Origin of the sequence: Acidovorax sp. LjRoot74, from assembly GCF_964254355.1 — a bacterium.
GTDB lineage: Bacteria > Pseudomonadota > Gammaproteobacteria > Burkholderiales > Burkholderiaceae_C > Acidovorax.
Map to the genome: position 1 here is coordinate 5221338 of NZ_CAXUTI020000001.1, position 57671 is coordinate 5279008.

Annotated in this window: 47 protein-coding genes, 2 tRNA genes and 3 rRNA genes (2 of these 52 cut by a window edge); 21 read left to right on the top strand and 31 right to left on the bottom strand. The window is 64.8% G+C overall.

The annotated features are described in order from the left end of the window. Window positions 1–888, bottom strand: partial view of an acyl CoA:acetate/3-ketoacid CoA transferase gene (locus ACSQ3O_RS24810; RefSeq protein WP_436140807.1) — the start only. 1038 nt of this gene lie to the left of the window's left edge; the window shows 888 of its 1926 coding nt (coding positions 1–888); its start codon is at window positions 886–888; its stop codon lies beyond the left edge, outside the window. Window positions 889–1208: 320 nt separating this feature from the next. On the opposite strand from ACSQ3O_RS24810, the gene ACSQ3O_RS24815 reads away from it, so the two are divergent. The 5 genes from ACSQ3O_RS24815 to ACSQ3O_RS24835 all read left to right on the top strand — a co-directional run bounded on the left by ACSQ3O_RS24815 (window position 1209) and on the right by ACSQ3O_RS24835 (window position 6555). Continuing rightward, a complete protein-coding gene (locus ACSQ3O_RS24815) occupies window positions 1209–3419 on the top strand; it encodes a malate synthase G (protein ID WP_436140808.1) in 2211 nt (736 codons plus the stop codon). 263 nt (window positions 3420–3682) lie between these two features. Then, the gene (locus ACSQ3O_RS24820; protein ID WP_436140809.1) at window positions 3683–3898 is read left to right on the top strand and encodes a cysteine-rich CWC family protein; all 216 of its coding nucleotides are present in this window, start codon (window positions 3683–3685) and stop codon (window positions 3896–3898) included. Between the two features lie 75 nt (window positions 3899–3973). Further along, window positions 3974–4162 carry a 4-oxalocrotonate tautomerase gene (locus ACSQ3O_RS24825; RefSeq protein ID WP_063462131.1) on the top strand — a complete coding sequence of 63 codons (189 nt, stop codon included), beginning with the start codon at window positions 3974–3976 and terminating at the stop codon, window positions 4160–4162. Window positions 4163–4232: 70 nt separating this feature from the next. Beyond that, window positions 4233–5693, top strand: a complete 1461-nt coding sequence (locus ACSQ3O_RS24830; protein WP_436140810.1) for a DHA2 family efflux MFS transporter permease subunit — start codon at window positions 4233–4235, stop codon at window positions 5691–5693. A 94-nt stretch (window positions 5694–5787) separates the two neighbouring features. Then, window positions 5788–6555, top strand: a complete 768-nt coding sequence (locus tag ACSQ3O_RS24835) for a class II glutamine amidotransferase (protein ID WP_436140811.1) — start codon at window positions 5788–5790, stop codon at window positions 6553–6555. Between the two features lie 258 nt (window positions 6556–6813). Here ACSQ3O_RS24835 and rrf read toward each other — a convergent pair. The 12 genes from rrf to ACSQ3O_RS24895 form a co-directional block, all read right to left on the bottom strand. Continuing rightward, window positions 6814–6926 (bottom strand): 5S ribosomal RNA (gene rrf, locus ACSQ3O_RS24840). A 145-nt stretch (window positions 6927–7071) separates the two neighbouring features. Continuing rightward, window positions 7072–9950 (bottom strand): 23S ribosomal RNA (locus ACSQ3O_RS24845). 378 nt (window positions 9951–10328) lie between these two features. Continuing rightward, window positions 10329–10404: transfer RNA gene (locus ACSQ3O_RS24850), tRNA-Ala, on the bottom strand. Between the two features lie 50 nt (window positions 10405–10454). Then, a tRNA-Ile gene (locus tag ACSQ3O_RS24855) sits at window positions 10455–10531 on the bottom strand. A gap of 52 nt (window positions 10532–10583) precedes the next feature. Next, window positions 10584–12112 (bottom strand): 16S ribosomal RNA (locus ACSQ3O_RS24860). Together the 16S, 23S and 5S rRNA genes with 2 tRNA genes alongside form the textbook arrangement of a ribosomal RNA operon. A 548-nt stretch (window positions 12113–12660) precedes the next feature. Then, window positions 12661–13617 (bottom strand): glutathione synthase, encoded by a 957-nt coding sequence (gene gshB / locus ACSQ3O_RS24865; RefSeq protein WP_137749182.1) that lies wholly within the window; start codon window positions 13615–13617, stop codon window positions 12661–12663. 51 nt (window positions 13618–13668) lie between these two features. Then, window positions 13669–14856, bottom strand: a complete 1188-nt coding sequence (locus ACSQ3O_RS24870) for a benzoate/H(+) symporter BenE family transporter (protein WP_436140812.1) — start codon at window positions 14854–14856, stop codon at window positions 13669–13671. 142 nt (window positions 14857–14998) lie between these two features. After that, complete coding sequence (locus ACSQ3O_RS24875) at window positions 14999–16867, bottom strand: potassium transporter Kup (RefSeq protein ID WP_137749184.1); 1869 nt, start codon at window positions 16865–16867, stop codon at window positions 14999–15001. A gap of 212 nt (window positions 16868–17079) precedes the next feature. After that, window positions 17080–18375: a glutamate--cysteine ligase gene (gshA, locus tag ACSQ3O_RS24880; protein ID WP_063461747.1), complete on the bottom strand. Its 1296-nt coding sequence runs from the start codon at window positions 18373–18375 to the stop codon at window positions 17080–17082. A gap of 88 nt (window positions 18376–18463) precedes the next feature. Beyond that, window positions 18464–19930: a TrkH family potassium uptake protein gene (locus ACSQ3O_RS24885; protein WP_436140813.1), complete on the bottom strand. Its 1467-nt coding sequence runs from the start codon at window positions 19928–19930 to the stop codon at window positions 18464–18466. A 199-nt stretch (window positions 19931–20129) separates the two neighbouring features. Then, complete coding sequence (gene trkA, locus ACSQ3O_RS24890; protein ID WP_436140814.1) at window positions 20130–21584, bottom strand: Trk system potassium transporter TrkA; 1455 nt, start codon at window positions 21582–21584, stop codon at window positions 20130–20132. Window positions 21585–21645: 61 nt separating this feature from the next. Then, complete coding sequence (locus tag ACSQ3O_RS24895; protein WP_436140815.1) at window positions 21646–22926, bottom strand: glutamate-5-semialdehyde dehydrogenase; 1281 nt, start codon at window positions 22924–22926, stop codon at window positions 21646–21648. Window positions 22927–22989: 63 nt separating this feature from the next. Here ACSQ3O_RS24895 and ACSQ3O_RS24900 point away from each other — a divergent pair, with 63 nt between their 5' ends. After that, the gene (locus tag ACSQ3O_RS24900; protein WP_137749188.1) at window positions 22990–23274 is read left to right on the top strand and encodes a hypothetical protein; all 285 of its coding nucleotides are present in this window, start codon (window positions 22990–22992) and stop codon (window positions 23272–23274) included. A 72-nt stretch (window positions 23275–23346) separates the two neighbouring features. Here the strand turns inward: ACSQ3O_RS24900 and ACSQ3O_RS24905 are convergent, their stop codons facing one another. Together ACSQ3O_RS24905 and holA are read right to left on the bottom strand one after the other, a co-directional pair. Next, on the bottom strand, window positions 23347–24864 hold the full coding sequence (locus tag ACSQ3O_RS24905; RefSeq protein WP_137749189.1) for a caspase family protein: 1518 nt from the start codon (window positions 24862–24864) through the stop codon (window positions 23347–23349). A 44-nt stretch (window positions 24865–24908) separates the two neighbouring features. After that, on the bottom strand, window positions 24909–25964 hold the full coding sequence (gene holA, locus ACSQ3O_RS24910) for a DNA polymerase III subunit delta (protein WP_137749190.1): 1056 nt from the start codon (window positions 25962–25964) through the stop codon (window positions 24909–24911). 209 nt (window positions 25965–26173) lie between these two features. Here holA and rocF point away from each other — a divergent pair, with 209 nt between their 5' ends. Beyond that, a complete protein-coding gene (gene rocF, locus ACSQ3O_RS24915) occupies window positions 26174–27127 on the top strand; it encodes an arginase (RefSeq protein WP_137749191.1) in 954 nt (317 codons plus the stop codon). 156 nt (window positions 27128–27283) lie between these two features. Here rocF and ACSQ3O_RS24920 read toward each other — a convergent pair whose 3' ends face one another. Further along, a complete protein-coding gene (locus tag ACSQ3O_RS24920) occupies window positions 27284–28243 on the bottom strand; it encodes a sugar kinase (protein WP_137749192.1) in 960 nt (319 codons plus the stop codon). 3 nt (window positions 28244–28246) lie between these two features. Continuing rightward, window positions 28247–28636, bottom strand: coding sequence for a RidA family protein (locus ACSQ3O_RS24925; RefSeq protein WP_010466576.1), 390 nt, complete (start codon window positions 28634–28636; stop codon window positions 28247–28249). A 117-nt stretch (window positions 28637–28753) separates the two neighbouring features. On the opposite strand from ACSQ3O_RS24925, the gene ACSQ3O_RS24930 reads away from it, so the two are divergent. The 8 genes from ACSQ3O_RS24930 to ACSQ3O_RS24965 are packed head-to-tail and all read left to right on the top strand — an operon-like array spanning window position 28754 to window position 38037. After that, window positions 28754–30364, top strand: a complete 1611-nt coding sequence (locus tag ACSQ3O_RS24930) for an ABC transporter substrate-binding protein (RefSeq protein ID WP_137749193.1) — start codon at window positions 28754–28756, stop codon at window positions 30362–30364. An 18-nt stretch (window positions 30365–30382) separates the two neighbouring features. Beyond that, entirely contained in the window at window positions 30383–31333 is a 951-nt protein-coding gene (locus ACSQ3O_RS24935) for an ABC transporter permease (protein ID WP_436140816.1), read from the top strand. Further along, window positions 31330–32193 carry an ABC transporter permease gene (locus tag ACSQ3O_RS24940; RefSeq protein WP_137749195.1) on the top strand — a complete coding sequence of 288 codons (864 nt, stop codon included), beginning with the start codon at window positions 31330–31332 and terminating at the stop codon, window positions 32191–32193. The genes ACSQ3O_RS24935 and ACSQ3O_RS24940 overlap by 4 nt, the downstream gene beginning before the upstream one ends. After that, window positions 32190–33254 carry an ABC transporter ATP-binding protein gene (locus tag ACSQ3O_RS24945; RefSeq protein ID WP_436140817.1) on the top strand — a complete coding sequence of 355 codons (1065 nt, stop codon included), beginning with the start codon at window positions 32190–32192 and terminating at the stop codon, window positions 33252–33254. Before ACSQ3O_RS24940 ends, ACSQ3O_RS24945 begins: the two co-directional genes overlap by 4 nt. After that, on the top strand, window positions 33251–34273 hold the full coding sequence (locus ACSQ3O_RS24950) for an ABC transporter ATP-binding protein (RefSeq protein WP_436140818.1): 1023 nt from the start codon (window positions 33251–33253) through the stop codon (window positions 34271–34273). The genes ACSQ3O_RS24945 and ACSQ3O_RS24950 overlap by 4 nt, the downstream gene beginning before the upstream one ends. Beyond that, the gene (locus tag ACSQ3O_RS24955; protein ID WP_436140819.1) at window positions 34270–35553 is read left to right on the top strand and encodes an amino acid deaminase; all 1284 of its coding nucleotides are present in this window, start codon (window positions 34270–34272) and stop codon (window positions 35551–35553) included. The genes ACSQ3O_RS24950 and ACSQ3O_RS24955 overlap by 4 nt, the downstream gene beginning before the upstream one ends. 2 nt (window positions 35554–35555) lie before the next feature. Further along, a complete protein-coding gene (locus tag ACSQ3O_RS24960; protein ID WP_436140820.1) occupies window positions 35556–36518 on the top strand; it encodes a MurR/RpiR family transcriptional regulator in 963 nt (320 codons plus the stop codon). A 1-nt stretch (window position 36519) separates the two neighbouring features. After that, entirely contained in the window at window positions 36520–38037 is a 1518-nt protein-coding gene (locus tag ACSQ3O_RS24965) for an N-acyl-D-amino-acid deacylase family protein (RefSeq protein ID WP_436140821.1), read from the top strand. A 50-nt stretch (window positions 38038–38087) separates the two neighbouring features. Here the strand turns inward: ACSQ3O_RS24965 and ACSQ3O_RS24970 are convergent, their stop codons facing one another. From ACSQ3O_RS24970 to ACSQ3O_RS24995, 6 genes are all read right to left on the bottom strand, one after another. Beyond that, complete coding sequence (locus ACSQ3O_RS24970) at window positions 38088–38591, bottom strand: LPS-assembly lipoprotein LptE (RefSeq protein WP_137749200.1); 504 nt, start codon at window positions 38589–38591, stop codon at window positions 38088–38090. 4 nt (window positions 38592–38595) lie between these two features. Next, entirely contained in the window at window positions 38596–41319 is a 2724-nt protein-coding gene (leuS, locus tag ACSQ3O_RS24975; protein ID WP_436140822.1) for a leucine--tRNA ligase, read from the bottom strand. Window positions 41320–41416: 97 nt separating this feature from the next. Further along, window positions 41417–41869, bottom strand: coding sequence for an ExbD/TolR family protein (locus ACSQ3O_RS24980; protein WP_436140823.1), 453 nt, complete (start codon window positions 41867–41869; stop codon window positions 41417–41419). Next, window positions 41866–42657: a MotA/TolQ/ExbB proton channel family protein gene (locus ACSQ3O_RS24985; protein WP_436140824.1), complete on the bottom strand. Its 792-nt coding sequence runs from the start codon at window positions 42655–42657 to the stop codon at window positions 41866–41868. The genes ACSQ3O_RS24980 and ACSQ3O_RS24985 overlap by 4 nt, the downstream gene beginning before the upstream one ends. Before the next feature lie 13 nt (window positions 42658–42670). Then, the gene (gene dapB / locus ACSQ3O_RS24990) at window positions 42671–43510 is read right to left on the bottom strand and encodes a 4-hydroxy-tetrahydrodipicolinate reductase (protein WP_171012380.1); all 840 of its coding nucleotides are present in this window, start codon (window positions 43508–43510) and stop codon (window positions 42671–42673) included. A gap of 63 nt (window positions 43511–43573) precedes the next feature. Continuing rightward, window positions 43574–44137: an outer membrane protein assembly factor BamE gene (locus ACSQ3O_RS24995; protein ID WP_137749205.1), complete on the bottom strand. Its 564-nt coding sequence runs from the start codon at window positions 44135–44137 to the stop codon at window positions 43574–43576. 88 nt (window positions 44138–44225) lie between these two features. Between ACSQ3O_RS24995 and fur the strand changes: the two genes are divergently transcribed. Beyond that, a complete protein-coding gene (gene fur, locus ACSQ3O_RS25000) occupies window positions 44226–44645 on the top strand; it encodes a ferric iron uptake transcriptional regulator (RefSeq protein ID WP_137749206.1) in 420 nt (139 codons plus the stop codon). A 175-nt stretch (window positions 44646–44820) separates the two neighbouring features. Here the strand turns inward: fur and hprK are convergent, their stop codons facing one another. From hprK to ACSQ3O_RS25020, 4 genes are all read right to left on the bottom strand, one after another. Further along, window positions 44821–45777, bottom strand: coding sequence for an HPr(Ser) kinase/phosphatase (gene hprK / locus ACSQ3O_RS25005; RefSeq protein ID WP_063461725.1), 957 nt, complete (start codon window positions 45775–45777; stop codon window positions 44821–44823). Window positions 45778–45811: 34 nt separating this feature from the next. Next, window positions 45812–46279, bottom strand: a complete 468-nt coding sequence (locus ACSQ3O_RS25010) for a PTS sugar transporter subunit IIA (RefSeq protein ID WP_137749207.1) — start codon at window positions 46277–46279, stop codon at window positions 45812–45814. A 298-nt stretch (window positions 46280–46577) separates the two neighbouring features. Further along, window positions 46578–46913 carry a ribosome hibernation-promoting factor, HPF/YfiA family gene (gene hpf / locus ACSQ3O_RS25015; RefSeq protein WP_137749208.1) on the bottom strand — a complete coding sequence of 112 codons (336 nt, stop codon included), beginning with the start codon at window positions 46911–46913 and terminating at the stop codon, window positions 46578–46580. Between the two features lie 244 nt (window positions 46914–47157). Further along, complete coding sequence (locus ACSQ3O_RS25020) at window positions 47158–48390, bottom strand: MFS transporter (protein ID WP_436140825.1); 1233 nt, start codon at window positions 48388–48390, stop codon at window positions 47158–47160. A 243-nt stretch (window positions 48391–48633) separates the two neighbouring features. Here ACSQ3O_RS25020 and ACSQ3O_RS25025 point away from each other — a divergent pair, with 243 nt between their 5' ends. Continuing rightward, on the top strand, window positions 48634–49554 hold the full coding sequence (locus ACSQ3O_RS25025) for a phosphoribosylaminoimidazolesuccinocarboxamide synthase (protein ID WP_436140826.1): 921 nt from the start codon (window positions 48634–48636) through the stop codon (window positions 49552–49554). 171 nt (window positions 49555–49725) lie between these two features. Here the strand turns inward: ACSQ3O_RS25025 and trxA are convergent, their stop codons facing one another. Next, on the bottom strand, window positions 49726–50634 hold the full coding sequence (gene trxA, locus ACSQ3O_RS25030) for a thioredoxin (protein WP_436140827.1): 909 nt from the start codon (window positions 50632–50634) through the stop codon (window positions 49726–49728). A 149-nt stretch (window positions 50635–50783) separates the two neighbouring features. Here trxA and purE point away from each other — a divergent pair, with 149 nt between their 5' ends. The 4 genes from purE to ACSQ3O_RS25050 all read left to right on the top strand — a co-directional run bounded on the left by purE (window position 50784) and on the right by ACSQ3O_RS25050 (window position 54524). Beyond that, entirely contained in the window at window positions 50784–51278 is a 495-nt protein-coding gene (gene purE, locus ACSQ3O_RS25035; RefSeq protein WP_137749213.1) for a 5-(carboxyamino)imidazole ribonucleotide mutase, read from the top strand. Then, entirely contained in the window at window positions 51275–52444 is a 1170-nt protein-coding gene (locus tag ACSQ3O_RS25040) for a 5-(carboxyamino)imidazole ribonucleotide synthase (protein ID WP_436140828.1), read from the top strand. Before purE ends, ACSQ3O_RS25040 begins: the two co-directional genes overlap by 4 nt. 2 nt (window positions 52445–52446) lie before the next feature. Next, window positions 52447–53463, top strand: coding sequence for an L-threonylcarbamoyladenylate synthase (locus tag ACSQ3O_RS25045; protein WP_298455001.1), 1017 nt, complete (start codon window positions 52447–52449; stop codon window positions 53461–53463). Between the two features lie 107 nt (window positions 53464–53570). Further along, a complete protein-coding gene (locus tag ACSQ3O_RS25050) occupies window positions 53571–54524 on the top strand; it encodes an SGNH/GDSL hydrolase family protein (RefSeq protein WP_298455004.1) in 954 nt (317 codons plus the stop codon). Between the two features lie 121 nt (window positions 54525–54645). Here ACSQ3O_RS25050 and ACSQ3O_RS25055 read toward each other — a convergent pair whose 3' ends face one another. The 3 genes from ACSQ3O_RS25055 to dacB form a co-directional block, all read right to left on the bottom strand. Then, window positions 54646–55944: a lipase family protein gene (locus ACSQ3O_RS25055; RefSeq protein ID WP_436140829.1), complete on the bottom strand. Its 1299-nt coding sequence runs from the start codon at window positions 55942–55944 to the stop codon at window positions 54646–54648. Between the two features lie 130 nt (window positions 55945–56074). After that, complete coding sequence (locus tag ACSQ3O_RS25060; RefSeq protein WP_137749218.1) at window positions 56075–56344, bottom strand: SemiSWEET transporter; 270 nt, start codon at window positions 56342–56344, stop codon at window positions 56075–56077. Window positions 56345–56397: 53 nt separating this feature from the next. Further along, window positions 56398–57671, bottom strand: partial view of a D-alanyl-D-alanine carboxypeptidase/D-alanyl-D-alanine endopeptidase gene (gene dacB, locus ACSQ3O_RS25065; RefSeq protein ID WP_436140830.1) — the 3' portion only. The gene runs 199 nt beyond the window's last position; 1274 of the gene's 1473 nt are visible here — the last part of the coding sequence; its start codon lies off the right edge, out of view — the gene reads right to left on this strand; its stop codon occupies window positions 56398–56400.

Sequence of the window (57671 nt, forward strand, 5' to 3'; positions counted from 1 at the left end):
GGCGATGATCTTGCGCTCGGTCAGGGGCATCGCCTCCAGCGTGTCCATGGGCACGCGCAGCTCACCCGCAAACGCGGCGCTGTAGGGCTCGGCAAAGGTCTGGTGGTGGTGCGCGGGCTCGGTGGCCAGCACCACGGCGTCCACCAGCACGCCGGGCACCTTCACCTGCCGGGGGTTGAGCGTGCCGCGCTCCGCAATGCGCTCGACCTGCGCGATGACCACACCGCCCGAGTTGCGCGCCGCCATGGCAATCGCCAGCGCTTCGAGCGTGAGCGCCTCGCGCTCCATGGTGAGGTTGCCGTCGGCATCGGCCGTGGTCGCGCGGATGATGCCCACGTGGATCGGGAAGGCCTTGTAGAACAGGTAGTCCTGCCCGTCGATGGGCAGGATGCGCACCAGGTCTTCGGTGGTACGCGCATTGAGCTTGCCGCCGCCGTGGCGCGGGTCTACAAAGGTGTCGAGGCCTACGCGTGTGAGCGTGCCGGGCTTGCCCGCAGCGATGTCGCGGAACAGGTGTGTGATCACGCCCTGGGGCAGGTTCCAGGCCTCGATCTGGTTGTCCACCGCCAGCTTCTGGATGCGCGGCACCAGGCTCCAGTGCCCGCCGATCACGCGCTTGAGCAGGCCCGCGTGGCCCAGGTGGTTGAGGCCGCGCTGCTTGCCGTCGCCCTGGCCTGCGGCGTAAACCAGCGTGAGGCCCTGCGGGGTTTGTGTGGATTCCCAGCGCTGGGCCAGCGCCACCGCAATGCTCTCGGCAAAGCCGATGCCCACAAAGCCGCCCGTGGCCACGGTGTCGCCGTCGTGGATGAGCTGCACGGCATCGGCGACGCTCACGATCTTGTTCTTGTAGGCAGCGTTCAGCGCGCCAGCGGACAGGGGTGTCTGCATGGGTTTGTCTCCCGTTGGGGTGGTTGTGCGCGCAGCGTAGTGGCTTCTGGGCGCCAGCACCACTACGGACGACTACGGATGGCGTTGAAGTCTGGACGGCAAAAGGAGCATCGGCTGCAACGCGCGATCAACGATCTCGCGCGTTTCGCTTCGATGCCTTCTGCCGCCCAGACTCCCTGGCCCTGACTCCCCGCCACTTTTGCTTAAAAGTCACTGGTTTAGAGATTTTCAGCGTATTTATGTGTGCAGATATTTGCAATACAGTCTGTCCATCATCGCTTCGTAGCGGCTTTTTTCCTCTTTTTTCAGCGAGCTTTTCCATGACCGACCGCACCCAAGTCAACGGCCTGCAAGTGGCCACCTCCCTGTACCGCTTTGTCGAAGACAAGGTGCTGCCCGGCACGGGCGTGGGCAGCGAAGCGTTCTGGAAGGGCTTCGACGCCATCGTGTCGGACCTGGCACCGCGCAACATCGCCCTGCTGGCCGAGCGCGACCGCCTGCAGACCGAGCTGGACACCTGGCACAAGGCCAACCCCGGCCCCATCCAGAACATGGTGGCCTACCGCAGCTTCCTCGAAAAGATCGGCTACTTGGTGCCCCAGCCCGCCGATGTGAAGGCCACCACCGCCAACGTGGACGACGAACTGGCCACGCAGGCCGGCCCGCAGCTGGTGGTGCCCATCCTGAACGCGCGCTATGCGCTGAACGCCGCCAACGCGCGCTGGGGCAGCCTGTATGACGCGCTGTATGGCACCGATGCCATCAGCGAGGAAGGCGGTGCCGAAAAGGGCAAGGGCTACAACCCCGTGCGCGGCGCCAAGGTGATCGCGTTTGCACGCCAGGTGCTGGATGACACGGCGCCTTTGGCCAACGGCTCGCACAAGGACTCGACCGGCTACAAGGTGGAAGGCGGCCAGTTGGTGGTGTCGCTCGCCAGTGGCGGCAGCACGGGCCTCAAGGACGCTGCACAGTTCAAGGGCTACCAGGGCAATGCCGCTGCGCCTTCGTCGGTGCTGCTGCAGCACAACGGCCTGCACCTCGATATCCAGATCAACCGCGCTACCCCCATCGGCCAATCTGATGCCGCTGGCGTGAGCGACCTGGTGCTGGAAGCAGCCCTGTCCACCATCCTGGACCTGGAAGACTCCGTGGCCGCCGTGGACGCCGAAGACAAGGTGCTGGGCTACAGCAACTGGCTGGGCATCATCCAGACCACGCTGACCGAGCAGGTCGCCAAGGGTGGCAAGACCATCACACGCGGGCTGAACGGTGACCGCATCTACACGGGCCCCCAAGGCGGCGAAGTGCGCCTGCATGGTCGCTCGCTGATGTTCCTGCGCAATGTGGGCCACCTGATGACCAACCCGGCCATCCTGTGGAAGGACGCACAGGGTCAACAACGCGAGATCCCTGAAGGCATCATGGATGCGGTGGTGACCACGGCTATCGCCCTGCACGACCTGCAAGGGCACGGCGCCAACGGTATTCGCAACAGCCGCAAGGGCAGCGTTTACATCGTCAAGCCCAAGATGCACGGCCCCGCCGAAGTCGGCTTTGCCGCCGAGCTGTTCGGCCGCGTCGAGAAGCTGCTGGGCCTGCCCGACAGCACCGTCAAGCTGGGCATCATGGACGAAGAGCGCCGCACGTCCGTCAACCTCAAGGCCTGCATTGCCGCCGCATCGAGCCGCGTGGCGTTCATCAACACCGGCTTCCTGGACCGCACGGGCGATGAGATGCACACCGCCATGCACGCCGGCCCCATGGTGCGCAAGGGCGACATGAAGACCAGCGCCTGGATCCAGTCGTACGAGAAGAACAACGTGCTGGTGGGCCTGAGCTGTGGCCTGCGCGGCAAGGCGCAGATCGGCAAGGGCATGTGGGCCATGCCCGACCTGATGGCCGAGATGCTCAAGCAAAAGATCGCCCACCCCAAGGCCGGTGCCAACACCGCCTGGGTGCCCAGCCCCACGGGCGCCACGCTGCATGCGCTGCACTACCACCAGGTGAAGGTGAGCGACATCCAGATCGAACTGGAAAAGACCGATGTGAACGCCGAGCGCGACAACCTGCTGACCGGCCTGCTGACCGTGCCCGTGGCCGCCGCCCCCAACTGGAGCGATGCCGAGAAGCAGCAGGAGTTGGACAACAACGCCCAGGGCATCCTGGGCTACGTGGTGCGCTGGGTGGACCAGGGCGTGGGCTGCTCCAAGGTGCCCGACATCCACAACGTGGGCCTGATGGAAGACCGCGCCACGCTGCGCATCAGCAGCCAGCACCTGGCCAACTGGCTGCACCACGGTGTGGTGACCGAAGCCCAGGTGCGCGCCACGTTCGAGCGCATGGCCGCCGTGGTGGACGGCCAGAACGCCGGCGACCCTCTGTACCAGCCCATGGCCGGACACTTCGACACCAGCATGGCGTACAAGGCGGCCTGCGACCTGGTCTTCAAGGGCATGGAGCAGCCCAGCGGCTACACCGAGCCACTGCTGCACGCCTGGCGCCTGAAGCTGAAGGCGGCCCAGGCGGCCTGACCCCAGGCCCGATGCACCACGCGGTGTGCGCCCGGTGGGCGCCATCGCGATGGTCACTATTCTTTTGATAGCTGTTAGCGCAATAGGAATGCGCGCAAGCAGCTATTTTTTCTTGAACTCTTGAGTCATCCTCGGGCTCTGGGGTGCTCATTGCTTCCCACAGGTACGCACCTGGGGGCCGAGGCCGATGGGTTCGTGCAACACGCTCCTTCCTGGTTCATCGCCTTACACTGGGTGACTCGCGCCGCCACCGGCCCGGCACCATGTCCGCCCCGAACCCGCTCCCCACGTCCCTATCCCGCTGCCCGCTGTGCGGCGCGGCCAACCAATGCGCCATCGCCGCAGGCCGCCCACCAGAAAGTTGCTGGTGCATGGTGCAGCCCATTGCGCCCGCGGCGCTGGCGGTGGTGCCCGAATCACAGCGGGGTCAGGTCTGCATCTGCCCGGCCTGCGGCGCGATGCCTGCAGACACCCAGTAACCCTTTGCAGGCCTGCCGGGGTCTGCGCCGCTATGATTTCTGCTTTTGCGGCGATGCGCCTTGAAGGAGTCTGATATGCCCACGTACCACGTTGAAATGATGGAAGGCCGCACGGTCGAGCAAAAGCGCAAGCTGGTCGAAGAGATCACCCGCGTGAGCGTCGAAGTGCTTGGCGGCTCGCCCGAATCGGTGGACATCCTGATCACCGATGTGAAGCGCGAAAACTGGGCCACCGGCGGCAAGCTCTGGCTGGAACGCAGCTGAACTGCGACGATGCGCCCCCCGTGGGTGGTTCCGCGCCACCCCTGGTCGCATCGAATCGGTTGAAGACCCCATGACAACCGCCATCCCCGGCTCCCTGTCGGTGCTGCGTGAGCGCTACGGCGAGCGCTATCGCTGGCTGCTCTTGCTGTCGGTCATGGTGGGGACCATGGCGTCGATCATGTCCTCCACCATCGTGAACGTGGCCATCCCGGACATGAGCCACTACTTCACCCTGGGGCAGGAGCGCGCCCAGTGGGTCACATCGGGCTTTATGGTGGCCACCACGGTGTCCATGCTCACCACGCCCTGGCTGCTGTCACGCTACGGCTACCGCGCCACCTATGTGGGCGCGATGCTGCTGCTGCTGCTGGGCGGCGTGGGGGGCGGGCTGGCGCGCGATTTTGGCCTGGTGCTGGCCGCGCGGGTCGCCGAGGGGTTGGCGGCTGGGGTCGTGCAGCCCATCCCTGCCGTCATCATCCTCTATGCCTTCCAGCCCCATGAACAAGGCCGCGCCAGCGGCATCTTTGGCATGGGCGTGGTGCTGGCGCCTGCCATCGGCCCCAGCATCGGAGGCCTGCTGGTGGACTGGTTTGGCTGGCGCTCGATTTTTTTCATGGTCGTGCCGCTGTGCCTGGCCTCGATCTGGCTGGCCTACAAATTTGTCCCCGTGACGGCGCCCGGAGGCGTGGAAGCCAACCGACAAGGCGAGGCGCTCGACTGGCGCGGTCTGCTGCTGGGCACCGTGGGCACGCTATGCCTGCTCAATGGCCTGGTATCGCTGCACGGGGGCTCTGTGGCTGAAGCCATCCTTCTGCTGGTGGGGGCTGCATTGGCGGTGGCTGGGTTCATTGCCTGGCAACGGCGGCAGATCCAGCAGGGCCGCAAACCCTTGATGGACTTGCGACTGTTCCAGTACCGGCAATTTGCCATGGGCAGTGTGGTGGCGTTTATCTATGGCACGGCCCTGTTTGGGTCCACCTACCTGCTGCCCGTGTTCATGCAGTTGGGGCTGGAACTGTCCGCCTCGCACGTGGGCACACTGATGCTGCCCGCCGGGTTTGTGCTGGCGGTCACCATAGCGCTGGTGGGGCGGCTTGCAGACCGGCAACCTACGCATTTCCTTGTCAGCACGGGCCTGGGCCTGCTGGCACTTTCGTTTGGGCTGATGGTGTTTGTTGGCCTGGGCTCTCCGCTGTGGATGCTGGTGGGCTTTGCCATCCTGGGGCGCATCGGCCTCGGATTCATCCTGCCCTCGCTGAACCTGGGAGCGATGCGGCCGCTCGACAAGTCTCTGATCTCACAGGGCTCCAGTGCCATCGGTTTCTTGCGCATGCTGGGGGGGGCTGCTGGGGTGAGCCTGTGCGGCATCGTGCTGGAATGGCGGCTGGGGGCCCATGGGGCGTCGCTGACCGCTGGCGGCAGCAACCCCGCCCGCATCGCGGCGTTCAGAGAGACATTCTTGATGCTGACCTTGTTGTGCGTACTGGCCCTGGTGGCCGCCTGGCAGTTGCGCGAGGCCAAGCCGCGCTGAGTGAGCAGTCGGGGTTGCGCGTCAGCAGCGGCGCTCCGCGGATAAGGCATCATTCGTTGGCCCATCAACAACACCCAGAAACGGAATCCGCGCCATGTGCCAACTGCTGGGCATGAACTGCAATGTCCCCACCGACGTGACCTTCAGCTTCACAGGTTTTGCGCAGCGTGGTGGCAAGACCGACCACCACAGCGATGGCTGGGGCATTGCGTTTTTCGAGGACAAGGGCCTTCGGCATTTCGTGGACCATCAGGCGGCGGTGGAATCCCCCGTGGCCGAGCTGATCCGCCGCTACCCTATCAAGAGCAAGAACGTTATCGCGCACATTCGCAAAGCCACCCAGGGGGTGGTCAGCCTGCAAAACTGCCATCCCTTTGTGCGGGAGCTTTGGGGCCGCTACTGGGTGTTTGCGCACAACGGAGATCTCAAGGACTTCCGTCCCCGCTTGCACTCACATTTCCGCCCTGTGGGCGACACCGACAGTGAGCATGCGTTTTGCTGGATCATGCAGGAGCTGGCAAAGTCCCACGCCAGCGTCCCCTCTGTTCCAGAGCTGACCTTGACGCTCAAGGAGCTTGCTGCGCGCATAGCGCCCCATGGCACGTTCAACTTTCTGCTTTCCAACGGCCAGGCCCTGTGGGCACACGCCTCGACCAACCTGCACTACATAGAGCGCCGCCATCCATTTGGTGCAGCGCAACTGAGTGACGAAGACCTGCAGCTGGATTTTTCCAAGGAAACTGGTGAACACGATCAGGTCGCTGTGATCGTGACGAGTCCGCTAACGACGAACGAAACGTGGACGGCGTTCGGCAAGGGCGAACTGCTGGTGTTTGAGCAAGGCCAGCGGCGGCCTGTTTGACGCGCATCCCCCGAGAACTGAGTGGGATTGGAACGCACTCGGCGATGGCGAGCAATTGGTGCGCAGTGAGCACAGTAGGCTGCAGATTTGGAAATGTGCTTGATTTAGGGCTGTAGAGATGTGGGGAGTGTGAGACGTGGCGATTGGATCGCATGCCCCTCTCGATTGCTGAGCAGAGTGCTGCTCATGGTGTATTCAGGGGAGCACAAAGCAAAAAACCCCAGTCCTTTAGAGACCGGGGTTTTCTGGGCTGTAAGAGCCTGACGATGACCTACTTTCACACGGGAACCCGCACTATCATCGGCGCAAAGTCGTTTCACTGTCCTGTTCGGGATGGGAAGGAGTGGTACCAACTTGCTATGGTCATCAGGCATAACTTGGTGCTGGGCTGTTCGTGTGAACAGCCTGGCGAATTCATAGAGTCTGGAATCAGATTTTGTGTCTTTTGACTGCGTCTAACTTGGCATAACAGACTTTGAGCTTCACGCTGGAGAGCGTGTTGGCTATCAAAGTTATAGGGTCAAGCCGCACGAGCAATTAGTATCAGTTAGCTTAACGCATTACTGCGCTTCCACACCTGACCTATCAACGTCCTGGTCTTGAACGACTCTTTAGGGGGCTCAAGGCCCCGGCAGATCTCATCTTGAAACGAGTTTCCCGCTTAGATGCTTTCAGCGGTTATCTCTTCCACACTTAGCTACTCGGCAATGCCACTGGCGTGACAACCGATACACCAGAGGTGTGTCCACTCCGGTCCTCTCGTACTAGGAGCAGGCTTCCTCAAATCTGCAGCGCCCACGGAAGATAGGGACCAAACTGTCTCACGACGTTTTAAACCCAGCTCACGTACCTCTTTAAATGGCGAACAGCCATACCCTTGGGACCGGCTACAGCCCCAGGATGAGATGAGCCGACATCGAGGTGCCAAACACCGCCGTCGATATGAACTCTTGGGCGGTATCAGCCTGTTATCCCCAGAGTACCTTTTATCCGTTGAGCGATGGCCCTTCCATACAGAACCACCGGATCACTATGTCCTGCTTTCGCATCTGCTCGACTTGTCAGTCTCGCAGTTAAGCACGCTTATGCCATTGCACTATCGTCACGATGTCCGACCGTAACTAGCGTACCTTCGAACTCCTCCGTTACGCTTTGGGAGGAGACCGCCCCAGTCAAACTGCCTACCATGCACTGTCCCCGATCCAGATAATGGACCTAGGTTAGAACCTCAAACACACCAGGGTGGTATTTCAACGTTGGCTCCATGAGATCTAGCGACCTCACTTCAAAGCCTCCCACCTATCCTACACAGATCTGTTCAAAGTCCAATACAAAGCTACAGTAAAGGTTCATGGGGTCTTTCCGTCTTTCCGCGGGGAGATTGCATCATCACAAACATTTCAACTTCGCTGAGTCTCAGGAGGAGACAGTGTGGCCATCGTTACGCCATTCGTGCAGGTCGGAACTTACCCGACAAGGAATTTCGCTACCTTAGGACCGTTATAGTTACGGCCGCCGTTTACTGGGACTTCAATCAAGAGCTTGCACCCCATCATTTAATCTTCCAGCACCGGGCAGGCGTCACACCCTATACGTCCACTTTCGTGTTTGCAGAGTGCTGTGTTTTTATTAAACAGTCGCAGCCACCGATTTTTTGCAACCCCGTTGGGCTCCCTCTGTACGAGTTCACCTACTTGGGGCATACCTTCTCCCGAAGTTACGGTATCAATTTGCCGAGTTCCTTCTCCTGAGTTCTCTCAAGCGCCTTAGAATACTCATCTCGCGCACCAGTGTCGGTTTGCGGTACGGTCGTCAATAGCTGAAGCTTAGTGGCTTTTCCTGGAAGCAGGGTATCACTCACTTCGTCTGCAAGCAGACTCGTTATCACCCCTCATCTAAGCCCGGCGGATTTGCCTACCAGGCACGACTACAGGCTTGAACCAACATATCCAACAGTTGGCTGAGCTAACCTTCTCCGTCCCCACATCGCACTATTGATCGGTACAGGAATATTGACCTGTTTCCCATCAGCTACGCATCTCTGCCTCGCCTTAGGGGCCGACTCACTCTACGCCGATGAACGTTGCGTAGAAAACCTTGCGCTTACGGCGAGGGGGCTTTTCACCCCCTTTAACGCTACTCATGTCAGCATTCGCACTTCTGATACCTCCAGCATCCGTTACCAGACACCTTCACAGGCCTACAGAACGCTCTCCTACCACTTGCAATAAATTGCAAATCCGCAGCTTCGGTAACTGGCTTAGCCCCGTTACATCTTCCGCGCAGGACGACTCGATCAGTGAGCTATTACGCTTTCTTTAAATGATGGCTGCTTCTAAGCCAACATCCTGACTGTTTTAGCCTTCCCACTTCGTTTCCCACTTAGCCAATTTTAGGGACCTTAGCTGGCGGTCTGGGTTGTTTCCCTCTTGAGTCCGGACGTTAGCACCCGGTGCTCTGTCTCCCAAGCTGTACTCTGCGGTATTCGGAGTTTGCATAGGTTTGGTAAGTCGCCATGACCCCCTAGCCTAAACAGTGCTCTACCCCCGCAGGTAATACTTGAGGCACTACCTAAATAGTTTTCGGAGAGAACCAGCTATTTCCAAGTTTGTTTAGCCTTTCACCCCTATCCACAGCTCATCCCCTAGTTTTGCAACACTAGTGGGTTCGGACCTCCAGTACCTGTTACGGCACCTTCATCCTGGCCATGGATAGATCACTTGGTTTCGGGTCTACACCCAGCGACTGATTCGCCCTATTCGGACTCGATTTCTCTACGGCTTCCCTATTCGGTTAACCTTGCCACTGAATGTAAGTCGCTGACCCATTATACAAAAGGTACGCAGTCACCCTTGCGGGCTCCTACTTTTTGTAAGCATGCGGTTTCAGGATCTATTTCACTCCCCTCCCGGGGTTCTTTTCGCCTTTCCCTCACGGTACTGGTTCACTATCGGTCGATTACGAGTATTTAGCCTTGGAGGATGGTCCCCCCATATTCAGACAGGATTTCTCGTGTCCCGCCCTACTTTTCTCTAACTTAGTACCACACGTCTGTTTTCGCATACAGGGCTATCACCTGCTATGGCCGGGCTTTCCATCCCGTTTTGCTAACAGTCGTGCTATCACTAGAAGGCTCTTCCGATTTCGCTCGCCACTACTTTCGGAATCTCGGTTGATGTCTTTTCCTCGAGCTACTGAGATGTTTCAGTTCACCCGGTTCGCCTCGCATACCTATGTATTCAGTATGCGATACCTCTTGCGAGGTGGGTTTCCCCATTCAGAAATCTCCGGATCAAAGCTTATTTGCCAGCTCCCCGAAGCTTATCGCAGGCTATCACGTCTTTCATCGCCTGTAATCGCCAAGGCATCCACCACATGCTCTTAGTCACTTGACCCTATAACTTTGACATCTCTTTCAAGATATCGCCATCATCTCAAGGACTTGCCAGGTCTTTCACCTGACGCGTTATGCCGTAATGTGAATAATTCCTCGATATCACTATCAAGAAACATTCGTCATTACTGAGTTCAAATTACTTCGCAATCGCTTTCGCAATCACGTTTGCTCATTGAACATTCGTTTTGACGCAATCAAAAATTTGTCACCAGGGGCACGGTCTGCACTAAACCTTTACGAATGTGCAGTTTCCCCTGGCAACTCTGATTTCGACTCTATGAATTTTTAAAGAACAGCCGATTGATCAATCGATATTGATCAACAACAAAACAGCCTTTTGCAAAGCAGCTTTGGTGTTGAATTCCCGAAGTGTTGTTGGTGGAGGATGACGGGATCGAACCGACGACCCCCTGCTTGCAAAGCAGGTGCTCTCCCAGCTGAGCTAATCCCCCATCTCGATCCATTGCCTGCAACTCTCATCGCAGCCATCGCCATCGGAATTTGGTGGGTCTAGTTGGGCTCGAACCAACGACCCCTGCGTTATCAACACAGTGCTCTAACCAGCTGAGCTACAGACCCTGTTCCAACAACCGATAAGTGTGGGCGTTCAATATTGAATGCAGTTTTCCAGAAAGGAGGTGATCCAGCCGCACCTTCCGATACGGCTACCTTGTTACGACTTCACCCCAGTCACGAACCCTGCCGTGGTAATCGCCCTCCTTGCGGTTAGGCTAACTACTTCTGGCAGAACCCGCTCCCATGGTGTGACGGGCGGTGTGTACAAGACCCGGGAACGTATTCACCGCGACATTCTGATCCGCGATTACTAGCGATTCCGACTTCACGCAGTCGAGTTGCAGACTGCGATCCGGACTACGACTGGCTTTATGGGATTGGCTCCCCCTCGCGGGTTGGCAACCCTCTGTACCAGCCATTGTATGACGTGTGTAGCCCCACCTATAAGGGCCATGAGGACTTGACGTCATCCCCACCTTCCTCCGGTTTGTCACCGGCAGTCCCATTAGAGTGCCCTTTCGTAGCAACTAATGGCAAGGGTTGCGCTCGTTGCGGGACTTAACCCAACATCTCACGACACGAGCTGACGACAGCCATGCAGCACCTGTGTTATGGCTCTCTTTCGAGCACTCCTCTATCTCTAAAGGATTCCATACATGTCAAAGGTGGGTAAGGTTTTTCGCGTTGCATCGAATTAAACCACATCATCCACCGCTTGTGCGGGTCCCCGTCAATTCCTTTGAGTTTCAACCTTGCGGCCGTACTCCCCAGGCGGTCAACTTCACGCGTTAGCTTCGTTACTGAGTCAGTGAAGACCCAACAACCAGTTGACATCGTTTAGGGCGTGGACTACCAGGGTATCTAATCCTGTTTGCTCCCCACGCTTTCGTGCATGAGCGTCAGTACAGGCCCAGGGGATTGCCTTCGCCATCGGTGTTCCTCCGCATATCTACGCATTTCACTGCTACACGCGGAATTCCATCCCCCTCTGCCGTACTCTAGCTATACAGTCACAAATGCAGTTCCCAGGTTGAGCCCGGGGATTTCACATCTGTCTTATATAACCGCCTGCGCACGCTTTACGCCCAGTAATTCCGATTAACGCTCGCACCCTACGTATTACCGCGGCTGCTGGCACGTAGTTAGCCGGTGCTTATTCTTACGGTACCGTCATGGACCCCCTTTATTAGAAGGAGTCTTTTCGTTCCGTACAAAAGCAGTTTACAACCCGAAGGCCTTCATCCTGCACGCGGCATGGCTGGATCAGGCTTGCGCCCATTGTCCAAAATTCCCCACTGCTGCCTCCCGTAGGAGTCTGGGCCGTGTCTCAGTCCCAGTGTGGCTGGTCGTCCTCTCAGACCAGCTACAGATCGTCGGCTTGGTAAGCTTTTATCCCACCAACTACCTAATCTGCCATCGGCCGCTCCGTGAGCGCAAGGCCTTGCGGTCCCCTGCTTTCATCCTGAGATCGTATGCGGTATTAGCAAAGCTTTCGCCTCGTTATCCCCCACTCTCGGGCACGTTCCGATGTATTACTCACCCGTTCGCCACTCGTCAGCATCCGAAGACCTGTTACCGTTCGACTTGCATGTGTAAGGCATGCCGCCAGCGTTCAATCTGAGCCAGGATCAAACTCTACAGTTCGATCTTGATTTTTTCGCTCTTTCGAGCAACTCATAAAAAAGAATTGAAGTGAACTTCACTTCTATCTCATGAGCGTTTGTAGTGCTAAGCACTAGTTCCAAAGAACTTGGCACTCGCCATCAAACGCCCACGCTTATCGGCTGTATATTTTTAAGGATCCCTGCAGAAACCAGATCAGAACCGAAGCTCTTTTCTTTTTTTTCTACCGACTTAGCTGCGATCAGCTGAGCCTTGAATTCTAGCACAGTTTTTTAAGAACTGTCAAACTTTTTTGCTTTTCTTTCGAAGTCATCAGCATCTGCCAACAACCCGCCTTACTCAGCGAAGCCTTGTATTCTATACCGAGTTTTTAAGCACCCAGACACAAAAACAAAACTTTTCTTCAACCTCTTCGATCACCAGCAGCACAACCCCAAAGAGCATCACCACCAGCTACCGAGCACCGCACCAGGCAATCAGATTGCCGAAACAAGTGCTTCAGAAGCGAAGCCCTCGACTATAGCATGGGTTGAGGCGGTTTGAAAAGAAACCACCTCCCTCCAGCCAATTCAGCCCCGATGGGCCGCAACGGCCGCTTCCAGGGCATCCACAAACAAGAAAGCGACATCACACCCTGTCTGGTCGAAGATCTCTTGGAAGCAGGTGGGGCTGGTGACATTGATCTCGGTCACGCAGTCGCCGATCACGTCCACCCCCGCCAGCAGCAGGCCCCGCGACAACAGGATGGGCCCCAGTGTCTCGCCGATCTCCCGGTCTCGCGCAGACAGAGGCCTGGCGACGCCCTTGCCGCCAGCCGCCAGGTTGCCGCGTACTTCACTGCCCTGCGGGATGCGGGCCAGACAGAAGGGCACGGCCTTGCCGCCGATGATGAGCACGCGCTTGTCCCCATCGACGATCTCGGGAAGGAACTTCTGCACCATCACACTCTGCGCGCCATGGCGATTCAAGGTTTCGGTGATGCTGCCCAGGTTCAGGCCATCGGGACCGACGCGGAAGATGCCCATGCCGCCCATGCCGTCCAGGGGCTTGAGGATGATGTCCTGGTGCTCGGCATGGAAGCGCTGGATGTCTGCCGCATCGCGCGTGACCAGCGTGGGGCCGATGAACTGGGGAAACTCCATGATCGCCAGTTTTTCGGGGTGATCGCGCAAGGCCCGGGGCTTGTTGAACACCTTGGCGCCTTCGCGCTCGGCCTGCTCCAGCAGGTGGGTGGCGTAGAAATACTCGCTGTCGAAGGGCGGGTCCTTGCGCATGAGCACCGCGTCGAAATCTGCCAGCACAGCACTGCGCTCCGCCTGGGCGTCATACCAGTGGTCCGCATCCCCCGTGAGATGGATGTCCCGGACCCGGGCCGTGACCTTGCCCCCGCGTTGCCAGGTCACATGCTGCGGCTCGCACACCGCCAGGGTATGGCCGCGCCGCTGGGCCTCTCGCATCATGGCAAAGGTGGTGTCCTTGTAGATCTTGAAGCTGTGCAGCGGATCGGCAATGAAAAGCAGTTTCATGGTGTCGGATCAGAAAAGTGGATGGGCCGGTGGCCCAGGCAGCGAAGGGGACTAGGCACGCCCCGCCGATGAACGCCTGTACTGTTGCACAAATAAAGCAATGCTGCCCGCGACCACGCCCCAGAAGGCCGAGCCCACCCCCGCCACCACCACACCACTGAGCGTGACCAGGAAAGTGATGAGCGCCGCCTCCCGGTGGGGCTCGTCCCGCAAGGCGGCGGCCAGGCCGTTGCCAATGGTGCCCAGCAGCGCCAGCCCGGCGATGGCCACAACCAGTTCCTTGGGGAATGCCGTCAGCAGCCCGGTGATGACCGCGCCAAACAACCCGATCGCCACATACAGGGCACCACAGGACACTGCGGCCGTGTAGCGGCGGCTGCGGTCTTCATGCGCCTCCGGGCCCATGCACATGGCGGCGGTGATGGCACTGAAGTTCAGCGCAAAGGCGCCAAACGGGGCCAGGACCAGGGTGGCCAGCCCGGTGAGGGTGATGAGGCGGGACACCGGCAGGTTGTAGCCCGACGCACGGATCACCGCCACCCCCGGCAGGTTCTGCGAAGCCATGGTGACCACGAACAGCGGAATCGCCAGACTGATCAGAGCCGCCACACTGAATTCGGGCGCCATGAACACCGGCAGGGCCAGCTCCAGCTGCACCGCCCCCCAGGCCATCTGCCCCTGTGCGGCCGCATACGCCACGGCCACTGCCAGCGTGATGACCACGGCGTAGCGCGCCAGCCATCGGCGGCTGAGCAGGTACACCAGCAGCATGAGCAGCACCAGCGGCAGCGCCGTTTGGGCGGCGGCAAATGCCTGCAGGCCGAACCGCGCCAGCACACCGGCAAGCAAGGCAGCAGCGATCTCCATCGGGATGCGGTTCATCACGCGCTCGAACCATCGGGTCACGCCCGCCAGGGTGATGAGCACCGCACTCACCATGAACGCCCCCACGGCCTCGCCCATGCTGAAGCCCCCGGCCAGCCCTGCAGTGGCCAGCACGGCCGCACCGGGGGTGGACCAGGCCACCATGACGGGTTGCCGCAGGATCAGCGAAGGCACCAGCGAGCACAGGCCCATGCCCAAGCCCAGCGCCCACATCCACGAGGTGACCTGCGCGGGCGTGGCGCCAAACGCCTGCGCCGCCTGGAACACGATGGCCACCGAACTGGTGAAGCCCACCAGCACCGCCACGAACCCCGCGACAAAGGTCGAGAGGCTCAGGTCTTTGAAAAATTGCATGGGCTGGATTCTGGCACCGCGCCCCCACCACGCCCTGCACGGGGGTGGGGCCTCTGCGCCAGCCATCATTTAGCTATATTTTCAATAGCAAACTTTGCTTTATGGTCGCGCGCAGAAGGCCTAAAAAGCTCAAACAATCCGCTCAAATCTCGATCTTGGACCCCAGCTCGACCACCGCATTGTTCGGCAGGTGCAGGAAGTCCGCTGCGCCGCTGGCGTTGTGGTGCATCTGGGCAAACAGCTTTTCGCGCCAAGGCGCCATGCCGCCACCCATGGTGGGGATGACGGTGTCGCGCGAGAGGAAGTAGCTGGTGGTCATGGCCTCCAACTCGCAGCCCCGGCCGCGCAGCAGCTCCAGAGCACGCGGCACGTCGGGGTCGTTCTTGAAACCGTAGTGGATCACCACCTGCCAGCAGTCGTGGCCCAGCGATTCGACCTGCAGGCGCTTGTCCAGGCCGATCCAGGGCGTTTCGTGGTTGTGCACCGTCACAAAGAGGTTCTGCTGGTGCAGCACCTTGTTGTGCTTGAGGTTGTGCAGCAGCGCATTGGGCACAGCGCCCGTCTCGGCCGTGAGGAAGACGGCCGTGCCGTCCACCCGCGTGGGCGGGCTGATGAAGACCGACTCCAGGAAGTCCTTCAGGTCGATCGCATCGGCGCGCAGCTTGTCGTTGAGCAGGCGGCGCCCTTCCTTCCAGGTCATCATGAAGGCGAACACGATACCGCCGATCAGCAGGGGGAACCAGCCGCCCTGGAACAGCTTGAGCAGGTTGGACGCAAAAAACGCCAGGTCCACCACAAAGAAGCAGCCCGTGGCTGCGATGCACAGCACCAGCGGGTAGCGCCAGCCGTAGCGGATCACGAAGAAGGTGAGCGTGGTGGTGATCAGCATGTCCAGCGTCACGGCAATGCCATAGGCGGCGGCCAGGTTGCTGGACGAGCGGAACATCACCACGGCCAGCACGATGGCGGCAAACAGCCCCCAGTTCACCAGCGGCATGTAGATCTGCCCGGTATCCCGCACGCTGGTGTGCTGGATGTTCAAACGCGGCAGGTAGCCGAGCTGGATGACCTGCTTGGTCACGCTGAAGGCGCCGGTGATCAGCGCCTGCGATGCGATCACCGTGGCCATGGTCGCCAACACCACCAGCGGGATCAGCGCCCAGTCGGGGGCCATCATGTAGAAGGGGTTCTTCACGGCCTCGGGCTCGGCCAGCAGCAGCGCGCCCTGGCCAAAATAGTTGAGCGTGAGCGCCGGCATGGCCACGCTAAACCAGGCCAGGCGGATGGGCCGCTTGCCGAAGTGGCCCAGGTCGGCATACAGCGCCTCGGCGCCCGTCACGCACAGCACCACCGCGCCCAAAATGATGAAGCTGGTGCCCGGGTTGGCCCACATGAAGCCCAGCGCGTGGTGCGGGCTCAGCGCCCAGAGGATCTCGGGATGGCCCACGATGTGCGACACCCCCAGCAGCGCAATGCTGACGAACCACACCAGGGTGATGGGCCCGAAGAACTTGCCAATGCCCCCGGTGCCGCGCTTTTGCACGGCAAACAGGCAAAACAGCACGACCAGGGTGATGGGGATCACGTACTGCTTGAAGTGGGGCGACACCACCTCCAGCCCCTCGACCGCCGACAGCACCGAGATGGCCGGGGTGATGACCCCGTCGCCATAGAACAGCGAGGTGCCGAAGATGCCCACCGCCAGCAGCACGCCGCGCAGCCGGGGCTTGTCTTTGACGGCTTGCGAAGCCAGGGCCAGCATCGCGATCAGGCCGCCTTCGCCGTGGTTGTCGGCGCGCAGCACCAGCACCACGTACTTCAGCGAGACGATGACGGTGAGCGTCCAGAAAAAGATCGAGAGGATGCCGTAGATGTTGTCCGGGGTGAAAGGCACATGGCCCGACCCGAACACCTCTTTGACGGCATACAGCACGCTGGTGCCGATATCGCCATACACAACACCGATGGCGCCCAGCGTGAGCGCTGCGAGCGAGGATTTGGAGCTTTGCACTGACCGCACCCGGCATGCGCAGGCCGCCGGGGTTCTGTTACTTTTGGGAACGCTATTGTGCGCCTGAGCCAGATCAAGCGCCTGGGGGCAGCACCCCATGTTGCAACGCAGCAACTCGCCCTTGGCAGGCGGGCGCGGGCATGGCAGGACGCAGGCGCCGTCGCCCCCTCAGGAGAGATTCAGCGAAGCGCCTCAAGGGGCGCCACCCCTTTTCAGTCATACACCTCGGCGTCCGGGTTGGTTGCCTCCAGCTCATAGCTGGCCGCCAGCATCGCCAGGCGCGCCACCACGCCATACATATAGAAGCGGTTGGGCGCGCTCACCCCCGGGCGCACGCCGGGCTGGGGCATGTGTGTGCTGTGCTCGAAGGCCAGCGGGACAAAACTCGCGCCAGGCGCATTCAGGTTCTCGTCCACGCCGCGCTCGGCGTGCATGCGGTAGAAGCCGCCCACCACGTAGCGGTCCATCATGTAGACCACGGGCTCGGCCACGGCCTCGTGCACGCGCTCCTGCGTCAGCACGCCTTCCTGGATGATGAGGTCGTTGACCGGCTGGCCGTCCTTGATGACGGCCATCTTGTTCTTGGTCTTGCGGTTGACCGCATCCAGCTCCTTGGCGTCGCGCACGGTCATGATGCCCATGCCGTAGGTGCCGTTGTTGGCCTTGACGATCACAAACGGCTTTTCGTTGATGCCGTATTCCTTGTACTTGCGGCGCACCTTGGTCAGCAGGGCATCCACCGTGGTCTGCAGCTTGTCCATGCCTTTGTCTTCGGCAAAGTCCACGCCGTCGCACTGGCTGTACATGGGGTTGATGAGCCAGGGGTCGATGCCCAGCATCTTGCCGAAACGCTTGGCCACCTCTTCGTAGTTCTTGAAGTGGGTGCTCTTGCGGCGCACGCTCCAGCCCGCGTGCAGCGGGGGCAGCAGGTACTGCTCGTGGATGTCTTCCAGAATGCCGGGCGCGCCGGCCGACAGGTCGTTGTTGAGCAGGATGGTGCAGGGGTCAAAATTCTTGAGCCCCAGGCGCCCCTTGTTGCGGACCACGGGTTCCAGCGTCACCGAGTCGCCGTTGGGCAGCTCGATCAGCGTGGACTTCTTGATCTCGGGGCTGATGGAGCCCACGCGCACATTCAGGCCGGCCATGTTGAAGATGCGCTGCAGCTGCACCACGTTGGCCAGGTAGAAGGTGTTGCGCGTGTGGTTCTCCGGAATGATCAGCAGGTTGCGCGCCTCGGGGCAGATCTTCTCGATGGCGGCCATCGCGGCCTGCACGGCCAGGGGCAGCATCTCCTTGGTCAGGTTGTTCCAGCCGCCGGGGTAGAGGTTGGTGTCCACCGGGGCCAGCTTGAAGCCCGCGTTGCGGATGTCCACCGAGGTGTAGAACGGCGGCGTGTGCTCCATCCATTCCAGGCGGAACCAGCGTTCGATGGCGGGCATCGAGTCAAGAATGCGCTGTTCGAGTTCGTTGATCGGCCCCGTGAGGGCCGTGATGAGATGCGGAACCATAGGTGCCCTCGGGAAGCAAATTGCGGACGAATTGTAGGGATTTGGGGCCGCCTTCCCTTTTCGCAAGGCGCCACGGAACAAACCTCTTTCAGCGGCGCCAAAAGGCGGGCGTGAGCAACGCCATGAAACTCAGTATCTCCAGCCGCCCCAGCAGCATGGCCAGCGTGCAGATCCATATCTGGAAGTCGGTCAGCACCGCATAGTTGGAAGCCGGCCCCACGCTGCCCAGGCCGGGGCCCGCGCAATTGACGCTGGCCAGCACCACCGAAAACGCCGTCACCGGGTCCAGGTCGGTCAGCAGCATCACCATGCTCAGGCCAAACACCGTGCCGCCATACACCAGCATGAAGGCCAGCACCGAAAAAATCACCCGGTTGTCCACCACGCCGCCGCCCAGGCACACCGGCTGCACGGCACGCGGGTGCACCAGGCGGTTCATCTCGCGCCGCGCCTGCTTGACCAGGATGAGCATGCGCACCATCTTGATCCCGCCGCCCGTGGAACCTGCGCTGGTGGCCACGCCCGACAGCAGCAGCATGAACACGGGTGCAAACACCGGCCAGGCGAGGTAGTCCACCGTGGCATAGCCGGTGGTGGTGGCCAGCGACACCAGGTTGAACATGCCGTGGCGCAATGCCTCCAGCGGCGCATACACGCCCTTGGCCCACAGCAGCAGCGCCACCACCAGCCCGCCGCCGATCAGCGCAAACAGCGTGGCCCGCAGCTCCGGGTCGCGCCAGAAACCACCCCAGTGGCTCTTGCGAAACGCCACAAAGTACAGCGCAAAATTGCAGCTGGCCACCAGCATGAAGAAGATGCAGATCGCCTCCAGCAGCGGTGACTGGAAGTAGCCAAAGCTCAGGTCGTGCGAAGACAGGCCGCCCAGGCTCACCGTGGTGAACATGTGCATCAGCGCATCCAGCGGCGCCATGCCCCCCGCCCAGTAGGCCAGACCACACAACACCGAAAACAGTGCATACACACCCCACAGCCCCTTGGCCGTGCCGGTCATGCGCGGCGTGAGCTTGGTGTCCTTCAGTGGCCCCGCCGCCTCGGCCTTGAACAGCTGGCTGCCGCCCACGCCCAGCAGCGGCAGCACGGCCACTGCCAGGATCAGGATGCCCATGCCGCCCATCCACTGCAAAAAGGTGCGCCACACATTCACCGACACCGGCATCGCGTCGAGCCCCGTGAGCACGGTGGAGCCCGTGGTGGTCAGCCCCGAAACGGCCTCGAAATACGCGTGCGTGAACGACAGCGGGTGCCCGGTGTGGTGCCCCGCCAGCATCAGCGGCAGCGCGGCCGACAGGGGCAAAAGCGCCCACACCAGCGACACCAGCATCACGCCGTGGCGTGGCTGCAGCTCCTGCCGGAACAGCCGCAGGCGCCACCACAGCCAAGCGCCCGCCAGCATGGTGGCCCCCATGGACAGCGGGTACACATGCCAGACACCATCACGCGTCCACAGCGACACCGCCAGCGGCAGGCCCATGGACAGCGAGAAGGTCATCACCAGAATGCCCAGCACGCGCAGAACGGGAAACATGTCCGTCATGACGGGCGCCCATGCTCCGTGGCGGCCGACATCGAATGCAGCCGTCGATACTGGCGCAGCCCAGGCGCGGGCCGCCGCGCAAGGGCCGCCGCACCGCAGAGGCTGCGCTTCGCTGGCGTGCGCTGGCGGCCTCCCCCTGCCCGCAGCGCGCAGCGCGGCGAGAGCGGGGGGAAGGCGCGAAGCGACTCAGGGGGGTGCATCAGAAAAACGTCGCACTCACGCGGAAGAGCTTTTCCACGTCGCGCACCAGCCGCTTGTTGGGCAGGAAAAACACCACATGGTCGTTGCTCTCGATCACCGTCGCGCTGCGCGGAATGATGACCTCGGGCTCGCGCAGGGGGCCCGGCGCAGGGTCGGAGGCATCGGGCAGCCCGCGCACGATCAGGCCGATGTGCACGTCGCGCGGCAGTTGCAGATCGCTGACCTTGCGGCCCACCACCTTCGAGCTTTTGCGGTCGCCGCGCGCAACGATCTCCAGCGCCTCGGCCACACCCCGGCGCAGGCTGTGCACGGCCTGCACGTCACCCTGGCGCACATAGGCCAGCAGTTCGCCCAGCATGGCCTGCGCGGGCGACAGCGCAATGTCGATCTGCGTGCCGTGCATCAGGTCGGCATAGCTGCGGCGGTTGATGAGGGCCAGCACGCGGCTCGCGCCCATGCGCTTGGCCAGCAGGCAGGACATGATGTTGTCCTCGTCGTCATCGGTGAGCGCGAGGAACAGGTCCACCTCCTCGATGCCCTCGTCGCCCAGCAGGTCCTCGTCGGTGGTGTCGCCCTGCAGCACCAGCACGTCGGACGGCAGCGCCGACGCCAACTCCACGCAGCGGTCGGGATGGTCTTCGATGATCTTGATGTGGAAGCGCCCCGGCGTCTGCGCCAGCTGCCGCGCCAGACGCAAGCCCACCCCGCCACCACCCGCGATCATGATGCGGCGCACCGGCTGGGCCTGCTGCGAGGCAGGGCGGTGCAGGGCCGCCAGCACCTGGGCGATGTGCTCATGGGCCGCCAGCACAAACACCTCGTCGCCCGGTTCGATGCGGGTCGCTCCGTCGCAGGCGATGAAGCGGTCGGGCTCGTCGGCAAAACGGCGGTAGATGGCCACCATGCGCATCGCCATTTCGGGCGCACGTTCGCGCAGCTCGCCAATCGTGGGGCCCACCATCGGGGCACCGGGCCGGGCCCGGCCTGACACCAGGCAGGCGCGGCCGCCCGCAAACTCGCGCACCTGCATGGCTTCGGGGTAGTCGATGAGCTTGCCGATGTAGCGGGTGAGGGATTCCTCGGGGCAGATGACGCGGTCCACCGCAAAGCCCTCGGGGCCCACCAGCCGCTCGTCGCCCTGGAACCCGCCGGAGCGCACCCGCGCAATGCGCTTGGGGATGTTGAACATCAGCTGCGCAATCTTGCAGCACACCAGGTTGGTCTCGTCCTGCGCAGCGCAGGCGATCAGCAGGTCGGTGTCCTCGGCGCCTGCCTCGGCCAGCACGGCGGGCTCGATGCCGTTGCCCACCACCCCGCGCAGGTCAAACCGCGACTCCAGGTCGCGCAGGCGCGCAGCGTCGGTGTCGATCACCGTGATGTCGTTGCGCTCCGACACCAGGCTGTCTGCCACGCTCTGGCCCACACGGCCCGCGCCGAGGATGATGATTTTCATAAAGAAACAGGGCCTCTGCGCGCAACTGACATGCGTTAGTAGCTACCGAAACAATAGCAAATCAACCCCGCACCTCGCCCTCGCCCAGCACCACGTACTTGAGCGAGGTCAGCCCTTCGAGGCCCACCGGGCCGCGCGCATGGAACTTGTCGGTGCTGATGCCAATTTCGGCCCCCAGGCCGTACTCAAAGCCGTCGGCAAAACGTGTGCTCGCGTTCACCATCACGCTGGCCGAATCCACCTCGCGCAGAAAGCGCTGGGCGTGGACATGGTTCGTTGTCAGGATGGCATCGGTGTGGTGGCTCGAATAGTGGTTGATGTGGGCAATGGCCTCGTCCACACCCGCCACGATCTTCACGCTGATGATCGGGGCCAGGTATTCCTCGCTCCAGTCCTGTTCGGTGGCGGGCACCAGCTTCGCTGCGGGCACGGCCGCCAGGATAGCCAGCGACTCGGGGCAGCCCCGCATCTCCACGCCCTTGGCGGCATACACGGCACCGATCTTCGGCAAAAACTCCGCCGCCACGCCACGCGCCACCAGCAGGCCTTCGCTCGCGTTGCAGGGGCTGTACTTGTTCGTCTTGGCGTTGTCGGCCACCTTCACCGCCATGGCGATGTCGCAGGGGTCGTCCACGTAGGTGTGGCAGTTGCCGTCCAGGTGCTTGATGACGGGCACCTTGGCATCGCGGCTGATGCGTTCGATCAGGCCCTTGCCGCCGCGCGGGATGATCACGTCCACATACTGCGGCATGGCGATCAGCTGGCCCACGGCCTCGCGGTCGGTGGTCTGCACCAGCTGCACCGCGTCCTGCGGCAGGCCCGCCTCGGCCAGCGCTTGCTGCACCAGCTTGGCCAGCGCCTTGTTCGAGTCAATCGCCTCGGAGCCGCCACGCAGGATGCAGGCGTTGCCGCTCTTGATGGACAGCGACGCGGCCTCGATGGTCACGTTGGGCCGGCTCTCGTAGATCATGCCGAACACACCAATCGGCACGCGCATCTGCCCCACGCGGATGCCGCTAGGCTGCTGCTTCATGCCCAGGATCTCGCCAATGATGTCGGGCATGGCGGCGAGTTGTTCGCAGCCTTCGGCGCAGGTCTCCAGCACCTTGGGGCTGAGCTTGAGGCGGTCCACCATGGGCTCGGCCAGCCCGGCGGCGCGGGCGCGCTCCAGGTCCTTGGCGTTGTCGATCTGCAGCGCATCCACGTTCTCGCGCAGCAGCCGGGCCAGCGCCTTGAGTGCTTTGTTTTTGATAGCTGCTGGCGCTTTGGCCATCAGCGCAGAGGCCGTTTTGGCCTGGAGACCAAGAGAATGCGTGTATTCAGCGACGTGGAGGGCGTTCATCTGGCGATTTTGCCGCACTTGGCTTTACCCTTGCGGCCTAGCCCTACTCGCATCCCCTTGGCCATGACCGACACCGCCCCCACCCAGCTCGCCACCCTGACCGAAGCCCTGCAGGCCTTTGAACGCGGCGACCACACCGCCGCCGCCCTGAGCACCCTGGCCCGCCAGCAAACCGCCCTGCTCGCCACCCTGCCCCCGCGCTATGGCGAGGTACTGCTGAACCTGCTGGACCGGCTGGAATCGAGCGCGCTGTTTTCAGAGGAAAGCTGCTCGTTCAGCCAGAAGGACCTGGTGGCGAATTTGCAGATGTGGGCGGAGAAGGCGCGGGGGGTGCTGGGCGCCGCCTGAGCCGTTACTACTCTTTTTATAGCATCCAGCGCTTGATGGACGAGCGCAGAAGCACATTTTGGTAAAGGTTTCTCAGCCCGGACCGGGCTCGAAGCGGGTCATCTCGCGCATCCAGCTGGCATCCCTGCCATCCCGCGTGCGGCCTTTGCGGACGTACTTCACCAAGCGGCCGTCGGAAGTCACCCAGTTGGTGATCTGAGCAAACAGCCCCGACTCGGTGCGCATCTTGGTGTCGATGCGCCAGGCCTTGAAGCGGCCTGCTGGCACCTCGACCTCCTCATAGCCCACGACAAAGCTGTCCTCTTCCGTCCAGCCACGCACATTGCGGTTCGGCACCAGGAAGTTGGACCGCGTGGCCCACCGCTTGCCCAGCTGGATCTCCCCCACGGGCAGGGTCTGCACGGGCGGATCGAACTCCAGGCCCTGGTCGTTTTTCACGGTCGCCCCGCCCACAGTCCAGACGACCTTGCCGCCGTTGAATTCGATCAACTCGTCGGTGACCGAGGTGACTTTCAGGGTCTCCCGCTTTTGCTCCAGCTGGGTGAGCAGGTCGCGGTAGACGTATTCCGTGGTGTCGCCCACCCGGATGGTGCGCCGGGTGATGGCATCGCGGCCCTGCACCGGCGTTGCCGTGACCTTGGCCACGTCGAGACGTTGCAGCTTGTCCTGCGCCGTCTCGCTGATGAGGCCACTGGGGTATTTGTTCAGGAACTCATAAAAATCGTTGGCAACCCGCGATGTCTTGATCTTGTCCCAGTCGGCCTTTTCCTGCGGGAAAGCTGCCTCGCGCGCTTTCTCCAGCGGGGCGACGGAGGCCGGCTTGGGTTCGTTGAAGAAAAAATCGTCTTCGAGGCTGGTGCTTTCCCAGGGGATCTGGCGGCCCCCGCTTTTCTGGCGCACCTGCAGGCGCACGCGCTTGAAAACGTCTTCGATGCGGGTCGCAGGCTTGGCCAGCTCCTGCACCAGGAAACCGGTGTACAGGCCATTGCCGCCTTCGCCATCGTCGGCCACGTTGCCCGGCGCGGTGGCATAGGCCAGGAAGGTTCCCGGCGGGGCATCCTGCTGGGCCAGCCCCTTGCTGGTTCCCGCGCCCTGGAACGGGTTGTCACGGCAGGCGTCGAGCACCACGATGTTCATGCGGTTCCCCGCCGCCTTGAAGCCCGCGATCACCGCGCTGACATCCACCGACTGTGCGGGAACATCGGCCGCCGTGCGCAGCGTGGCATCCACGGGAACCATGTAGTTGCGCCAGTCCAGCTGCAGCCCGTGGCCCGCGTAGTACAGCATCCCCACCCCCTGCTTGCCGCGCAGCGCCGCAGAAACCAGCTCCAGGGCATCGGTCATCTGGGCGCGAGACCCATCACGCACCTCCACCACCGTGAACCCCACCTTGCGCAGCAGGGCGCCCATGGCCTGGGCATCGTTGAGCGGATTGGACAACGCTGCACCACCCGGATAGGACGCATTGCCGATGACCAGCGCGATGCGGACATCGAGCGGCGCCTGGGCTGCGGCAGAGAACCCCGCCAGCGCCAGGGCCACAAGGCCGATGTGCAGGGAGGACCGGATACGGAAGATCGGACGGGGCATCGGCAGCGCTCCTGCAACACGGGTTGAAAATTCAGGGAATCACTTTAACGCGCCGCCTGCGTCAACCGGCACACCTGCAGCGCCAGCCTTTGCAGCGCCTGCCAGCCGTCCTGCGGCCAATCGGGCTGCTTGAGGCCTTTGACGATGCCATCCACCGTGTGCGCCGACTGCAGCAGGCGCGCCAGGGCGGCGTCGCTGGCCTTGGGCAGGATGCGCTCGAACAAGCGCTCCTTGGGGCCCCAGATGCGGTTTTCGCGCAGGGCCATGGGCAGGGGGCGGCCGGCGTTCATGGCGTCTTTCACGCGCTTGAGGGCGCGGATGTCTTCGGCCAGCGCCCAGTGCACCAGCACCTCGGCCTCGCCCTCGGCCTGCAGGCCGTCGAGCATGCGCTGCACACGGGCGGTGTGGCCCGACAGCACGGATTCGGACAGCTTGAACACGTCGTAGCGCGCCACGTTGAGCACGGCGGCCTCGACCTGGGCTTGCGTGAGTTCACCCGCCGGGTGCAGCAGCGCGAGCTTCTGGATCTCCTGGTGCGCGGCCAGCAGGTTGCCTTCCACCCGGTCGGCAAAAAACTGCAGCGTGCGCTGGCCTTCCTCGCCCGCCACCACGCGCTGGCCCTGCGCGGCCAGGCGCTGGGCGATCCACTGCGGCAGCATGCCGCGCTCGATGGGGTCGATCTGAATAGAGACGCCGCAGCCTTCCAGCGCGGCAAACCAGGCGCCGGTGCGTGTGGCCTTGTCCAGGCGCGGCAGCATCACCAGCGTGAGGGTGCTGTCGTTGCCGCGTGCGGATTCGGCCACCTGCTGCAGGGCCACGCTGCCGTCCTTGCCGGGCTTGCCCGAGGGGATGCGGATCTCGACGATCTGCTTGTCGGCAAACAGGCTGAGCGAGCCACCGGCGGCCAGCACGGCGCTCCAGTCGAAATGGGCGCCCGCCACGGTGTAACTGCTGCGCTCGGTGTAGCCCTGGGCGCGGGCCGTGGCGCGGATGGCGTCGGCGGCTTCCTGCTGCAGCAAAGGCTCGTCGCCATGCAAGACATAAAGCGGCGACAGGCCCCGTTGAAGATGCTGAGAGAGTTGGGCCAGGGCGACTTGCATGCGGCAAAGTTTATCGCCTCGCCCCACCGGGTTTTGTGCAAATGGCCAGAGCGCGGCTGCACAGTGCACAAAAGCCGTGGCGGACTGATCAGCCCGCGCACTGTTCATTGGCACCCAAAGCCCCGAGAATGCCCGGGCGCCACCGCCCGCGCTGCGGCCTGGCCCACCGCGGCCCTTGTCCACCCTGCCCGTCCAGAAAGCCTTTGACCATGCCCCCCAACACCCTGCGCAGCGCCCAGCCCACCAGCCTGATCGGGGCCCCCACCGACATCGGCGCCGGGGCACGCGGTGCATCCATGGGCCCCGAGGCCCTGCGCGTGGCGGGCTTGCAGGCGGCACTGGAGCTGCATGGGCTGCAGGTGTTTGACCGGGGCAACCTGAGCGGCCCCTCCAACCCCTGGCAGCCCCCGGTGGACGGCTACCGCCACCTGCCCGAGGTGGCGCAGTGGAACCGGCTGGTGTACGACGCCGTGTATGCCGAGCTGCAGCTGGGCCACCTGCCCATCATGCTGGGCGGCGACCACAGCCTGGGCCTGGGCAGCATCAGCGCAGTGGCCCGCCACTGCGCCGAAAGTGGCAAGAAGCTGCGCGTGCTGTGGCTCGATGCGCATGCCGACTTCAACACCAGCGAACTCACCCCCAGCGGCAACGTGCACGGCATGCCCGTGGCCTGTCTGTGCGGCTTTGGCCCGACCGAGCTGACACAGCTGGCGGCCATGCCCGGCGGTGGCCCGGCGCTGCGGCCCGAGCAGATCCGCCAGATCGGCATCCGCAGCGTGGACGAGGGCGAAAAGCGCTTTGTGCACGAGCAGGGCCTGGAGGTGTTTGACATGCGCGCCATCGACGAGGTGGGCATGCGCCAAGTGATGGAGCGCGCACTGGCGGGCATGGACGCCCACACCCACCTGCATGTGAGCTTTGACGTGGATTTTCTGGACCCCGACATTGCGCCCGGCGTGGGCACCACGGTGCCCGGCGGCCCGACCTACCGCGAGGCGCAACTGTGCATGGAGATGATTGCCGACAGCGGCCGCCTGGCCTCGCTCGACATCGTGGAGCTGAACCCGGCCCTGGACGTGCGCAACAAGACCGCCGTGCTGGCGGTGGACCTGGTGGAGTCGCTGTTTGGCAAGAGCACGCTGATGCGCACACGGCCGGTGTGAGGAGCGGCCCAGCCGCGACACACACATCAACTATTAATTTGATAGCTACAAAGGCATGATGGTCGCGCGGTAACGGCCATTTTTTCTCAGAACCCGTCGCCCCACCCGTTCAGACAGCAGGCCGCAGCCCGAACGGGTGAGCGCGGCGGCGCGGCGCTACAGAAGCGCCTGCACTAGCTGCGCGGTAGGCAGCGGCGCCACGGCGCCAAAACCCTGCACGGTGAGCGATGCCGCCGTGTTGGCATAGCGCACGGCAGCGGCCAGGTCGTCACCCAGCGCCAAGCGCGCGAGCAAGTTGCCATCGAAGCAGTCGCCTGCCCCCGTGGCATCCACCAGCGCCACGCTGCGGCCCGCCACACGCTGGCGTGGCACAGCGGGGTCGGCGCTGCTCAGCAACACCCCATCGGCCCCGAGCTTGACGACCACCGTGGCGGCGCCCTGCGCGTGGCCCCAGTCGGCAATGGCATCGGCATCGTGCAGGCCCAGCAGCGCGGCCATGTCATCGAGCCCCGGCAGGAAGATGTCGCACAGCGACACCGCATGCGCGATGCAGGCCCGCGCCCGCGCCAGGGGCCAGAGCTTGAGGCGCAGGTTGGGGTCGAACGCCACGCGCGCACCGGCGGCCCGGGCCACGCGCATGGCCTCATAGGCCGTGTCGCACGCCGAGGCTGACACTGCCAGCGAGATGCCCGACACATGCAGGATGCGGCACTGCTGCAGCACGGCAGCGGGCCCATCCACCGATTCATCTGCCAGCCACGCGGGTGCCATGCGGCTCGCGGCCGAGCCCGCGCGCAGGTAGCTGAACTCATGCCCCGCTGCACCGTGCGTCACAAAGTAGATGCCCGTGGGGTGCTGCGCATCGCGCTCCACCGCCGTGGTGTCCACGCCCTCGCGCGCCCACAGGTCCAGCAGGGCCTGGCCAAAGGCATCGCTGCCCAGGCGCGTAAGGTATGCAGTGCGTGCGCCCGCGCGGGCGGCAGCGATCACGGCGTTGCTGGTGTCGCCCCCAAAGCCCTGCAGGTACTGCGGCTCGCCGGGGCGGGTCTGGTTGAACTCCACCAGCGCCTCGCCCAGCGCCACCACGTCCCACGCGGGTTGTTTGGCCGTGGTCATGGCTCAGCCGCGCGGCTTGTAGGCCGTCACGTCGATCTCGACCTTGGCGTCGATCATCAGGCGCGACTCGACCGTGGAGCGTGCGGGGCGGTGGTCGCCAAAACACTCCATGTACACGCGGTTGAAGCTGCCGAAGTCGCGCGCATCGGCCAGCCAGACACTGACCTTGGCCACATCGGCCAGGGTGCAATCGGCCAGGGCCAAAGCATCTTTGACGCGCTGGAACACCTGGCGTGTCTGCGCCTCGATGCCGCCGACAACGACCTGGCCCTGGTCGTCGGTGGGCACCTGGCCCGAGACAAAAACGAAGTCGCCAGCACGGGTGGCGGGCGAGAGGGGGCGTGCGAGGCGATCGGACGCGAGCGGCGCTTGGCCGAGGGTTTCTACTGGCATGAAAAACGCTCCTTTGAGTAAAGATATTACACACTTCCTTCCAGAAATGCCCATCTCGTTCGCAATTCTGGCATCGAATGTGCTTATTCGTGTAATCCTATTACTTCGAGGTGTGCAATGCAAACGTCTGGAACCAATCTGGTGCAGCATCCGCTGCCAACGCTTGAACTGCGGGGCCGCCGCAACCTGCTGGGCGCTGCGGCGCTGACCGCCGCCCTCACCCTGGCCTGCAGCGCCAGCTGGGCCCAAACGGCCCCCGCCACCCCATCCAAGGGCGGCGCCGCCAACCTCGCCATGGTGGGCGAGCCCCAGGGCCTGGACCCCATGGTGAGCACCGCCGACCTGGTGGGCACCATCATGCAGCACGTGTACGAGCCGCTGTACACCTTCGACGCCAACTGGGCCATCGCCCCCATGCTGGCCGAGGGCCTGCCCACCGTCTCCAAGGACGGGCTGACCTACACCATTCCCCTGCGCAAGGGCGTGAAGTTCCACAACGGCCGCGAGATGACGGCCGAGGACGTGGTGGCCTCGCTGCAGCGCTGGATGGAGCTGAACCCCCGTGGCAAGGCCGTGGGCAAGGAAGTGGCCTCGCTCACCGCCAAGGGCGCACTGGCGGTGGAACTGAAGCTGAAAAATCCTTACGCCCCGCTGCTAGCCCAGCTGGCCCTGCCCAGCGGCATGGCCGCCATCATGGCCAAGGAGAGCATTGCGCCCCAGCTCAAGGACTTCATCGGCACCGGCCCTTACCAGTTCAAGGAACGCCGCCCCGACCAGTTCACCGTGCTGGTGCGTTTTGACGGCTACGCCAGCCGCAAGGAAGCCGCCAGCGGCTACGCAGGCAAGCGCGAGGCGCTGCTCGATGAACTGCGCTTTGTGCCCGTACCCAGCGCCAATACGCGCGTCGAAGGCGCGCTCTCGGGCCAGTTCCAGTACGCAGACCTGCTGCCCGTGGAGGCCATTGGCCGCGTCGAAAAAGGCGCCCCCGCCGTGGTGCCCATCGTGACCAAGAACTTTGGCTTTCCGTACATCGTGTTCAACACCAAGGAAGGCGTGCTGGCCTCGCAGCCCCTGCGCCGCGCGGTGCAGACCGCCGTGGGCACGGGCGAGCTGCTGGCCGCAGGCTTTGGCGACAACCGATTCTTTGTGGTGGAGCCCAACTTCTTCCCCAAGGGCACGCCGTATTACTCGGACGCTGGCAGCAAGCTCTACAACGAGCGCAACCCGCAAGCCGCCAAGGACCAGGCAGCCAAGGCCAGCTACGGCGGCCAGCCCGTGCGCATCATGGCCAGCCGCCAGTACGAGTTCCACTACAACATGGCGCTGGTGATGTCCGAGCAGCTCAAGAAGGCGGGCTTCAAGACCGAGCTGCAGGTGGTGGACTGGGCCACGCTGGTGCAGCGCCGCAACGACCCCAAGCTGTGGGACGTGTACTTCACCCACTCGGGCCTGTTCCCCGAGCCCATGCTCTCGCCGCCACAGCTGGGTGATGGCGCGCCAGGCTGGTGGGACTCGGCCGACAAGAAGGCCGCGCTGGCTGCCTTCAACCAGGAGACCAACCCTGCCAAGCGCGGCCCGCTGTGGGGCAAGGTGCAGCAGGTGGTGTACGACGAAGTGCCGTTCATCGAAGTGGGCAAGTTCAATGGCTTGTCGGCCCGCTCGGCCAAGCTGCAAGGCTACACACCGGCCATCTGGCCGTTCTTCTGGAACACGGGACTGGCCAAGTAAGCAGGGGCAGACAGCACCATGATGCGATTTCTGTTGAAGCGCCTGGGCGGCGCCGTGGTGGTGCTGGCCCTGGTGGCAGTGCTGGTGTTCTGCCTCACGCGGCTGGCCTCAGGCGACCCGGTGGCGCTGCTGCTGGGTGACCAGGCCACCGCCGCCGACATTGCCCAGGCCCGCGCGCAGTATGGGCTGGACCAACCCCTGCCCGTGCAGTTTGCGCTGTGGGTGGGCGAGCTGCTGCAGGGCAACCTGGGGCAGTCGCTGTTTCTGCAGCGCCCCGTGGCCCAGGCCCTGCTGGAGCGGGCCGAGCCCACGCTGTTCCTCGCGCTGTTTGCCGTGGGCATTGCCGCGCTGGTGGGCGTGCCCTGCGGCATGGCCGCCGCCGTCTGGCGCGGTAGCGCCACTGACCAGGCCGTGAGCGGCGTGGCCATGCTGGGCGCGAGCGTGCCCAGCTTCTGGTTGGGCCTCATCCTCATCCAGCTGTTTGCGGTCAAGTTGGGGTGGTTTCCCGCCTCGGGCTATGGCGACCCCACGGCCACGCTGGGCGAGCGGCTGTCGCACCTCATGCTGCCCGCGCTGGTGCTGGGGCTGCTCAATTCAGCGCTCATCATCCGTTTCACGCGCGCGTCCATGCTCGACATCCTGGGCGAAGACTACGTGCGTACCGCCCGCGCCAAGGGCCTACCCGAGGGCACCATCATGGTCAAGCATGTGCTGCGCAATGCGCTGGTGCCCATCGTCACCGTGCTGGGGCTGACCATGGCGCTGATGATTGGTGGCACCGTGGTGACCGAGACCGTCTTCAACCTGCCCGGCGTGGGCAACCTGGTGGTGCGGGCCGTGCTGCGGCGCGACTACCCCGTGATCCAGGGCACGCTCTTGATGATTGCCGCCATCTACGTCTTCATCAACCTGGCCATCGACTTTCTGTACACGCTGGTGGACCCCCGTATCCGCCTGGAAGCCCCATGAACCCGAGCCCTTCTTTCTGGCACCGCCTGCGGGCCGTGCTGCGCCGCCTGTTCGCCCGCAAGGTGGTGCTGGCTGCAGCCATCGTGATTGCACTGGTGGCCACCGTTGCCGTTGTGTTCCCCTGGGTGTCTGACGCCGACCCCAACGCCCTGTCCATCAGCGAGCGCCTGCACGCGCCTTCGGGCGCGCACTGGGCAGGCACCGACGAACTGGGCCGCGACGTGTTGCTGCGCATCGTGCACGGCGCGCGCTACTCGCTGCTGATTGGCCTGGTCACCGCTGCGGGCGCCGTACTGCTGGGCACGCTGCTGGGCATGCTGGCGGGGTTCTTCCGCAAGCTCGACGCCCCGCTGATGCGCTTGGTGGACGCGATGATGTCCTTCCCCGACATCCTGCTGGGCATTGCCCTCGTGTCCATCCTGGGCGTGTCGCTGTGGAACGTGATGCTGGCGCTGGTCATCGTCTACACCCCGCGTGTGGCCCGCGTGGTGCGCGCCACCACGCTGGTGCTGCGCGAGCTGCTGTTTGTGGACGCAGCACGCGCCCTGGGCGTGCGCACGCACCTCATCCTGTGGCGCCACATCCTGCCCAACCTCATGTCGCCCATCCTGGTGCAGGTGACGTTCATCTTTGCCTACGCCATCCTGGCCGAGGCGGGCCTGTCCTTTCTGGGCGTGGGCGTGCCGCCCGACATCCCCACCTGGGGCACCATGATTGCGGGCAGCCTGGACTATGCCGACAAGGCGTTCTGGACCATCTTTGCCCCCGGCGTGGCCATCGTGCTCACGGCCCTGTCGCTGCAGATGCTGGGTGACGGCGTGCGCGACCTGCTCGACCCCAAACTGAAGAAGACCGTATGACCTCCCCCACGATGAGCGCCGCGCCCCGGCTCGAAGTCAGCGGCCTGTCCACCTCGTTCGCCACCGATGCAGGCCGCATCCAGAGCGTGGCCGATGTGTCCTTTGCCATCCACCCCGGCGAGACGCTGGCGCTGGTGGGCGAATCGGGCTCGGGCAAGTCGGTGACCAGCCTCACCCTCATGGGCCTGCACGCCCGCACCTCGCAGGCGCAGGTCACGGGCCAGGCCTGGTTTGTGCAGCGCGACGGCCGCAAGGTCGATTTGCTGGCGATGCCCGAGGCCGAGAAGCGCACGCTGCGCGGCAACGAGCTGGCCATGATCTTCCAGGAACCCATGACCAGCCTGAACCCGGTGCTGACGGTGGGCGAGCAGATTGCCGAATCGGCCCGCCTGCACCTGAAGATGGACCGCAGCACCGCGCTGGCCCACGCCCGCCGCATGCTGGAGCTGGTCGAGATCCCCGCCGCTGCGCAGCGCGTGCACGAGTACCCGCACCAGCTCTCGGGCGGCATGCGCCAGCGCGTGATGATTGCGCTGGCCATGGCCTGCAACCCCACGCTGCTGATTGCCGACGAACCCACCACTGCGCTGGACGTGACCATCCAGGCGCAGATCCTGTCGTTGATGGGGCGGCTGCAGAAAGAGACCGGCATGAGCATGCTGTTCATCACGCACAACCTGGGCGTGGTGGCGCAATACGCCGACGCCGTGGCCGTGATGTACGCCGGGCGCATCGTGGAGTCCGCACCTGTGCACGACCTGTTCGCACGGCCCGAGCACCCCTACACGCGCGGCCTGCTGGCCTGCCTGCCCGGCGTGGCCCGGCGGCAAGCCCTGGCCGCAGGCACACCCGCCCGCGGCCGACGGCAACTGGTGGCCATACCGGGCCAGGTGTCCAGCCCGCTGGCGCCACCACCCGGCTGCGCCTTTGCGCCGCGCTGCGCCCGCCAGCAACCCGACTGCACCCACGCCATGCCCGCGCTGGAGGCTGCTGGCCCACGCCGCATGGTGCGCTGCCTGCACCGCGAGGAACACGCCGAACCCGCCGAGGTGAGCGCATGAACGCCGTCCTGAACCCACACCCCACCATGGCCCCGACCGATACCGCTGCACCGCTTTTGGAAATTGCCCACCTGCGCAAGCACTTTGGCAGCGGCCCGCACCCCGTGCGCGCGGTGGACGATGTGAGCTTCACCATCCGCCGGGGCGAGACCCTGGGGCTGGTGGGCGAATCGGGCTCGGGCAAGAGCACCATAGGCCGCCTGCTCACGCGCCTGGTGGACCCGACGAGCGGCACCATGCGCTACCACGGCGGCGCTGCGCAACAAGACCTGGCCCAGCTCTCGCAGTCGCAATACCGGCCGCTGCGCTCGCAGATCCAGATCATTTTTCAGGACCCGTACGCCAGCCTGAACCCCCGTATGCGCATCCGCGATGTGCTGGCCGAGGCGCTGGATACGCACGGGCTGGCCAAGGGCGCTGCACGCCTACCGCGCATCCACCAGCTGCTGGAGCAAGTGGGCCTCAGGCCCGAGCATGCCGAGCGTTTTCCGCACGAGTTCTCGGGCGGGCAGCGCCAGCGCATTGGCATTGCGCGCGCGCTGGCGGTGGAGCCCCAGTTCATAGTGGCCGACGAGCCGCTGTCGGCGCTGGACGTTTCGATCCAGGCACAGGTGGTGAACCTGCTGGGCGAGCTGAAAGAGCAGCTGGGCCTGACGCTGCTGTTCATCTCGCACGATCTGGATGTGGTGGAGTACCTGTGCGACCGCGTGGTGGTGCTGTACCTGGGCCGGGTGATGGAGATTGCCCCGACCGAGGCGCTGTACGCCACGCCCCAACACCCTTACACCCAGGCCCTGCTGGCCGCCGCGCCCATCCCTGACCCCGCCCAGCGCCGCAGCATTGCGCTGCTGCAAGGCGACCTGCCCAGCCCGGCCAACCCGCCCTCGGGTTGCGTGTTCCGCACCCGCTGCCCACAGGCCGAGGCGCGCTGCGCCAGCGCCGACATGCAGCTGCGCGAAGTGGCCCCCGGCCATATGCACGCCTGCTGGAAAACCGCACCTTCTCATCCCGCACCATGACCGACTTCCTACTCGACCACCGCTGCAAGGGCTACCCGCTGCACGCCACCCCCTGCCGCCCTGCCGACCTGGGCCAGCGCGGCTGGAACGTGCTGGCGGGCGACCTGCCCTTGCCCATTGCCGTCATCCGCGAAAGCGCCCTGGCCCACAACCTGGCCTGGATGCAGGCCTATGCCGAGCGCAAGGGCGTGGCCCTGGCGCCGCACGGCAAGACCACGCTGTCGCCCGAGCTGTTTGCAGAGCAGCTGCAGGCAGGCGCATGGGGCCTGACCTTTGCCACCGTGTACCAGCTCAGCGTGGGGGTGGAGGCCGGTGCGCGCCGCGCCATCATCGCCAACCAGGTGCTGGGCGATGCCGACCTGGACGGCCTGCACGCGCTGCTGCAGCGCCACGCCGACCTGCGCGTGTGGTTCCTCATCGACAGCCTGGCGCAGTTGCGCTGCATTGAAGACTGGGCCGAGCGGCGCGGCCACACCGCGCGCGGCGAAAAGCGCCTGGACACCCTGCTGGAGATGGGCGTGCCCGGCCAGCGCACCGGCTGCCGCACGCTGGAAGAGGCTTTGGCGCTGGCCCAGTCCATCGCCCAATCGCCTGCCGTGCAACTGGGCGGCGTGGAATGCTACGAAGGCGGCGTGGCCCGCTGCGACAGCGAGCACGATGCACGCGAAGTCACGGCGCTGGTGCGCCGCGTGACCGAAGTGGCCCGCGCGTGCGATGCGCAGGGCTTGTTTGCCGATGCCGAGATCCTGCTCACCGCAGGCGGCTCGGCCGTGTTCGACCTTGTCATCCCGCTGCTGCGCACGCAGGGCTTGTCCAAGCCCGTGTTGGGCGTGCTGCGCTCGGGCTGCTACATCACGCACGACCATGGCAACTACCAGCGCTTCTTGAAGCACGTGGAGCAGCGCGAGGGGCTGGACGCCTCGCTGCGCCCCGCGCTCGAAGTCTGGACCCTGGTGCAATCGGTGCCCGAACCTGGGTTGGCCCTGCTCAGCGGCGGGCGGCGTGATGTCTCGTACGATCTGGAGATGCCCGTGCCCGTGCGCTGGGCGCCGCGCCACGAGCGCCGCGCCGCCAGCGCCCCCAAAGGGTGGACGGTGAGCGCGCTCAACGACCACCACGCCTACCTGCGCTACGACCCCGCAACAGGCCCCGCCCCCGCCGTGGGCGACCGGGTGGCCCTGGGCATTTCGCACCCCTGCACCACTTTTGACAAATGGCGCTGGCTGCCCGTCGTGGACGACGAAGGCACCATCACCCGCGCCATCAGCACCCGTTTTTGACCATGTCCAAAGCTACCCCTACCAGCCTGCTGCAACAACTGCGCGAGCGCCAGCCCGAACTGCCCGAGGCGCAGCGCAACGTGGTGCGCGTGGTGCTGGACGACCCGCGCGCCGCGGTGGTCGCCACCGTGGAGCAACTGGCGCAGCAGGCGGGCGTGTCCATGCCCACCATCGTGCGCACCTGTCGCAGCTTTGGCCACGACTCGGTGCGCGAATTCATGGTCGCCCTGGCGCAGGACCTGGCCGTTTCGGGCTCGCACCTGCACCGCAGCGTGCTGGCCGATGACAGCGCGCAGGACGTGGCCAGCAAGATCGTGCACGCCGCCGTCTCGTCACTGACCGAGCTGGGGCGCAACCTGGATGCCGAGGTGCTCGACCAGGTGGCCGAGCGGCTGGCACAAGCGCGGCGCATCGACTGCTATTCGGTCGGTGCGGCATCGACCTTCATGGCCAGCGAGCTGCAAAGCCGCCTGTTCCGCCTGGGCTGCACGGCCAACGCGATTTTTGATGCGCACCAGCAACTCGTGTCGGCCAGCACGCTGGGGCCCGATGGCGTGGCCTTTGTCATCTCGCACGTGGGGCGCATGCCCTATGCGCTGGAGGCCGCGCGGTTTGCCCGCTCGCAAGGCGCCACCTTGGTGGCCCTGACCCAGCCCGGCACCCCGCTGGCCGAGGTGGCCGACCTGGTCCTGGCCGTGTCTGTGCCGCAAGATGCCGTGATGCGCGTGGGCACCGAGGCCTATCTGGCCCATCTGGTGGTCATCGAGATCCTGACCGTGCGCCTGGCGCAAAAGCTGGGCCCTGTGGCCACCCGCGGGCTGCAGCAGTTCAAGCAGCTACTGCACAAGCACGGTTTTGACAGTGCCGAGTACGTCGGTGCCTTTGACAGCCACGCGGGCCCGAACCCATCAAGCGCCACCAGCCATCCCACAGACCCATCGCGCGGCCGGGCCGCAGAGGAATGACATGGCGCATGCAACGCTGCTGAGCAATGGTCGCATCGTGGACGGCACGCCCCGCCCCGGCTGGGTGGGTGATCTGCTGATCGAAGGCGACCGCATCACCGCCCTGGCCCCGTACGGCCAGATCGACCCCGCAGCCCTGGCCCGTGCCCGGGCCTGCGCAAACTTCACCGAGGTGGACTGCACCGGCCGCGTGATCGCCCCCGGCTTCATCGATGTGCACACGCACGACGACGCCGCCGTGCTGGACGCGCCCACCATGCTGCCCAAGCTCTCGCAGGGCATCACCACCGTCATCGTGGGCAACTGCGGGATCTCGCTGGCCCCGGTGGTCACCGACAGCCCGCTCGCCCCGCTCTCGCTGCTGGGGCGCCTGCAGTTTCGCCATGCCAGCATGGCCGATTACGCCCGCGCCGTGGACGCCGCCCAGCCCGCCGTGAACGTGGCCGCGCTGATGGGCCACACGGCCCTGCGCATGCGCCACCTGGCCGACCTGCGCCAGACGGCCACTGCCGACGAGCGCGCCGCCATGGCCGCTGACATGGAAGAAGCCATGGCCGCCGGAGCGCTGGGCCTGTCGTCGGGCATCTTCTACAGCGAGGCGTATGCGGCCGATGTCGAGGAACTGGTGGCCGTGGCATCGGTAGCGGCACGCCACGGCGGCGTGTACGCCACGCACATCCGCGACGAGCTGGCGGGCATCCTGCCAGCACTACAGGAGGCGGCACTCACCGCACGCCAGTCGGGCCTGCCGCTGGTGATCTCGCACCACAAATGCGCGGGCCCCGCCAATTGGGGCCGCACGCGCGAGACGCTGCCGCTGATCGATCAGCTGGCCCAGCAGCAAGAGATTGCGATGGACGTGTACCCCTATACGGCAGGCTCCACTGTGCTACGCGAGGATCTGGTGGACGGCATCATCGACATCCTCATCACCGGCAGCCAGCCGCACCCCGAAATGGCCGGTCGCTACCTGGCCGACATTGCGCGCGAGTGGGGCGTGCCCCAGCAAGAAGCCGCCGTGCGCCTCAAGCCTGGCGGGGCCTGCTACTTCCAGATGCGCGAGGACGATGTGGAGCGCGTGATTGCGCACCCGTTGTCCATGATCGGATCGGACGGGCTGCCGCACGACGAGCGCCCGCACCCGCGCCTGTGGGGCGCGTTTCCGCGCGTGCTGGCCTGCTACTGGCGCGACAAGGGCCTGCTGCAGCTGGAAGAAGCGGTGCACAAGATGACGGGTTTGTCGGCCCAGCGTTTTCGCCTGGGCGGGCGTGGCCTGCTGCAGGCGGGCTACATGGCCGATGTGGTGGTGTTTGACCCAGAGCGGATACGCGACCTGGCCACGTTCGAGCAACCCCAGCAGTTCAGCGAGGGCATTGAGCAGGTGTGGGTGAACGGTGTGCTGAGCTACACCGCCACGCAACGCGCCACCGGGGCGCGGGCGGGCCGCTTTGTGCGGCGGCAGGGCGGGTCGCAGGCGGCTGCTCCACAGCGCGAGTCAGCCGCAATTGCTATCAAATAAATAGCTTAAAGAGCATGCCTGTCGCGCGCAGAGGGCTACTTTTACTTCAATTATTTGGCGGGACGGGTGAGCGACAGGCGCCGCATGAGCTGCTGCACCAGGTCGGTCCGCATGTTGCGGTAGAGCAGCGCTTCTTCGGCCTCTTTGGCCAAGGCGATGGTTTCGTTGTAGCTGATGTCGCGCTGCTGCAGCAGCTCGGTCTCGGGGATCAGCTCTGCGCCTGCAGGGGTGCGCAGGCGGAACTTGATGCGCAGGCGCAGCTGCAGCTCGCGCACCTGGCCCGAGGCATTGAGCCCCACCACCGCGCGCTCCTGCTGCTCCTGCAGCAGGTCCAGAATGGCCTCGGCCGTGGGCATGGCCGCCGGGTCGCGCAGCAGCTGAAGCTGGCCGCCCGATCCCTCCAGCGTGCGCTGCAGCTCCCGCGCCAGGGGTGAACTGGCGGGGGCTGCAATGTATAGCGAGCCAAACCCAAACTCCGGCACGCCGCGCAGCCGGAATCCGCAGGCAGACAACAGGGCCACCGGGGCCAGGCTGAGCAGGGTGCGTTTGTTCATGGGGTCAGACCACCACGTTCACCAGACGACCGGGCACCACGATCACGCGCTTGGGCGCCGCATCGGCAGCCTGGGCCGTGAAGGCCTCGCTGGCCAGCGCAATGCGTTCGATCTCGGCCTTGTCGGCCTGGGCGGGCACGTGGATGGAGCCACGCAGCTTGCCGTTGACCTGCAGCATGAGTTCGATCTCGTCCTGCACCAAGGCGCCGGCATCGACCTGCGGCCAGGGGGCGTCGAGCAGGTCGCCCAGCGTACCGGCGTAGCCCAGGCCTTGCCACAGACTGTGCGCGATGTGGGGCGTAGCGGGGTACAGGCAGCGCAGCAGGATGCCAAAGCCTTCGATCAGCGCCACCTGGGCACCGGCCGAATCGGTGGCCTTGAAATCCTCGAGCGCGTTGATCATCTTCATCGCACCCGAAACCACGGTGTTGTACTGCATGCGCTGGTAGTCGTAGTCCACCTGCTTGAGCACGGTGTGGATCTCCAGACGCAGGGCCTTGGCTTCCTTGCCAAATTCAACGTCTTTCAGGCTGCTAGCGCTTGCCACGCTTGCGGTAGCAGCTCCCATATCCATAGCAGACAGCTTCACGCCGAAGTTCCACACGCGGCGCAGGAAGCGGTAGCTGCCTTCCACCGCCGCGTCGTTCCACTCCAGGGTGGCTTCGGGCGGGGCGGTGAACATGGTGTACAGACGGGCGGTGTCGGCGCCGTACTTCTCGATCAGGTCCTGCGGGTCCACGCCGTTGTTCTTGGACTTGGACATGGTGCCCACGCCCTCGTAGTCGATGGGCGTGCCCACGGGCAGCATGCCGTCGCCGCTGGTGGCTTCGTTCTTGAGCTTGGCGCCGATGATCTTGCCACCTTCGTCCAGCACATGCTCCACGTCGTGTGGCCAGAAGTAGTCCTTGCCGCCCTTGGCGGTGCGGCGGCTGTAGATGTGGTTGAGCACCATGCCCTGCGTGAGCAGCTTCGTGAAGGGCTCGTCCACCTTGACCAGGCCCAGGTCGCGCATGACCTTGGTCCAGAAGCGCGCGTACAGCAGGTGCAGGATGGCGTGTTCGATGCCGCCGATGTACTGGTCCATGCCGCTGCCGCCAGTGGCATGTTGCTGGTCACGCATCCAGTAGGCGGTACCGTCCGCCACCATCGCGTCGGCATTCTTGGGGTCGCAATACCGCATGAAGTACCACGAGCTGTCCACGAAGGTGTCCATGGTGTCCGTCTCGCGGCGGGCCGCCTTGCCGCACACGGGGCAGGTCACACCGGCGTGAAAGCCTTCGTGCTTGTGCAGCGGGTTGCCCGAGCCGTCGGGGATGCAATCTTGCGGCAGCACCACAGGCAAGTCTTTTTCGGGCACGGGCACGGCGCCGTGCTCTTCGCAGTGGATGATCGGGATCGGCGTGCCCCAGTAGCGCTGGCGGCTCACGCCCCAGTCGCGCAGACGCCAGGTGGTCTTCTTCTCACCCAGGCCCTTTTGCTCCAGCGCATGGGCCACGGCGTTCACCGCGTCCTTGTAGTTCAGGCCGCTGAAGCTGTCGGAGTTGATGGTGACGCCGCGCTGCTTGTCGCCGTACCAGTCATTCCACTGGTGGTAGTCAAAGTGCTCGCCATCGACCAGCACGACTTGCTTGATCTCGATGCCGTACTTGAGGGCGAACGCAAAGTCGCGCTCGTCGTGCGCGGGCACGCCCATCACGGCGCCGTCGCCGTAGCCCATCAGCACGTAGTTGCCGACCCAAACCTCGACCTTTTCGTCGGTCAGCGGGTGCGTGACGAACAGGCCCGTGGGCACGCCCTTCTTCTCTTGCGTGGCCAGCTCGGCCTCGGTGGTGCCGCCGCTCTTGCATTCTTCGATGAAGGCCTTGAGCGCGGGGTTGGTCTTGGCGGCATGGGCCGCCAGGGGGTGCTCGGGCGCCACGGCGCAGAAGGTCACGCCCATGATGGTGTCGGCACGCGTAGTGAACACGTACATCTTGCCGTCGCCAATCAGCGCGCCGCCGTCGCCCGCGATGTCGTGCGTGAACGCAAAACGCACGCCTTCGCTCTTGCCGATCCAGTTTTCCTGCATCAGCTTCACGCGCTCGGGCCAGCCGGGCAGCTTGTCGCCGGTCACAAAGCCCAGCAGCTCTTCGGCGTAGTCGGTGATCTTGAGGTAGTAGCCGGGGATCTCACGCTTTTCCACGGTGGCGCCCGTGCGCCAGCCCTTGCCGTCAATCACCTGCTCGTTGGCCAGCACGGTCTGGTCCACCGGGTCCCAGTTCACGACCTGGGTCTTGCGGTAAGCAATGCCCTTTTCCAGCATTTTCAGGAACAGCCACTGGTTCCACCGGTAGTACTCAGGGTCGCAGGTGGCGACTTCGCGGCTCCAGTCGATGGCCAGGCCCATGGCCTGCATCTGCTTCTTCATGTACGCGATGTTTTCGTACGTCCACTTGGCCGGTGGCACGCCGTTCTTGAGCGCTGCGTTCTCGGCGGGCAGGCCGAAGGCGTCCCAGCCCATGGGCATCAAGACGTTGTGGCCGTTCATGCGCAGGTAGCGCGTGAGCATGTCGTTGATGGTGTAGTTGCGCACGTGGCCCATGTGCAGCTTGCCGCTGGGGTAGGGCAGCATCGAGCAGGCGTAGAACTTCTTCTTGCTGGCATCTTCCGTCACGCGGTAGGCGTCGGTGGCGGTCCAGTGGTCGTGCGCGGCGCGTTCGACGTCTTGGGGAGAGTATTTGTCTTGCATGGGGGCTCGGGGTGAGAGAAGAGTGCAGCCGCTGGCCGCGCTGCAGGGATTTTAGGCGGTCAGGGCCCTGCCCCAGCGGGCCACTGGTCCGGGCGCGTCAGCGCGACGGGGCAGGAGGCGCGGGTGGGGCGGGACTTGCAGCCGGTTCGGCCACAAATCCGATGCGCTGCAGCCCGGCCAGGTGGGCCGCACCCATGACCTCGACTACACGGCCATAGGGCACGGCAGCGTCGGCGCGCAGTTGCACCTCGGTGTCCGGGCGCTCTGCGCCAATGCGGCGCAGGCGCTCGGCCAGCGCGGCCTGCGACAGGGGCTGGTCATCCAGAAACGCCTGGCCCGAGGCATCGACCACCAGGGTGACGAACTGCGGGGCCGTGCCGGGCGTGGCACCCTCGGTGCGCGGCAGGTCCAGCCGGATGGAGCTGGCCAGCAGCGGTGCCGTGAGGATGAAGATGACCACCAGCACCAGCATCACGTCCACCAGCGGCGTCATGTTGATGTCGCTCATGGGTTGCGGCCCGGCGGTGCGTTCGAGTCGTCCGAAACTCATGCCCCCACGCTCCCCGCTGCGCGTGGTCCGCTGCCCCCCAAGGGGGCTGACCCGCCTTGGGACGGCCCGGCGGCGGGTCGGCTCGCGTTGCCCAGACCTTCTGTGGAGCCCGCCAAACTCTGGACGGGCGCCGTGTCGATGAGCAGCTCGCGCAGGTCGCGCGCAAAACCTTCCAGGTCAGCCTCGATGCGGCCAACCAGACGGCCAAACACGTTGTAGGCCAGCACCGCAGGGATGGCGACGGCCAGCCCTGCAGCGGTCATGACCAGGGCTTCGCCCACAGGGCCGGAGACCCGGTCGATGGTGATCTGCCCTGCCCCCGCCATGGCAGTGAGCGCATGGTAGATGCCCCACACGGTACCCAGCAGCCCCACGAAGGGCGCCGTGGAGCCCACCGTGGCCAGCAGCACCTGGCCAAACTGCAGGCGCCCCAGCACATCGTGCAGGGCATCGCGCAGCACCCGCGTGAGCCGCTGCGACAGGCTGCCCGCCGTAGCCAGCGAGGCCGGAGTATCTTGAACAGTCGGATTTGCTATCGAATTTGCAGCAACCACCAGAGGCAGGACAAGCGCAGCGCGGTCAAAAGACTGCAAACGCTGCGCAGCAAGGTCTATGGAGGGCGCCTGCCAGAACGCTGCCGTGCAACGCGCCACATCGGCCACGGCCTGGCGCATGAGCCGCAGCTTCCACACGATGACCACCCAGCTCGCCACCGACATGGCCAGCAATACCAAGGCCGCTCCCTGCGTCACGGCATCGCCCTGGCGCCACCAGTGAAGAGCGTCCATGGGCGTCGGCGGGTCAGTTCAAGCCCAGCACGTCGAACATGTCGAACATGCCCGTCTTGTGTGCGGCCAGGAAGCGCACGGCGCGCAAGGCGCCCTGCGCATACGTGGCGCGGCTGGAGGACTTATGGGTGACCTCAATGCGCTCGCCAATGCCAGCAAACAGCACGGTGTGATCGCCCACGATGTCGCCACCCCGGATAGCAGCAAAGCCGATGGTGGAGGGGTCGCGCTCGCCCGTCACGCCTTCGCGGGCGTACACGGCGCAGTCCTTGAGATCGCGGCCCAGGGCGTCGGCAATCACCTCCCCCATCTTGAGCGCGGTGCCCGAGGGCGCATCCACTTTGTGGCGGTGGTGGGCCTCGATGATCTCGATGTCGTAGCCGGTGGCCATGGCCTTGGCAGCCATCTGCAGCAGCTTGAGCGTGACGTTCACGCCCACGCTCATGTTGGGCGAGAACATGACGGCGGTGCGTTGTGCATAGGCGTCGAGTTCGGCCTTTTGTGCATCGGTGAAGCCGGTGGTGCCGATGACGGCCTTCACACCCAGCTGGCTGCACACGGCCAGATGGGCCAGCGTGCCTTCGGGGCGGGTGAAGTCGATCAGCACGTCGGCATTCTTGAGGCCCGTTGCAATGTCGGCCGTGATGGCCACGCCGCTTGCATGGCCCAGAAAGGCGGTGGCGTCCGAGCCCACGGCGGGGCTGGAGGCCACGTCCAGCGCACCGGCCAGCACGCAGTCGTCGCTGGCACGGATGGCCTCGATCAGCATACGGCCCATGCGGCCCGACGCGCCGGCCACAGCCACGCGGCAAGGGGTGGTCACGGCGGCGGCGGGGGTTGAGGTCCCTGTCATGAAAATCCTGTTCGGTTGGGTGGCTGCACAGAGACAACCCCCTGTGCTGCGGGGCCGCTGGCGTCAGCGCGCAGGCGCGTCGAGCGGCGGGTAACTGGTGGGGGCTGGCGCAGTGGTCGCTGCCGCAGGGGCCTGGGCGGGTTTTGCGGAAGGCGGGTACTTGGCCAGCTGCTCCGGCGTGGCTTCCAGCGTGGGCACCTTGCCCTTGGCACCATCGCGCCCGCCCAGCGTGGCGACAAATTCCGTCTCCGAGGGCATTTCGTCGCCTTCGGAGCGCTCCAGGACATCGCCCTTGAAGAACACGGTCAGCTTGCGGGTCTGGATGTCTTCACCGGGGCGCTTGAGCGTGAACACGTACTCCCAGCGGTCCGAATGGAACAGGCTGGTGACCAGGGGCGTGCCGAGGATTTCGCGCACCTGCTGGCGACTCATGCCGGGTTGCAGGGCTTGCACCTGCTCGCGCGACACAAAGTTGCCCTGCACCACGTCCACCTTATAGGGTTTCACGATGCCGGCGATGCGGCTGCTGGCGCCATCCAGGCTGCCACAACCGGCCAGGGCAGCCATGCTGGCGCCGATCAACAGGACCAGGCCCAGGCGGGCGCTGCAACGGGCTTTGACGGGCATGGGTAAAAGGGCTGAGGATATGATCGCCGCATTGTAGCGGCTGCCCCCCAGGCCTTGAGGTGGGGGCCAGCACCCGAAGGAACATGCCATGACCAACATCGACGAACTCAAAAGCACGGGACTCAAGGCCACGCTGCCCCGCCTGAAGATCATGGAGATCTTCCAGAAAGGCACGCAGCGCCACATGACGGCCGAAGACGTGTTCCGCGTGCTGCTGGAGGAGCGCTCGGACATTGGCCTGGCCACCGTGTACCGGGTGCTCACGCAGTTCGAGCAGGCGGGCATCCTGATTCGCAGCAACTTCGAGAGCGGCAAGGCGGTGTATGAGCTCAACGAGGGCCAGCACCACGATCACTTCATCTGCACGTCCTGTGGCAAGGTGGAGGAGTTCTACGACGCCGAGATCGAAAAGCGCCAGCATGCCGTGGCCAAGGCCAAGGGCTGGCTGGTGCAGGACCACACGATGGCGTTGTACGGCCAGTGCGCCGATTGCGCAAAAAAAGGGTAACCCCCTGAGTCGCTTCGCGCCAGCCCCCTGAAGGGGGACGCCCCCGCGCGGCGGGGCGGCCCTTGCGCGGGGACACTGGCCTGGGGAGCGCCAGTGCGCACCCGCGTTTTAGCATCAAAATCGGCCTTTGCGCCCGTCCATCAAGCGTAAACAGCTATCAAATACAGAGCACAGACTAGCCACCCGTGTCGCGCTCCATGGCGCGGCGGTGGCGCTCCACAAACTCTTGATAGGTGTCGATACCGCGCAGTTGCAGGATGGTGTTGCGCACGGCGGCTTCGACCAGCACAGCGATGTTGCGGCCAGCGACCACCTGGATCACGACCTTGAGCACGGGCACGCCGAGCACGTCCTGGGTGAGCGGCTCGTAAGGCAGGCGTTCATAGTCGCGCTCCAGGGTCTCTTTGCGCACCAGGTGCACGATGAGCTTGAGGCGCATCTTGCGGCGCACGGCCGTCTCGCCAAAGATGGCGCGGATATCGAGCAGGCCAATGCCGCGCACTTCCAGCAGATTCTGCAGCAGCTCGGGGCACTTGCCCTCGATGGTGGTCTGGTTGATGCGGAAAAAATCCACCGCGTCGTCCGCCACCAGGCCGTTGCCACGCGAAATCAGCTCCAGGCCGAGCTCGCTTTTGCCCAGGCCAGATTCGCCGGTGATCAACACCCCCAGACCCAGGATATCCATGAACACGCCGTGCATCGTGGTGCGGTCGGCGAAGTGCTTGGACAGGTAGGCGCGCAGCACGTCGATGACAAACGCCGACGACTCGTGCGTGGAGAACATCGGGATCTGCGCACGTTCGCACATGGACACCAGTGCATCGGGGGCGGTCTGGTTATCGGCCAGCACCAGCACGGGCGGCTCGAGCGTCACGATGCGCGCAATCCGGCGCTTGCAGTCGTCGGGCGAGGCGTTGCTCAGGTACGCGATTTCGCGCTCACCCAGAATCTGGACGCGGTAGGGATGGATGTAGTTGAGATAGCCGACCAGATCGGCTCCGGACCGCGCAGAACGCACGGCCACTTCGTCAAACCGCCGCTCCGACGCCCCCAGGCCCGCAACCCACTCCCATTTCAGGAGGCCACGGAATTCCTCGAAAAGCACGTCGGCACTGACAACATTGGGCTTCACGGAAGGTCAGTGCAAAAGGGAAACGGGTGTGGGCTCAGGCCGCCTGCGTGGACTGCCAGCCTGCAATCATGCCGTGCAGCTCGGCGGCATCGGTGCAGGCCTTGAGCTTTTCGCGCAGGGCCGAGTCACTCAGCAGCTCGGCAATTTCAGACAGGATTTCCAGATGCTTCTGCGTGGCCGCTTCGGGCACCAGCAGAAAAATCAGCAGCCCCACCGGCAACTCGTCCGGCGCATCAAAACCAATCGGATTGAGCAGCTGAAAAACTGCCGCCATGGGCGCCTTGAGTCCCTTGATGCGCCCGTGGGGGATGGCGACACCATGACCGAGCCCCGTGGAACCCAGGCGCTCGCGTGCGAACAGGCTGTCGGTGATCAGCGCCCGCGAGAGGCCGTGCTGGCTTTCGAACAGCAGACCCGCTTCTTCAAAAGCACGCTTCTTGCTGGTGGCGTCCACGCTCACGAGCACTTGAGCGGAAGGCAGGATGGAGGCGAGTCGGTTCATGGTCAAGGGTAACAATTATGCACATATTGGCGAAAACCCTGAGCGCCAGGGCCTGCCATCCCATTATTCACCCATGCGCAGTCCCCGCAACACGGATGGATGCGTGAAAGTCCACGAACGCAGCGTGCTGCGGCCTGTGGCCTGTGGCCAACGCAGCGGGGCGGCAAACCACTTGGTGCGCCCGGCGCTTCTCGTTCTGGCTGGCTTTTGCATGGGGAAACTATGGGGTAACAAGGGCTGGAGCAACAAAAAACCGCCCGGATGGGGCGGCTGCGGTGCCAGGCTCAGGGCTGGCGCGTCAAGCGTGCAGTTCGCGCTTTGCGGCTTCGTGGTGATGGTCTTGCAAGCGGTCCTTGTGGCGCACAACCTGGCGGTCCATCTTATCTACCAGCTCGTCCACGGCTGCATACAGGTCTGCGTGGGAGCTTTCGGCGAACAGGTCATTGCCCTTGACGTGGATGTTGCATTCCGCTCGCTGTCTCTTTTCCTTTTCCTTTTGCTTCTCTACCGTCAGCAGTACCTTGACATCAACAACTTGGTCAAAATGGCGGGTGATCCGGTCCAGCTTGGAGGTGACATAGCTGCGCAAGGCGGGGGTAACTTCGAGGTGGTGACCGCTGATCGTCAAGTTCATAAATAAGTCTCCTGTAGCTCTCGGTGGGAAAAACGCCGCCCTGGATCAGAGAAGCGGCTCGGCGAACTTGGATGCATCCGTTGACGTGAGCTCACTATGCCCCCGCCCTCCCCGAAAAGCAATCCCATACCGCCCCGACCCGCTGGGTTATGCCCGCCAAGGTGCCAAGCCCCCAAAAAGCGCGCACAATGAGTAAGTTCGCTGGGGCGCCACAGGCATCCCTCCGATGACCGCCCCAGAGCCTTCAGCGCGCCGCCGGGCTGGCCCCATGCAGATGCAGCCGCCCCACCACCAGCATCGACAGCACACCGGCCGCAATCCCCACCAGCGCCGCCACCCAGTAGTTCTGCACCAAGCCCTGCGCATCGCGGCTGATCAGCACCCCGCCCACAAAAGACGCCACCCCCATCGCGGCAGACTGCACCGATGCATTCAGGGTCATGAAGGTGCCCCGCAAGGCGGGCTGCGCCGCCGAGGTGACGATCGCCATCCCCGGGATCATGCGCCCGCTCACGAAGGCAAACATGAAGGTGGACACCAGCAACACCCCCCAGAGCGGCAGCCCCTGACACAGCGTGATACCCAGCAGGCAGGGCACCGATGCCAGCACCAGGGCACGAAAGGTCCGCACCTTGCCCCAACGGTCGGTCCAGCGGCCAAACCAGCGCGCGGTGAACAGGGTGGCAATGCCCCCGCAAAGATAGGCCAGCGGGATCTGGTCAGGGCGAACCCCGGCGTTGGCCTGCATGTAGATCGTGATATAGGGGATGACGGTGAACCCCGTGGACACCAGCAGGGCGGAATACACAAAGGCCCAGCGGTGGTTCGGGTCGGCCAGCACCTGTGCAATGCCCGAGAGCGCCGAGCGGCCACCCGCCGCCTGCACATGGGCCGTCAGCGGCGGCAGGGTGCGGGCCGCCTGGAGGGCCAGCACCCCGACCAGGATCGCGATGGCGATGAAGGGCAGGTTCCAGCCCCCATGCTCGGCCAGGATCAGCCCCAGAGGCACGCCCGCCACCGTGGACACCGCAAAGGACGTCATGACAATCCCCATCGCCCGCCCGCGCCGCTCGAACGGCACCACATCCGCCACGATGGTCTGCGACAGGGCCGACAACACGCCGCCAAACGCCCCTGCCAGGATGCGCGCCGCCATCAGCGTGCCATAGGTGGGCGCCACGCCGCAGGCCAGCGTTGCCAACCCGAACAGCACATACAGCACCAGCAGCAGGCGCTTACGGCCAAACCGGTCGATGTAGGTGGAGGCGAGCAGCCCCGATGCCCCCGCCGACAGCGTGTAGGCCGACACCAGCAGGCCGAACTGCGCGTCGCTGATGGCGAACAGCCGCGTGAACTGCGGCCCGAGCGGCATCATGATCATGAAGTCGAGGATGTGGGTGAACTGGATGCCCGCCAGGGTCAGCAGCAGCCAGAGTTCGCGGCGGGGAGTGAGCGCAGGGGCAGAAGTGGTGGACACAGGCAAAGGCCACAGCAGGCCCGGTCAGAGTCAGGGCCGCACAGTGTGCCCCAAGCGCGCACCACATGCCGCCCCAGGGCCACACACGCCCCGCCCCGTTTTCATCCACCCCCAGGGCCTTGCAGGCGCCCCCGAGTCCGGCGCGTAAAATCAGCGGGTTGCGCCGGGCCCGGCCCGCAAGCGCTTCACCCCCGTTCTTCTTCGGATTGCCCGCTGCGGATATCGACCGCCCACACCGACACCATGACCCAGCCCAGCTCCAACGCCCTGCACACCTCTGCCCTCACGTCGCTGCCCCTGCTGGCACGCGGCAAGGTGCGCGACAACTACGCCGTGGGCGACGACCGCATCCTGATGGTGGCCAGCGACCGCCTCTCGGCCTTTGACGTGATCATGGGCGAGCCCATTCCCGGCAAGGGCGAGCTGCTCACGCAGATGGCGCTGTTCTGGTTCGACAAACTCGGCCACATCTGCCCCAACCACCTCACGGGCGACGCCCCCGAAAGCGTGGTCAAGCCCGAGGAAGTGGCCCAGGTGCGTGGCCGCTCCATGCTGGTCCAGCGCCTGAAGCCCATCCCGGTGGAAGCCGTGGTGCGCGGCTACCTGGCCGGCAGCGGCTGGAAGGAATACCAGGAAAGCCGCGCAGTGTGCGGTGTACCGCTGCCCGAAGGCCTGACCAACGCCGCCAAGCTGCCCGCCCCCATCTACACGCCTGCCGCCAAGGCCGCCGTGGGCGAGCACGACGAGAACATCACGTTTGAGCGCACCGTGGAGATGATCGGCCTCGACCTGGCCACGCGCATCCGCGACCTGAGCATCGCCATCTACCAGGCGGCCGCCGAGATCGCGCTGACCAAAGGCATGATCATTGCCGACACGAAGTTCGAGTTCGGCCTGGCGCCCGATGGCACGCTGGTGCTGATGGACGAAGTGCTCACCCCCGACAGCTCGCGCTACTGGCCCGTGGAAGGCTACGAAGCCGCGCTGGCCGCAGGCGCCAACCCCCCCAGCTACGACAAGCAGTTTGTGCGCGACTGGCTGGAACAGGCCAAGGTGAGCGGCAAGCCCTGGGACAAGACCGCCCCCGCGCCGCGCCTGCCGCAGGAAGTGATCGAAAAGACGGCAGCGAAGTACCGCGAAGCGCTGGAGCGTTTGGTCGGATAAACCACGCACTCATTGGACAATCAAGGCTCCCGATGGGGAGCCTTTTTTCATGCCTCATGCGTTGATGGTCATCGCGCGATGCAACCCCAGAATGCACCAGCGCAATGCAAGGCAGCAGGTAACCTCGCCCAGTGAAAAGCGCACAAGGCGCCTCAAAGGCTTGGACCAGCCCTAGCTCAGCACCACACTCGACAAGCGCCGCCGGTAGGTGGCCACCACCGGGTCCTCGGGAGGAATCTGCCCCTCGGCTACCTTGGGCTTGGGGGCCTCGATGACTTCGAGGATGGCCACGTAGGTCTTGCGGGCGATCTCCTCGTTCCAGGCCTTGTCGCGCATGAGGATTTCGAGCAGCTCATCCATGGCGTCGGTCCAGCGCTGCTGGGCCATCAGCCAGCGGGCGCGTGCGTAGCGGGTGTCGAAATCGCGCTTGTTGGCAGCAATTTTGGTATCAAAATCGGCCTCTGCGCCTGCTCCATAAGCGCCAATAGCTACGAAATCAATAGCATCCATCCAGACCTTGAGCGCGCCCAGCTTGCGTGAGCCGGCCGCCTTGGCGATGACGGGGGCAAAGGCGACCTTGGCATCGTCCTCGCGGCGCAGTTGCAGCAGCAGCTTGACGTAGTCGAAGCGCGCATCGTCGTTGGCCGGGTCGGTCACCACCGCGTGCTGCAGTTTTTCGAGGGCCGTGCCCGTGTCGCCGTCGGCCAAGGCCTCCTGGGCTTCTTCTTCCTCGGCCTCGGCGGCCATTTCTTCGGCGGTGGGCACATGCTTGTCGAGGAAGGCGCGCACCTGGCCTTCGGGCAAAGCGCCCATGAAGCCGTCCACGGGCTGGCCGTTCATGAGCAACACGCAAGTGGGGATGCTGCGGATGCCGAACATGCCGGCGAGCTGCTGCTCCTGGTCGGAGTCGATCTTGGCGAGCTTGAAGCGGCCGGCGTATTCGGTTTCGAGCTTTTCCAGCACGGGACCCAGCGACTTGCAGGGGCCGCACCAGGGCGCCCAGAAGTCCACCAGCACGGGCACGTTCATCGAGGCGGCAACCACCTCGGCTTCAAAGTTCTCTACGGTGACGTCAATCATGGTGGTGTGGGCCTGTGAAGCGGTTTGCGCGCTATTTTGGCCCATCGAAACAGCCCCACACCAGCCAGGGAGGCGCAAAAAGTAAAATCACGGGTTCCACCTACAGCGGTGCGGCGGGCCAGACCCGCTGCCGCGCACCCCCAACCACCATGAAACCCATCCAGATCGGCGTGGTCATGGGTTCCAGCAGCGACTGGGACACCATGCAGCATGCAGTGCAGATTCTTGAACAGTTCGGCATCGCGCACGAGGCCCGCGTGGTCTCGGCCCACCGCATGCCCGACGACATGTTCGCCTACGCCGAGGCCGCCGCCAGCCGGGGCCTAAAGGCCATCATCGCGGGCGCGGGCGGCGCCGCCCACCTGCCCGGCATGATCGCCGCCAAGACCACCGTGCCCGTGCTGGGCGTGCCCGTGGCCAGCCGCCATCTGCAGGGCGTCGATTCTCTGCACAGCATCGTGCAAATGCCCAAGGGCATTCCCGTGGCCACGTTTGCCATCGGCACGGCAGGTGCCGCCAATGCCGCGCTGTTTGCCGTGGCCCTGCTGGCCAGCGAGAGCCCCGAGCTGCGCCAGCGGCTCGAAGCCTTCCGCGCCGAGCAGACGGAAGTGGCCCGCAACATGACCCTGCCGCCCGCCGCATGAGCGCCAGCACCAAGCCCCTCTTGCCGGGATCGACACTGGGCGTGCTCGGCGGCGGCCAGCTGGGCCGCATGTTTGTGCACCAGGCCCAGGCCATGGGCTACTTCACCGCCGTGCTCGACGCCGACCCCGACAGCCCCGCCGGGCTGGTGAGCCACCACCACATCCAGACGGGTTACGAAGATGCCCAGGGCCTGGCCGAGCTGGCCCGCCTGTCGGACGCGGTGACCACCGAATTCGAGAACGTGCCCGCCGCCGCACTGGCCACGCTGGCCGCAGAGCGCCCTGTGTCGCCCGCCGCCAGCGCCGTGTCGGTGGCGCAAGACCGCGCCCGCGAGAAAGCGCACTTTGTGGGCTGCGGCGTGCCGTGCGCGCCCTACGCGGTGATCGAGACGGCCGGGCAGCTGGCGGCAGTGCCTGCTGACCTCCTGCCGGGCATCCTGAAAACATCCCGCATGGGCTACGACGGCAAAGGCCAGGTGCGCGTAAAAACCGCCGCCGAGCTGGCCGCCGCCTGGGACGCCGTCAGCCGCGTGCCCTGCGTGCTGGAAAAAATGCTGCCGCTGGCGCTTGAATGCTCGGTGATCGTGGCCCGGGGCCACGATGGCGCCATGGTGCACCTGCCCGTGCAGCGCAACCTGCACCGCGATGGCATCCTCGCCGTGACCGAGGTTCACGAAGAAAATCTGCCTTCTGCGCTTGTTGCACAAGCGGTAGCAGCTGCGAAATCTGTAGCAGAAGGCCTGCAGTACGTGGGCGTGCTGTGCGTGGAGTTCTTCGTGCTGCAGGACGGCAGTCTGGTGGTCAACGAAATCGCCCCGCGCCCGCACAACAGCGGCCACTACAGCCAGAACGCCTGCGATGTGTCGCAGTTCGAACTGCAGGTGCGCACCATGGCCCGCCTGCCGCTCACGCAGCCGCGCCAGCACAGCGCCGCCGTCATGCTCAACCTGCTGGGCGACCTGTGGTTTGCCCAGGGGGACACCGAACAGCCCCCCCCTTGGGATCAGGTGCTGGCACTGCCTGGCACCCACCTGCACCTGTACGGCAAGCGCGACGCCAAGCGGGGCCGCAAGATGGGCCACCTCAACGTGACCGCCGCCACGCCCGAGGCCGCACGCGCCACCGCCTTGAAGGCAGCCGCCCTGCTCGGCATCGCCGCGTTTTGACCATGATCCTTGACGGCAACGACCCCTCGGCCATCACCGCCGCAGCCCGCGCGGTGCGCAGCGGCGCACTGCTGGGCCTGCCCACCGAAACCGTGTATGGCCTGGCCGCCGACGCCAGCAGTGATGCGGCGGTGGCGCAGATCTTCGCAGCCAAGGGGCGACCCAGCGACCACCCGCTCATCGTGCATGTGGCCAATGCCCAGGGCATTGCGCATTTCGCCAGCGAGGTGCCTGGCTTTGCACAGAAACTGGTCGATGCCTTCTGGCCCGGCCCACTCACCCTGATCCTGCCCCGCCTGCCCGGTGTGGCCACAGCGGCCACGGGTGGGCAAAACAGTGTGGGACTGCGCTGCCCGGCCCACCCGGTCGCGCACGCCCTGCTGGAGGCCTGTGCCGCCCCGGCCAACGGCACCGACCAGGGCGGCCCGCCCGTGTGGGGGGTCGCCGCCCCCAGCGCCAACCGCTTTGGCCGCGTGAGCCCCACCACCGCCCAGCACGTGCAGGATGAGCTGGGCGCCGACCTGCTGGTGCTGGACGGCGGCCCCTGCGGCGTGGGCATTGAAAGCACCATCGTGGACTGCACCCGCGGCGTGCCCGTGCTGCTGCGCCCCGGCGCCATCACACGCGCGCAGATCGCTGCGGCCTGCAGCATCGCGCCGCTGTCCAAGGAGGAGCTGCCCGCCCTCACGCCCCGCGCCTCGGGCACGCTGGAAGCCCACTATGCACCCGCCGCCAAGGTGCGGCTGATGGATGCCAAGGCCCTGCAGACCAGCCTGGACCTGCTGGGCGCAGAGGCGGCCCACATCGCCATTTATGCCCGCTCTGCGCTGCGCTCGCACTCGTCCCGGCTCGTGCTGCGGCGCATGCCCGACGATGCCGCGGCCACCGCCCAGCAGCTGTTTGCCGTGCTGCGCGGCTTTGACGATGAAGGCGTGAAGCTGATCTGGATCGAGGCCCCGCCCGCCAGCCCGGACTGGGAAGGCGTGCGCGACCGCCTGCAGCGCGCAGCCGCCGCGTGACGGAGCTGCCGCGCACGGAGCGACTGCGTCGCCACCCCCGGTTCGGGCCGCTTTACATGCGTTGACTTTGCCCCGCTAAACTACCCCCCACTTTTCTGGAGAAATACATGGCAGCAAATTGGATGCGCCGCACCGTCATGGTCGCCGCATGTGCATCGGTCGCGTTGCTCGCGGCCTGCGGTTCCAGCACCACTGAATCGGCCATCACGCCCCAACGCTTCATCGCGTTTGGCGATGCCATGAGCGATGTGGGTCAAAACGGTTCGCGCTACACCGTCAACGACGGCAGCGTCAACAACTGGACCCTGCAGGTGGCAGCCAACTACGGCAAGCCCCTCACCGCCTCGTCCGCTGGCGGCACCAGCTACGCCACGGGCAACGCCCGCGTGAGCGCCAAGCCTGACGCCGCAGGCAACGCCAGCACCCGCACCATCACCGAGCAGATCGACGCCTTCCTGGCCGGCGGCAGCTTTACCGGCTCCGACCTGGTGATCGTGAGCGGCGGTGTCAGCGACGTGATCTCCGGCATGGCCGCCGTGACCGCAGGCACCCAGACCGAGGCCGCCATGGTGGCCGCTGCACGCAAGGCGGGCGAAGACCTGGCCGCCCAAGTGCGCCGCCTGGTCGCAGCAGGCGCCAAGTATGTGGTGGTGACCGGCACCTACGACCTGAGCAAGAGCCCCTGGGCCAAGTCGATTGGCCGGGAAGCCCTGCTGACCGATGCCAGCAGCCGTTTCAATGATGGCCTGCTGGTGGGCATCGTGGATCTGGGCGCCAACGTGCTGTACGTGGACTCGGCCTACTACGTGAACCTGTACACCAGCGTGCCTGGCAACTATGGCTTCAACAACGCCACCACCGCCGTGTGCACCTCGGTGGACGCGACCAACGGCATCGGCATTGGCGCAGGCCAGGTCAACTCGGCCCTGTGCAACAGCTCCACGCTGCTGTCGGGCGCCAATCAGGTGTCGTATGTGTTTGCCGACTCTGTGTACCTGACCCCGTCGGCACAGCGCCAGTTCGGCACCTACGCCTACGACCGCCTGCGCGCGCGCTGGTAACGGACTGCATGCCCGGCCGCCGTGTGCGGATGTGCCAGGGCTGTCGCCCACAAAAAAGCCGACCCCAGGGTCGGCTTTTTTATTGTGCGCCAAGGGGCCCGGATGGGCCCGTGACAGCGGCTTACTTGACCGTATCGAACACGGCACGCGCCTGAGCGTGGCAGAACGGGGGCTCGTAGGTGCCGTGGTAGGAGCCATAGTAGGTGGCAAAGGCCGCCGAGGTGGGGTCAGTCGGCGCCTTGCCGCCCGGGCCGAAGGTGGCCTGGATGGCGGCATCCACATCCACAGAACTCACGTTGGTGAGCCCCCGGCTGTCGAAGTCTGCCTTCATGACGGCCTGGTGCACTGCAGGTGGCACCGTGGGGTCGCCTGCACCGCCGCACAGCAGCACGCGGGCCTTGGGGCTCCAGCCCAGCAGGTCGTTCTTTTTGGCGGTCAGGTAGAGCGGGTGGGTGGTGCTGGTCTGCGAGCCCGTGATGAAGTCGGACTGGAACAGAGCATCACGCGCCTGATTGGGCGTGCCCGCAGGCAGGGTGCCCGAGGTGAGCAACGTGGTGTAGTTCATCGTGGGGTTGGGCAGCAGGTTCTCGATGTAGCCCGAGTACGGAGCCTTGAAGACCTGCTTCACATCGGTGTACACGTTGCCATAGACCTTCTGCCACGAGGTCACGAGGTAGGGCACAAAGAACTGCACGCCCGCAATCGCATCCGGAATGCGCAGCGAACCCGACAGGTTGTAGGGGCCCGCCAGGTGGGCGCCTGCCACCACGTTGAACTCGGAGGCATGGTCGCGCTCGGCGGCGCGCTGTGCGGCCATTGATGAATGGCCGCCCTGCGAATATCCCGTGAACATGACCTTGCCCGACAGACTGGCCCCCACGGTGCTGGCCGCATTGCGCGCAGCGCGCATCGAGTCGATCACGGACGTGGCCTCGGAGTCGGCATGCAGATAGGGGTGGTAGCTGTAGGTGGACTTGGCAAAGCCCAGGTAGTCGGTGGCCACCACGGCATAGCCCTGGGCCGCATACATGGCCGCCAGCAGGAAGGTTTCGGAGTCCTGCGGATTGGCCAGGGTGCGGGGCTTTTGCATGTCAGTGCCCTTGGCATAGGCCAGCAGCGGAGCCGCCGTGGTACAGCTGCCGCCGGGCACCAGCATCACGCCCGAGGCATTGGTGTTTTCGCCGCTCTTGGCCCCCACGGTGGCGTAGTTCAGCGCCACCACCTTCACGTCGCACTTGGCCTTGCCGGTGAGGGCCTGTAAGCCCGCACTGGAGGTGCTGGCGTCGATCTGCGCTGCAGTCAACGTGGCCAGCGTGGCGGGCGGGTCAATGAGCGAGCCACGTGCCGGATCGTCGGAGCCCCCGCAGGCAACAAGCACCAGCGCGGCAGCCGCAACACAGGTAAGACGGAAGTAATTCATGGATGGGTCCCTCGGGTCAGTGAAAAACGATGCATGGTGCGCGCACCTGCGCTGCAGCATCCATAGGGGATAACGCGTGAAACAGGGGCCCAAGACGCCTAGGCGACAGGCATGGGCCCACCACGCCCCATCAGCGGGAGCCCCGCATGCCGTAACGCACCTTCATGCCCAGAATCGTCCCGGCCAGCGCCAGCGTGATGGCGTTGGCCACCACAATCGGCCAGGCCGCCAGCGACAACCCGTAGACCAGCCACAGCGCCACCCCTGCCGTGAACACGCTGTACATGCCCAAGGAGATCCCGCTCACATCGCGCGTGCGGAAGGTGTGCAGCGCCTGGGGCACGAAGCTGCAGGTGGTGAGGGCGGCGGCCAGGTAGCCGATGAGTTCGTGGAGGGGCATGGTGGACGGGGCGGCAGAGGGGCTGCGCCGATTATTCCTGCAATCCCCCCACTTCACTGGTCGCGTGCGGTCCATTCGATCAGGCTGTCGAACACGGGCCGCGCGGCTCCGGCGTTGGCGTGGTTGACCACCGCCACCAGCACATAGCGGCGCCCGCTGGCAGCGTGCACATAGCCCGCCACCGCCATCACATCGCGCAGGCTGCCCGTCTTGAGGTGGGCCGTGCCAGCCCGGCTCTGGCTGCGGCGCAGCGTGCCATCCACCCCCGCAATCGGCAGCGAGGCCAGCAGCTCGGGCATGGCCGGGGACGCCCAGGCCACCTGCAGCATGCGGGCCAGCGCCTGGGCCGTGAGGCGCGCATCGCGGCTCAGGCCTGCGCCGTTGTCCACCTGCGGCAGCTCCACATCCCCCACGCGGGCCAGCCACCACTGGCGCAGCACCTCGCGCGCGCCGTCAAAGCTCGCCACGCCGTTCTTCTGCAGTGCCAGGGTCAAAAACACCTGCTGGGCCATCACGTTGTTGCTGTACTTGTTGATATCGCGCACCACCTCGGCAAGGGCAGGTGACGTGACCACGAACGCAGGCTTGAGGCCCGCAGGCACCTTGCCATCGCGCACCGTGCCCGTGAGCTTGCCTCCCAGTTCGCGCCACATGCCCTCCACCGCGCGCGCCGCAAAGCCGCGCGGGTCGGCGGCGGCCACGGGCCACACGCGCTCGCCGCACGCCGCCGGGTACACCCCCTGGAAACTCACCTTGGCAGGGTCGGACAATTCCGCCCGCAGGGCGCCCCGCCAGTCACCACACTCAGTGCCTGGCGCCGCCAGGGCCACGGTGGCCTGGCGCTGCACCCCGGCCAGGGGCGGGTCGTACTGGATGCGCGCGAACCCGGCGGCCACATCGGGCACAAAGGTCATCACCGACGATTTGTAGTTGAGCAGCAGCGCATCGGGCGCTGCGTTGTAGGGGCGCAGCGGCTCGCCGTCAAACCGCGCAGGGTCATGGTCGGGCACCTCGAACGCGGTACGGTCCAGCACGATGTCGCCCACAATCACCTGGATGCCCTGGCCCTGCAGGCGCCGCATCAGCAGCCAAAGGCGCTCCATGACGAGCTTGGGGTCGCCCAGGCCCTGGATGTAGACATTGCCGCGCAGGCTGCCGTCCTGCACCGCGCCCTGCAGATAGACCGGGGTGTTCCAGACATAGGCCGGGCCCAGCTGCTCCAGTGCTGCGTAAGTGGTCACCAGCTTCATCACCGATGCCGGATTGACCGGCACCTGCGCGCGGTGCGCAAGGCGGGGCGCAAGGCGGGGCGCAGTGCGCGCGCTGC

Coding starts and splice junctions, on each gene's coding strand:
- ACSQ3O_RS24940 (WP_137749195.1), top strand. CDS start 31,330: ATGAACCCGAGCCCTTCTTTCTGGCACCGCCTGCGGGCCGTGCTGCGC.
- ACSQ3O_RS24985 (WP_436140824.1), bottom strand. CDS start 42,657: ATGGACGCTCTTCACTGGTGGCGCCAGGGCGATGCCGTGACGCAGGGA.
- dapB (WP_171012380.1), bottom strand. CDS start 43,510: ATGACAGGGACCTCAACCCCCGCCGCCGCCGTGACCACCCCTTGCCGC.
- hpf (WP_137749208.1), bottom strand. CDS start 46,913: ATGAACTTGACGATCAGCGGTCACCACCTCGAAGTTACCCCCGCCTTG.
- ACSQ3O_RS24930 (WP_137749193.1), top strand. CDS start 28,754: ATGCAAACGTCTGGAACCAATCTGGTGCAGCATCCGCTGCCAACGCTT.
- ACSQ3O_RS24820 (WP_436140809.1), top strand. CDS start 3,683: ATGTCCGCCCCGAACCCGCTCCCCACGTCCCTATCCCGCTGCCCGCTG.
- ACSQ3O_RS24900 (WP_137749188.1), top strand. CDS start 22,990: ATGACCGACACCGCCCCCACCCAGCTCGCCACCCTGACCGAAGCCCTG.
- ACSQ3O_RS24920 (WP_137749192.1), bottom strand. CDS start 28,243: ATGACCACGGCCAAACAACCCGCGTGGGACGTGGTGGCGCTGGGCGAG.
- ACSQ3O_RS24995 (WP_137749205.1), bottom strand. CDS start 44,137: ATGCCCGTCAAAGCCCGTTGCAGCGCCCGCCTGGGCCTGGTCCTGTTG.
- ACSQ3O_RS24965 (WP_436140821.1), top strand. CDS start 36,520: ATGGCGCATGCAACGCTGCTGAGCAATGGTCGCATCGTGGACGGCACG.
- ACSQ3O_RS25055 (WP_436140829.1), bottom strand. CDS start 55,944: ATGAATTACTTCCGTCTTACCTGTGTTGCGGCTGCCGCGCTGGTGCTT.
- ACSQ3O_RS24835 (WP_436140811.1), top strand. CDS start 5,788: ATGTGCCAACTGCTGGGCATGAACTGCAATGTCCCCACCGACGTGACC.
- ACSQ3O_RS24950 (WP_436140818.1), top strand. CDS start 33,251: ATGAACGCCGTCCTGAACCCACACCCCACCATGGCCCCGACCGATACC.
- fur (WP_137749206.1), top strand. CDS start 44,226: ATGACCAACATCGACGAACTCAAAAGCACGGGACTCAAGGCCACGCTG.
- ACSQ3O_RS24960 (WP_436140820.1), top strand. CDS start 35,556: ATGTCCAAAGCTACCCCTACCAGCCTGCTGCAACAACTGCGCGAGCGC.
- ACSQ3O_RS25060 (WP_137749218.1), bottom strand. CDS start 56,344: ATGCCCCTCCACGAACTCATCGGCTACCTGGCCGCCGCCCTCACCACC.
- ACSQ3O_RS24885 (WP_436140813.1), bottom strand. CDS start 19,930: ATGACGGACATGTTTCCCGTTCTGCGCGTGCTGGGCATTCTGGTGATG.
- ACSQ3O_RS25040 (WP_436140828.1), top strand. CDS start 51,275: ATGAGCGCCAGCACCAAGCCCCTCTTGCCGGGATCGACACTGGGCGTG.
- holA (WP_137749190.1), bottom strand. CDS start 25,964: ATGCAAGTCGCCCTGGCCCAACTCTCTCAGCATCTTCAACGGGGCCTG.
- gshA (WP_063461747.1), bottom strand. CDS start 18,375: ATGGTTCCGCATCTCATCACGGCCCTCACGGGGCCGATCAACGAACTC.
- ACSQ3O_RS24895 (WP_436140815.1), bottom strand. CDS start 22,926: ATGAACGCCCTCCACGTCGCTGAATACACGCATTCTCTTGGTCTCCAG.
- ACSQ3O_RS25025 (WP_436140826.1), top strand. CDS start 48,634: ATGACCCAGCCCAGCTCCAACGCCCTGCACACCTCTGCCCTCACGTCG.
- ACSQ3O_RS24830 (WP_436140810.1), top strand. CDS start 4,233: ATGACAACCGCCATCCCCGGCTCCCTGTCGGTGCTGCGTGAGCGCTAC.
- gshB (WP_137749182.1), bottom strand. CDS start 13,617: ATGAAACTGCTTTTCATTGCCGATCCGCTGCACAGCTTCAAGATCTAC.
- ACSQ3O_RS24980 (WP_436140823.1), bottom strand. CDS start 41,869: ATGAGTTTCGGACGACTCGAACGCACCGCCGGGCCGCAACCCATGAGC.
- ACSQ3O_RS24970 (WP_137749200.1), bottom strand. CDS start 38,591: ATGAACAAACGCACCCTGCTCAGCCTGGCCCCGGTGGCCCTGTTGTCT.
- leuS (WP_436140822.1), bottom strand. CDS start 41,319: ATGCAAGACAAATACTCTCCCCAAGACGTCGAACGCGCCGCGCACGAC.
- ACSQ3O_RS24955 (WP_436140819.1), top strand. CDS start 34,270: ATGACCGACTTCCTACTCGACCACCGCTGCAAGGGCTACCCGCTGCAC.
- ACSQ3O_RS24925 (WP_010466576.1), bottom strand. CDS start 28,636: ATGCCAGTAGAAACCCTCGGCCAAGCGCCGCTCGCGTCCGATCGCCTC.
- ACSQ3O_RS24825 (WP_063462131.1), top strand. CDS start 3,974: ATGCCCACGTACCACGTTGAAATGATGGAAGGCCGCACGGTCGAGCAA.
- rocF (WP_137749191.1), top strand. CDS start 26,174: ATGCCCCCCAACACCCTGCGCAGCGCCCAGCCCACCAGCCTGATCGGG.
- purE (WP_137749213.1), top strand. CDS start 50,784: ATGAAACCCATCCAGATCGGCGTGGTCATGGGTTCCAGCAGCGACTGG.
- trxA (WP_436140827.1), bottom strand. CDS start 50,634: ATGATTGACGTCACCGTAGAGAACTTTGAAGCCGAGGTGGTTGCCGCC.
- ACSQ3O_RS24945 (WP_436140817.1), top strand. CDS start 32,190: ATGACCTCCCCCACGATGAGCGCCGCGCCCCGGCTCGAAGTCAGCGGC.
- ACSQ3O_RS24870 (WP_436140812.1), bottom strand. CDS start 14,856: ATGCAATTTTTCAAAGACCTGAGCCTCTCGACCTTTGTCGCGGGGTTC.
- trkA (WP_436140814.1), bottom strand. CDS start 21,584: ATGAAAATCATCATCCTCGGCGCGGGCCGTGTGGGCCAGAGCGTGGCA.
- ACSQ3O_RS24935 (WP_436140816.1), top strand. CDS start 30,383: ATGATGCGATTTCTGTTGAAGCGCCTGGGCGGCGCCGTGGTGGTGCTG.
- ACSQ3O_RS24905 (WP_137749189.1), bottom strand. CDS start 24,864: ATGCCCCGTCCGATCTTCCGTATCCGGTCCTCCCTGCACATCGGCCTT.
- ACSQ3O_RS24815 (WP_436140808.1), top strand. CDS start 1,209: ATGACCGACCGCACCCAAGTCAACGGCCTGCAAGTGGCCACCTCCCTG.
- ACSQ3O_RS25010 (WP_137749207.1), bottom strand. CDS start 46,279: ATGAACCGACTCGCCTCCATCCTGCCTTCCGCTCAAGTGCTCGTGAGC.
- ACSQ3O_RS25050 (WP_298455004.1), top strand. CDS start 53,571: ATGGCAGCAAATTGGATGCGCCGCACCGTCATGGTCGCCGCATGTGCA.
- ACSQ3O_RS25045 (WP_298455001.1), top strand. CDS start 52,447: ATGATCCTTGACGGCAACGACCCCTCGGCCATCACCGCCGCAGCCCGC.